At 69.9% G+C, this 56212-nt stretch carries 54 protein-coding genes (1 of these 54 cut by a window edge); 17 read left to right on the forward strand and 37 right to left on the reverse strand.

What is annotated here, in order from left to right; all coding sequences use genetic code 11:
• The 5 genes from ACI2LP_RS00005 to ACI2LP_RS00025 form a co-directional block, all read right to left on the reverse strand.
• On the reverse strand, nt 1-2150 hold a 2150-nt coding region (locus tag ACI2LP_RS00005; RefSeq protein ID WP_404722229.1), incomplete at its 3' end, for a homocysteine S-methyltransferase family protein.
• A complete protein-coding gene (locus ACI2LP_RS00010) occupies nt 2147-3130 on the reverse strand; it encodes a carbohydrate kinase family protein (protein ID WP_404723022.1) in 984 nt (327 codons plus the stop codon). The genes ACI2LP_RS00005 and ACI2LP_RS00010, both read right to left, overlap by 4 nt.
• A 36-nt stretch (nt 3131-3166) precedes the next feature.
• The gene (metK, locus tag ACI2LP_RS00015) at nt 3167-4393 is read right to left on the reverse strand and encodes a methionine adenosyltransferase (protein ID WP_404722230.1); all 1227 of its coding nucleotides are present in this window, start codon (nt 4391-4393) and stop codon (nt 3167-3169) included.
• Between the two features lie 123 nt (nt 4394-4516).
• A complete protein-coding gene (locus ACI2LP_RS00020) occupies nt 4517-4960 on the reverse strand; it encodes an SCP2 sterol-binding domain-containing protein (protein ID WP_404722231.1) in 444 nt (147 codons plus the stop codon).
• On the reverse strand, nt 4957-6201 hold the full coding sequence (locus ACI2LP_RS00025) for an NAD(P)-binding domain-containing protein (RefSeq protein WP_404722232.1): 1245 nt from the start codon (nt 6199-6201) through the stop codon (nt 4957-4959). Before ACI2LP_RS00025 ends, ACI2LP_RS00020 begins: the two co-directional genes overlap by 4 nt.
• Before the next feature lie 400 nt (nt 6202-6601).
• Between ACI2LP_RS00025 and ACI2LP_RS00030 the strand changes: the two genes are divergently transcribed.
• The 5 genes from ACI2LP_RS00030 to ACI2LP_RS00050 are packed head-to-tail and all read left to right on the forward strand — an operon-like array spanning nt 6602 to nt 11469.
• Nucleotides 6602-7630, forward strand: coding sequence for a methyltransferase (locus ACI2LP_RS00030; protein ID WP_404722233.1), 1029 nt, complete (start codon nt 6602-6604; stop codon nt 7628-7630).
• Between the two features lie 6 nt (nt 7631-7636).
• On the forward strand, nt 7637-8665 hold the full coding sequence (locus tag ACI2LP_RS00035; protein WP_404722234.1) for an LLM class flavin-dependent oxidoreductase: 1029 nt from the start codon (nt 7637-7639) through the stop codon (nt 8663-8665).
• Between the two features lie 33 nt (nt 8666-8698).
• Nucleotides 8699-9907 carry a nucleotide disphospho-sugar-binding domain-containing protein gene (locus ACI2LP_RS00040; protein ID WP_404722235.1) on the forward strand — a complete coding sequence of 403 codons (1209 nt, stop codon included), beginning with the start codon at nt 8699-8701 and terminating at the stop codon, nt 9905-9907.
• Nucleotides 9907-10761, forward strand: a complete 855-nt coding sequence (locus ACI2LP_RS00045) for an LLM class flavin-dependent oxidoreductase (RefSeq protein ID WP_404722236.1) — start codon at nt 9907-9909, stop codon at nt 10759-10761. The genes ACI2LP_RS00040 and ACI2LP_RS00045 overlap by 1 nt, the downstream gene beginning before the upstream one ends.
• A gap of 15 nt (nt 10762-10776) precedes the next feature.
• Entirely contained in the window at nt 10777-11469 is a 693-nt protein-coding gene (locus tag ACI2LP_RS00050) for an SDR family NAD(P)-dependent oxidoreductase (RefSeq protein WP_404722237.1), read from the forward strand.
• Nucleotides 11470-11500: 31 nt separating this feature from the next.
• On the opposite strand, the gene ACI2LP_RS00055 is transcribed toward ACI2LP_RS00050, so the two are convergent.
• The 4 genes from ACI2LP_RS00055 to ACI2LP_RS00070 form a co-directional block, all read right to left on the reverse strand.
• Complete coding sequence (locus ACI2LP_RS00055) at nt 11501-11923, reverse strand: hypothetical protein (RefSeq protein WP_404722238.1); 423 nt, start codon at nt 11921-11923, stop codon at nt 11501-11503.
• Between the two features lie 115 nt (nt 11924-12038).
• A complete protein-coding gene (locus tag ACI2LP_RS00060; RefSeq protein WP_404722239.1) occupies nt 12039-13724 on the reverse strand; it encodes a caspase domain-containing protein in 1686 nt (561 codons plus the stop codon).
• Between the two features lie 38 nt (nt 13725-13762).
• Nucleotides 13763-14173, reverse strand: coding sequence for a hypothetical protein (locus ACI2LP_RS00065; RefSeq protein WP_404722240.1), 411 nt, complete (start codon nt 14171-14173; stop codon nt 13763-13765).
• 144 nt (nt 14174-14317) lie between these two features.
• Complete coding sequence (locus ACI2LP_RS00070) at nt 14318-15829, reverse strand: peptide MFS transporter (RefSeq protein ID WP_404722241.1); 1512 nt, start codon at nt 15827-15829, stop codon at nt 14318-14320.
• 221 nt (nt 15830-16050) lie between these two features.
• Here ACI2LP_RS00070 and ACI2LP_RS00075 point away from each other — a divergent pair, with 221 nt between their 5' ends.
• A complete protein-coding gene (locus ACI2LP_RS00075) occupies nt 16051-17250 on the forward strand; it encodes a cytochrome P450 (RefSeq protein ID WP_404722242.1) in 1200 nt (399 codons plus the stop codon).
• A gap of 75 nt (nt 17251-17325) precedes the next feature.
• On the opposite strand, the gene asnB is transcribed toward ACI2LP_RS00075, so the two are convergent.
• The 5 genes from asnB to ACI2LP_RS00100 form a co-directional block, all read right to left on the reverse strand.
• Nucleotides 17326-19167 (reverse strand): asparagine synthase (glutamine-hydrolyzing), encoded by a 1842-nt coding sequence (asnB, locus tag ACI2LP_RS00080; RefSeq protein WP_404722243.1) that lies wholly within the window; start codon nt 19165-19167, stop codon nt 17326-17328.
• Nucleotides 19168-19194: 27 nt separating this feature from the next.
• On the reverse strand, nt 19195-19683 hold the full coding sequence (locus ACI2LP_RS00085) for a hypothetical protein (protein WP_404722244.1): 489 nt from the start codon (nt 19681-19683) through the stop codon (nt 19195-19197).
• 2 nt (nt 19684-19685) lie between these two features.
• Nucleotides 19686-19928 carry a ferredoxin gene (locus tag ACI2LP_RS00090; protein WP_404722245.1) on the reverse strand — a complete coding sequence of 81 codons (243 nt, stop codon included), beginning with the start codon at nt 19926-19928 and terminating at the stop codon, nt 19686-19688.
• A 13-nt stretch (nt 19929-19941) separates the two neighbouring features.
• Nucleotides 19942-21144, reverse strand: a complete 1203-nt coding sequence (locus ACI2LP_RS00095; protein ID WP_360884608.1) for a cytochrome P450 — start codon at nt 21142-21144, stop codon at nt 19942-19944.
• 67 nt (nt 21145-21211) lie between these two features.
• A complete protein-coding gene (locus tag ACI2LP_RS00100) occupies nt 21212-22243 on the reverse strand; it encodes a methyltransferase (protein WP_404722246.1) in 1032 nt (343 codons plus the stop codon).
• 294 nt (nt 22244-22537) lie between these two features.
• Between ACI2LP_RS00100 and ACI2LP_RS00105 the strand changes: the two genes are divergently transcribed.
• The 3 genes from ACI2LP_RS00105 to ACI2LP_RS00115 all read left to right on the forward strand — a co-directional run bounded on the left by ACI2LP_RS00105 (nt 22538) and on the right by ACI2LP_RS00115 (nt 25532).
• Nucleotides 22538-23335 (forward strand): SDR family NAD(P)-dependent oxidoreductase, encoded by a 798-nt coding sequence (locus ACI2LP_RS00105; RefSeq protein WP_404722247.1) that lies wholly within the window; start codon nt 22538-22540, stop codon nt 23333-23335.
• A gap of 92 nt (nt 23336-23427) precedes the next feature.
• Nucleotides 23428-24441 carry a methyltransferase gene (locus ACI2LP_RS00110; protein ID WP_404722248.1) on the forward strand — a complete coding sequence of 338 codons (1014 nt, stop codon included), beginning with the start codon at nt 23428-23430 and terminating at the stop codon, nt 24439-24441.
• Between the two features lie 29 nt (nt 24442-24470).
• Nucleotides 24471-25532, forward strand: coding sequence for a methyltransferase (locus tag ACI2LP_RS00115; RefSeq protein WP_404722249.1), 1062 nt, complete (start codon nt 24471-24473; stop codon nt 25530-25532).
• A gap of 79 nt (nt 25533-25611) precedes the next feature.
• Here ACI2LP_RS00115 and ACI2LP_RS00120 read toward each other — a convergent pair whose 3' ends face one another.
• Complete coding sequence (locus tag ACI2LP_RS00120) at nt 25612-26091, reverse strand: MarR family winged helix-turn-helix transcriptional regulator (RefSeq protein ID WP_404722250.1); 480 nt, start codon at nt 26089-26091, stop codon at nt 25612-25614.
• Between the two features lie 151 nt (nt 26092-26242).
• On the opposite strand from ACI2LP_RS00120, the gene ACI2LP_RS00125 reads away from it, so the two are divergent.
• The 4 genes from ACI2LP_RS00125 (at nt 26243) to ACI2LP_RS00140 (ending at nt 32622) form a co-directional block, all read left to right on the forward strand.
• Nucleotides 26243-28009, forward strand: coding sequence for an MFS transporter (locus ACI2LP_RS00125; RefSeq protein WP_404722251.1), 1767 nt, complete (start codon nt 26243-26245; stop codon nt 28007-28009).
• 104 nt (nt 28010-28113) lie between these two features.
• Nucleotides 28114-29757 (forward strand): FAD-dependent monooxygenase, encoded by a 1644-nt coding sequence (locus ACI2LP_RS00130; RefSeq protein ID WP_404722252.1) that lies wholly within the window; start codon nt 28114-28116, stop codon nt 29755-29757.
• A gap of 38 nt (nt 29758-29795) precedes the next feature.
• Complete coding sequence (locus ACI2LP_RS00135) at nt 29796-30422, forward strand: hypothetical protein (RefSeq protein ID WP_404722253.1); 627 nt, start codon at nt 29796-29798, stop codon at nt 30420-30422.
• Nucleotides 30423-30510: 88 nt separating this feature from the next.
• Nucleotides 30511-32622 carry a multicopper oxidase family protein gene (locus tag ACI2LP_RS00140; RefSeq protein WP_404722254.1) on the forward strand — a complete coding sequence of 704 codons (2112 nt, stop codon included), beginning with the start codon at nt 30511-30513 and terminating at the stop codon, nt 32620-32622.
• Between the two features lie 57 nt (nt 32623-32679).
• Here the strand turns inward: ACI2LP_RS00140 and ACI2LP_RS00145 are convergent, their stop codons facing one another.
• From ACI2LP_RS00145 to ACI2LP_RS00195, 11 genes are read right to left on the reverse strand one after another with little or no spacing between them, the layout of a single operon-like run.
• Nucleotides 32680-34023 (reverse strand): acetyl/propionyl/methylcrotonyl-CoA carboxylase subunit alpha, encoded by a 1344-nt coding sequence (locus ACI2LP_RS00145; protein ID WP_404722255.1) that lies wholly within the window; start codon nt 34021-34023, stop codon nt 32680-32682.
• A 2-nt stretch (nt 34024-34025) separates the two neighbouring features.
• Entirely contained in the window at nt 34026-34556 is a 531-nt protein-coding gene (locus ACI2LP_RS00150; RefSeq protein ID WP_404722256.1) for an acetyl-CoA carboxylase biotin carboxyl carrier protein, read from the reverse strand.
• The gene (gene accD / locus ACI2LP_RS00155) at nt 34553-36289 is read right to left on the reverse strand and encodes an acetyl-CoA carboxylase, carboxyltransferase subunit beta (protein WP_404722257.1); all 1737 of its coding nucleotides are present in this window, start codon (nt 36287-36289) and stop codon (nt 34553-34555) included. The genes ACI2LP_RS00150 and accD overlap by 4 nt, the downstream gene beginning before the upstream one ends.
• 13 nt (nt 36290-36302) lie before the next feature.
• Complete coding sequence (locus ACI2LP_RS00160; protein WP_404722258.1) at nt 36303-36614, reverse strand: antibiotic biosynthesis monooxygenase family protein; 312 nt, start codon at nt 36612-36614, stop codon at nt 36303-36305.
• A complete protein-coding gene (locus ACI2LP_RS00165; RefSeq protein WP_404722259.1) occupies nt 36604-36933 on the reverse strand; it encodes an antibiotic biosynthesis monooxygenase family protein in 330 nt (109 codons plus the stop codon). Before ACI2LP_RS00165 ends, ACI2LP_RS00160 begins: the two co-directional genes overlap by 11 nt.
• A complete protein-coding gene (locus ACI2LP_RS00170) occupies nt 36933-37685 on the reverse strand; it encodes an SDR family NAD(P)-dependent oxidoreductase (RefSeq protein ID WP_404722260.1) in 753 nt (250 codons plus the stop codon). Before ACI2LP_RS00170 ends, ACI2LP_RS00165 begins: the two co-directional genes overlap by 1 nt.
• A gap of 28 nt (nt 37686-37713) precedes the next feature.
• Nucleotides 37714-38175, reverse strand: a complete 462-nt coding sequence (locus ACI2LP_RS00175) for an anthrone oxygenase family protein (RefSeq protein WP_404722261.1) — start codon at nt 38173-38175, stop codon at nt 37714-37716.
• A 10-nt stretch (nt 38176-38185) separates the two neighbouring features.
• Nucleotides 38186-38656: an SRPBCC family protein gene (locus ACI2LP_RS00180; RefSeq protein ID WP_404722262.1), complete on the reverse strand. Its 471-nt coding sequence runs from the start codon at nt 38654-38656 to the stop codon at nt 38186-38188.
• 50 nt (nt 38657-38706) lie between these two features.
• Nucleotides 38707-39939: a ketosynthase chain-length factor gene (locus ACI2LP_RS00185; RefSeq protein ID WP_404722263.1), complete on the reverse strand. Its 1233-nt coding sequence runs from the start codon at nt 39937-39939 to the stop codon at nt 38707-38709.
• 3 nt (nt 39940-39942) lie between these two features.
• A complete protein-coding gene (locus ACI2LP_RS00190) occupies nt 39943-41220 on the reverse strand; it encodes a beta-ketoacyl-[acyl-carrier-protein] synthase family protein (RefSeq protein WP_404722264.1) in 1278 nt (425 codons plus the stop codon).
• Nucleotides 41217-41651, reverse strand: a complete 435-nt coding sequence (locus tag ACI2LP_RS00195) for a cupin domain-containing protein (RefSeq protein WP_360881380.1) — start codon at nt 41649-41651, stop codon at nt 41217-41219. Before ACI2LP_RS00195 ends, ACI2LP_RS00190 begins: the two co-directional genes overlap by 4 nt.
• Nucleotides 41652-41856: 205 nt before the next feature.
• On the opposite strand from ACI2LP_RS00195, the gene ACI2LP_RS00200 reads away from it, so the two are divergent.
• Nucleotides 41857-42246 carry a SchA/CurD-like domain-containing protein gene (locus ACI2LP_RS00200; RefSeq protein WP_404722265.1) on the forward strand — a complete coding sequence of 130 codons (390 nt, stop codon included), beginning with the start codon at nt 41857-41859 and terminating at the stop codon, nt 42244-42246.
• Between the two features lie 10 nt (nt 42247-42256).
• Complete coding sequence (locus tag ACI2LP_RS00205) at nt 42257-43684, forward strand: multicopper oxidase family protein (protein WP_404722266.1); 1428 nt, start codon at nt 42257-42259, stop codon at nt 43682-43684.
• Between the two features lie 61 nt (nt 43685-43745).
• On the opposite strand, the gene ACI2LP_RS00210 is transcribed toward ACI2LP_RS00205, so the two are convergent.
• From ACI2LP_RS00210 to ACI2LP_RS00260, 11 genes are all read right to left on the reverse strand, one after another.
• Nucleotides 43746-44201, reverse strand: a complete 456-nt coding sequence (locus tag ACI2LP_RS00210) for an anthrone oxygenase family protein (RefSeq protein WP_360881374.1) — start codon at nt 44199-44201, stop codon at nt 43746-43748.
• 5 nt (nt 44202-44206) lie between these two features.
• Nucleotides 44207-44587, reverse strand: a complete 381-nt coding sequence (locus ACI2LP_RS00215) for a SchA/CurD-like domain-containing protein (protein WP_404722267.1) — start codon at nt 44585-44587, stop codon at nt 44207-44209.
• The gene (locus ACI2LP_RS00220) at nt 44587-45342 is read right to left on the reverse strand and encodes an SDR family NAD(P)-dependent oxidoreductase (protein ID WP_404722268.1); all 756 of its coding nucleotides are present in this window, start codon (nt 45340-45342) and stop codon (nt 44587-44589) included. The genes ACI2LP_RS00215 and ACI2LP_RS00220 overlap by 1 nt, the downstream gene beginning before the upstream one ends.
• Nucleotides 45339-45599, reverse strand: coding sequence for an acyl carrier protein (locus tag ACI2LP_RS00225; protein ID WP_404722269.1), 261 nt, complete (start codon nt 45597-45599; stop codon nt 45339-45341). The genes ACI2LP_RS00220 and ACI2LP_RS00225 overlap by 4 nt, the downstream gene beginning before the upstream one ends.
• Nucleotides 45596-45934 carry a TcmI family type II polyketide cyclase gene (locus ACI2LP_RS00230; RefSeq protein ID WP_360881366.1) on the reverse strand — a complete coding sequence of 113 codons (339 nt, stop codon included), beginning with the start codon at nt 45932-45934 and terminating at the stop codon, nt 45596-45598. The genes ACI2LP_RS00225 and ACI2LP_RS00230 overlap by 4 nt, the downstream gene beginning before the upstream one ends.
• On the reverse strand, nt 45913-47109 hold the full coding sequence (locus ACI2LP_RS00235) for a hypothetical protein (RefSeq protein ID WP_404722270.1): 1197 nt from the start codon (nt 47107-47109) through the stop codon (nt 45913-45915). Before ACI2LP_RS00235 ends, ACI2LP_RS00230 begins: the two co-directional genes overlap by 22 nt.
• The gene (locus ACI2LP_RS00240; RefSeq protein ID WP_404722271.1) at nt 47106-47975 is read right to left on the reverse strand and encodes a beta-ketoacyl synthase N-terminal-like domain-containing protein; all 870 of its coding nucleotides are present in this window, start codon (nt 47973-47975) and stop codon (nt 47106-47108) included. The genes ACI2LP_RS00235 and ACI2LP_RS00240 overlap by 4 nt, the downstream gene beginning before the upstream one ends.
• 539 nt (nt 47976-48514) lie before the next feature.
• Entirely contained in the window at nt 48515-49900 is a 1386-nt protein-coding gene (locus ACI2LP_RS00245; protein ID WP_404722272.1) for a class I adenylate-forming enzyme family protein, read from the reverse strand.
• Nucleotides 49897-51606 (reverse strand): thiamine pyrophosphate-binding protein, encoded by a 1710-nt coding sequence (locus ACI2LP_RS00250; protein ID WP_404722273.1) that lies wholly within the window; start codon nt 51604-51606, stop codon nt 49897-49899. Before ACI2LP_RS00250 ends, ACI2LP_RS00245 begins: the two co-directional genes overlap by 4 nt.
• Entirely contained in the window at nt 51603-52190 is a 588-nt protein-coding gene (locus tag ACI2LP_RS00255; protein ID WP_404722274.1) for a hypothetical protein, read from the reverse strand. Before ACI2LP_RS00255 ends, ACI2LP_RS00250 begins: the two co-directional genes overlap by 4 nt.
• Nucleotides 52187-53440 carry an aldehyde dehydrogenase family protein gene (locus ACI2LP_RS00260; RefSeq protein WP_404722275.1) on the reverse strand — a complete coding sequence of 418 codons (1254 nt, stop codon included), beginning with the start codon at nt 53438-53440 and terminating at the stop codon, nt 52187-52189. Before ACI2LP_RS00260 ends, ACI2LP_RS00255 begins: the two co-directional genes overlap by 4 nt.
• Nucleotides 53441-53843: 403 nt before the next feature.
• Here ACI2LP_RS00260 and ACI2LP_RS00265 point away from each other — a divergent pair, with 403 nt between their 5' ends.
• Together ACI2LP_RS00265 and ACI2LP_RS00270 are read left to right on the forward strand one after the other, a co-directional pair.
• On the forward strand, nt 53844-55226 hold the full coding sequence (locus ACI2LP_RS00265; RefSeq protein ID WP_404722276.1) for a hypothetical protein: 1383 nt from the start codon (nt 53844-53846) through the stop codon (nt 55224-55226).
• Nucleotide 55227: 1 nt separating this feature from the next.
• Nucleotides 55228-56212, forward strand: the 5' portion of a protein-coding gene (locus tag ACI2LP_RS00270; protein ID WP_404722277.1) for an MFS transporter. Its footprint extends 290 nt past the window's final position; the window shows 985 of its 1275 coding nt (coding positions 1-985); its start codon is at nt 55228-55230; the stop codon falls past the right edge of the window.

Raw genomic sequence — 56212 nt, forward strand, 5'->3', positions numbered from 1 at the left:
ATGTGCGGTTCGAGATAGGCCACCGCGTTCTTCATGACCTCGGCGGACTGAAGCACGAACGGCAGCTGCATCTGCCCCGAACCGAACAGCTCACCCACGACCTTCATGCCCTCCAGCAGGGTGTCGTTGACGATCTCCAGAGCGGGACGTGTGGTCAGGGCTTCGTCCAGATCCTGTTCGAGGCCGTTCTTCTCGCCGTCGATGATGCGGCGCTTGAGGCGCCCGTCGAGCGGCAGGGCGAGGAGTTCCTCGGCCTTGCCCGCCTTCATCGACTTGGTGTCGACGCCCTCGAAGAGTTCGAGGAACTTCTGGAGCGGGTCATAGCCTTCGGCACGCCGGTCGTGGATCAGATCGAGAGCGACCTGGACATGCTCCTCCTCCAGCCGGGCGATCGGCAGGATCTTGGAGGCGTGCACGATCGCCGAGTCCAGACCGGCCTTCACACACTCGTCCAGGAACACGGAGTTCAACACGATCCGCGCGGCCGGGTTCAGGCCGAAGGAGATGTTCGACAGGCCCAGCGTGGTCTGCACATCGGGATGCCGCCGCTTCAACTCACGTATGGCCTCAATGGTGTTGATGCCGTCCTTGCGGGACTCCTCCTGGCCGGTGCAGATCGTGAAGGTCAGCGTGTCGATGAGGATGTCGGACTCCAACACGCCCCAGTTGCCGGTCAGATCGTCGATGATCCGCTCGGCGATGGCGACCTTGTTCTCGACCGTACGGGCCTGGCCCTCCTCGTCGATCGTCAGCGCCATCAGCGCGGCCCCGTGCTCACGGGCCAGGGCGGTCACCTTCGCGAACCGCGACTCGGGGCCATCCCCGTCCTCGTAGTTCACGGAGTTGATGACGGCGCGGCCGCCGAGCTTCTCCAACCCGGCCCGGATGACGTCGACTTCGGTGGAATCCAGCACGATCGGCAGAGTCGACGCAGTGGCGAACCGGCCGGCCAGCTCCGCCATGTCCGCCACACCGTCCCGGCCGACATAGTCCACACAGAGATCCAGCAGATGCGCGCCCTCGCGGATCTGGTCCCGGGCCATCTCCACACAGTCGTCCCAGCGGCCGTCCAGCATGGCCTCACGGAACTTCTTCGACCCGTTCGCGTTCGTCCGCTCACCGATCGCGAGATACGACGTGTCCTGGCGGAACGGCACCGTCTGATACAGCGACGCCGCACCGGGCTCCGGACGCGGCTCGCGCTCGGTCGGCGTCAGATCGCGTACACGCTCCACGACCTGGCGCAAATGCTCCGGCGTCGTGCCGCAGCAGCCGCCGACCAGCGACAGACCGTGCTCGCGTACGAACGCCTCATGGGCATCAGCCAGTTCGACGGGGCTGAGCGGGTAGTGGGCGCCGTCCTTGCCCAGCACCGGGAGGCCGGCGTTGGGCATGGCCGACACCCTGGTCCGCGCATGGCGGGCCAGGTAGCGCAGGTGTTCATTCATTTCCGCCGGGCCGGTCGCGCAGTTCAGCCCGATCATGTCGATGCCCAGCGGCTCCAGCGCGGTCAGTGCCGCGCCGATCTCCGAGCCCAGCAGCATCGTCCCCGTCGTCTCGACCGTCACCGAGCACAGCAGCGGAAGGTTCGCTCCCGAGCGGTCCAGGGCCCGGCGGGCGCCCAGGATCGCCGCCTTGGTCTGCAGCAGATCCTGGGTCGTCTCCACCAGGAGCGCATCCGCGCCGCCCGCGATCATGCCCTCGGCGTTCTGCTGATAGGCGTCGCGCAGCGTGACGTACGGGGCGTGGCCCAGGGTCGGCAGCTTGGTACCAGGCCCCATGGAACCCAGCACCCAGCGCTGCTGCCCGGTCGACGCGGTGAACTCGTCGGCGACCTCACGCGCGATCCGCGCCCCGGACTCGGACAGCTCGTACACCCGCTCCGGAATGTCGTACTCACCCAGCGCCGCGAAGTTCGCGCCGAACGTGTTCGTCTCGACGCAGTCCACGCCGACCTCGAAATAGGCCTCGTGGACCGCGCGCACGATGTCCGGACGCGTCACATTCAGGATCTCGTTGCAGCCTTCGAGATTCTCGAAGTCCTCCATCGACGGATCCTGCGCCTGGAGCATGGTTCCCATTGCCCCGTCCGCCACCACCACACGGGTGGCAAAGGCCTCGCGCAGGGCGTCGGCACGGGTCCCGCTCATCCCAGTGCCGCCACGTGCGGAGCCAGCTCGGCGGCGGCTTCTTCTCCGTAGGTGCCACGGATGCGGGCCAGCAGCTCGCCGCCGTTGAGCTCGGCCGGCTGCGGTCCCGTGGTCTCCAGCACAGTCGTGGCCAGTGCGCTGCCCAGATGGGCCGCGCTCTGAAGACCCAGGCCCCAGGCGGTCGCCGCGAGGAAGCCTGCCCGGAAGGCGTCGCCGGCACCGGTCGGCTCGAGGGTGCCGTTCGGTGGCACCGCCGAAACCTCGACGGGCCGCAGCCCGGCGCGTGCGATGTGGACGCCGTCCGCGCCCCGGGTGGTGACCCAGGTGCCGACCCGGCCCAGGATCTGCTGTTCGGTCCAGCCCGTCTTCTCCTGGATGAGCACGCTCTCGTACTCATTGGTGAACAGATATGCGGGATGGGCGAGCAGTTCGCGCACATCGTCGCGTTGCAGGAAGGCGAGTTGCTGGGACGGGTCGGCGGCGAAGGCCAGTCCCAGGCTGTTGCACTCACGGGTGTGGCGGATCATCGCACCGGGGTCGTTGGGCGAGATCACCACCAGGTCAAGACCGCCGGCCCGTTCCCGCACCGGGGCCAGCTCGATGGTGCGGGCTTCGCTCATGGCTCCGGGGTAGAAGGAGCCGATCTGGTTGTTGTCGGCATCGGTCGTGCACACGAAGCGCGCGGTGTGCAGCGTCTCGCTGATGTGCACCGAGTCGGTGTCGACGCCGTTCTCCTTGAGCCAGATCTGGTAGTCGGCGAAGTCCGCGCCCACCGCTCCGACGAGATAGGGGCCGATGCCCAGCCGTCCGAGGCCGAAGGCGATGTTCGCGGCGACGCCCCCGCGCCGGATGTCCAGCTCTTCGACGAGGAAGGAGAGCGAGACCTTGTCGAGGCTGCCGGCGATCAGCTGCTCGGTGAACCGGCCGGGAAAGACCATCAGGTGGTCCGTTGCGATCGAACCAGTTACGGCTATGCGCACGGTCACTGCTCCTTGGCTCGTGTGGCTCGGTTTGGCTCAGTCGGCGATGGCTGCCTGGCGCAGCTTCTCCGCACGGTCGGTGGACTCCCAGGTGAAGTCGGGGAGGTCGCGGCCGAAGTGGCCGTACGCGGCGGTTTGGGCGTAGATGGGACGCAGCAGGTCGAGGTCGCGGATGATCGCCGCCGGGCGCAGGTCGAAGACCTGGTCGATGGCCCGCTGGATGTCCGGCACGGGCACCGTCTCGGTGCCGAAGGTCTCCACGAAGAGACCGACCGGCTCCGCCTTGCCGATCGCGTAGGCGACCTGGACCTCGCAGCGGTGTGCGAGACCGGCGGCGACCACGTTCTTGGCGACCCAGCGCATCGCGTAGGCGGCACTGCGGTCCACCTTGGACGGGTCCTTGCCGGAGAAGGCGCCGCCGCCGTGGCGGGACATGCCGCCGTAGGTGTCGATGATGATCTTGCGGCCGGTCAGGCCGGCGTCACCGACCGGGCCGCCGATCTCGAACCGGCCGGTCGGATTGACCAGCAGCCGGTAGCCCTCGGTGCGCAGCTGCACGCCGTCCTCGATGAGCTCCTGGAGCACGGGGCGTACGACGCAGTCGCGGATGTCCGGGATCAGCAGCGAGTCCAGGTCGATGCCGGGCGCGTGCTGCGAGGAGACGACCACGGTGTCGAGACGGACGGCTGCGTCGCCGTCGTACTCGATGGTGACCTGGGTCTTGCCGTCGGGCCGCAGATAGGGGACGGTGCCGTTCTTGCGGACCTCGGTGAGACGCTTGGCGAGGCGGTGGGCGAGCGTGATCGGCAGGGGCATCAGCTCGGGCGTCTCGTCGGAGGCGTAGCCGAACATCAGGCCCTGGTCGCCTGCGCCCTGCTCGCTCAGCGCGTCACCTCCTTCACCTGCGGCGGACCCCTCGACGCGCTTCTCGTAGGCGGTGTTGACGCCCTGGGCGATGTCGGGCGACTGGGCACCGATGGAGACCGAGACGCCGCAGGAGGCGCCGTCGAATCCCTTCGCCGACGAGTCGTAGCCGATCTTGAGCACGGTCTCCCGGACCAGGCTCTGGATGTCGGCGTACGCATTGGTGGTGACCTCTCCGGCCAGGTGGACCTGGCCGGTGGTGATCAGCGTTTCGACGGCGACGCGCGACTTCGGGTCCTGCGCCAGCAGCGCGTCGAGGACCGCGTCGCTGATCTGGTCAGCGATCTTGTCGGGGTGGCCCTCGGTCACTGACTCCGAGGTGAACAGGCGAAGGGACACGAATCCTCCAAATGCCGGGCGTGGTAGCCGCGTTGACGTGCTGTCCATGGGTGTCGCAGGTGCCGCACTGCGGTCAGGCTGCGCTCCGTCCCTGCAAGGGGGCTCGAAGGCGGCTAAACGAAGCTATTCGGCGGTCTTCTGGGCGCTGCGGGATCCGAACCACTCGATCCAGTTCATCGCGAAGAAGACGTCGCCGGAGATCTTGAGCCGTCCGCTGATGAAGGCGTCCGTGCCCTTCAACTCCCCGGTGGCCAGGGCGAGAAGGTCCTGCATGTCCACCCCGATGGTCGCGTTCGGAGTGCCGGCGTCGCGGGCCGATGTGCAGTGGCCGTCGGTGACGGTGACATAACGGTGCCGCACCCCTGAGGGGGTGTTGACCTCGTAGTGGAAGATGCCGCCCCGGCCTCTGGTGCGTTCGGGGCGGAAGCAGGCACGGAACCAGACGAACACCAGGTCGAGCATCCGGTCGTCGTCGTGGAGAGGGAGTTCGCCGACGAGTTCACCGGATGCCTCCGCGACCTCGGCGATGTCCCTCAGCCGCAGGTGCCGTGCATCGTCGTCGGTCACGGCCGGCTCCCCTTCCCCTTGGTGGCGGGGGCGGTGTGCTCGATGAGTACGGAGGCGTCCTTGTCGCCGTCGCCCGCAGCCACCGCGGCCGCGAAGCTCTCCCGCACCGTGTCGAGTACGGGCAGGCCCACTCCGGCCAGAGCCGCGTCCTCGATGGCCAGGCGCAGGTCCTTCTCCATCAGCGTGGAGCGGAAGAAGGCGGGCTCGTAGCTGGACCTGCGCATCAGCTCGGCGCGGAACCTCATCACGATGGAGCTGAATCCGCTGCCTGCGATGGCGCCGAGGAGGCTGTCCCGGTCGAGTCCCGCCTCCACTCCGTAGGCGACGGCTTCGGCGAGCGAGGCGACCTGGGCGCCCAGCAGCAGATTGAAGATGAGCTTGATGGTGGCCGCAGTGCCCGGCGCGCCGAGGTGGACGACCTCGCTGCCGATGGTGTCGAGCAGCGGGCGGACCTCGTCGATGTCCGCCTGCTCGCCGCTGGTGTACACGCGCAGCTTGCCCTCGCGGGCCTGGAACGGGTTGCCGACGACACAGGCCTCGACCCGGCGCAGCCCGGCGGCCGACAGCCTGGCGGCGGACTCCTTCGCATAGGCCGGGGAGACGGTGGAGGTGTCGACGACGACGGCGCCGGGGGCGAGTACGGGCACGATCTGCCCGAACAGCACGTCTTCGACGGCCGGTTCGTCGCTCAGGCTGAGCACGACGACGGACGCTCCCGCCGCCGCTTCGGCCGCGCTCGCCGCAACCGTGGCGCCCGCCTGGGCCAGCGGCGTGGTCTTGGCGACGGTGCGGTTGAAGACGGTGAGTGCCCGCCCGGAGTCGATGAGGCTGTGCGCCATCCCGGCGCCCATGTTGCCGAGGCCGATGAACGCCACCCGTTCCCCGGCGGGGGCCGTCGTCCGCTGTGCCGGTACTTCGGCGGCGGGCGGCGCCGGCGGCAGGTCGTACACCGTCTGCGTCACGGTCATATGGCCGCCGCTGCGGTACGGCTGAAGCCTGCGCCGGTGCTCCACATGCGCCTCGCTGAGCTCGAAGGCGCGGAAGGTGGGCTCGTCCTGCCAGTCGGTGATGACGTAGTAGACGCGCTCCTCCTCGACCGAGCGCACCAGCGTCTGTCCTCGGTTGGCGGGCTGCCTGGCGATGACCGAGGCCACCTCCCACCAGACCTTCTCGAACTCCTCCTGCACGCCCGGGAGGATCTCCATCCGCAGGATCACGCGGAACGGTGGATTGCCGGCCATGATGTCTGCCTCCAAGCGCAAGGTCCCTTGAGCACGATGAAGGGCCTGTCTTCCGGATCTTGCCGGGCTCGCGTGCCCTGGCACGCCCTCCCCCGTAGCCCTTCGGGCGCGGGAGGTACCCCCAGCTGCGTTGTCGTCAGTCGCCTACGCTCCGCGTGGGCTCCATCCTCCGCCTTGCATCTGCACGCACCAGACCCCGCTCACTGATCCGGCCTGACCCGAAAGACAGGCCCTGAGCGCCACGGTCTCCGCCGCCGCTCAATGCCCGATCGAGGGCTGCTCCGGCCCGCGCGAGGGGCACGGCCGATCCCCGCTCAAGAGGACTTCGAGGCCGGTGCCAAAACATGGCCCGGGCACGCCACGACCCCGCCCGTCCGGTAACCGAGAAAGGAGTTCGTCTGTGACGACTCACGCTTCCCTCACGGACACATCCAGCCCTGAGGCGCTGATCCGGATCGGCACCGCCTTCTGCACGGCCAAGATCCTGCTGAGCGCGCTTGAACTGGACCTCTTCTCCGCCCTCGCCGCCGGACCCGCCACCAAGGACGAACTGGCCTCCTCGGCAGGTCTGCACCCGCGCGGCTCGGACGACTTCATCGCCGCGCTGGTCACCCTGGGTCTTGTCGAGCTGGAGGACGGCCGCTACCGCAACAGCCCGGCCGCCGACAAGTTCCTCGACCGCAACAAGCGCAGCTACGCGGGCGGGTTCCTGGAGCGCGCCAACTCGATGCTGTACCCGGCGTGGGAGAACCTCACCGCGGCACTTCAGACCGGAGAGCCCCAGGTCAAGGGCAAGGAAGGGGACATCGTCGGGCAGATGGGCGACGACCCCGACCATCTGCGCCAGTTCCTGGCCATGATGGACTCGCTCAACAGCCTGGTCGCCCCGAGGCTCGCAGCCGCGTTCGACTTCTCGGCGTACGAGACCTTCGTCGACGTCGGCGGCGCCCGCGGCAATCTGTCCGCGCTGCTTCTCGAGGCGCACCCGAAGCCGAAGGCGACCGTCTTCGATCTGCCGCACATGGGCTGGGCCTTCGACGAGCACATGGAGAAGCTGGGCACCAGGGACCGCATCAGCTTCGTCGGCGGCAACTTCTTCGTCGACCAACTGCCCGAGGGCGATGTGCTGATCATGGGGCACGTCCTGCACAACTGGAACGCCGAGGAGCGCCAGGGCCTGATCGCCAAGGCGTACCAGGCGGTGCGTCCCGGTGGCGCGCTGCTGGTGTACGACCGCATGGTCGCCGACCAGCCGACCGATCTGGTCAACCTGCTGATCAGCCTGGACATGCTGCTGGTCACCCACACCGGCTCGGAGTACAGCACGGCCGACTGTGCCGCGTGGATGCGCGCGGCCGGCTTCTCGCGCACCGAGTCCAAGGTGCTGAGCAACACCGACTCGCTCGTCATCGCCTACAAGGACGAGTGACACGCGATGCGACTCGGGATCAATCTCGTCCCCCAGGGCTGCGCGGAGACGGCGCAGGAGGCCGAACGGCTCGGCTTCGACGTCGCCGCGGCGCCCGAGGGGTTCCGCTCGGACGCGGTCTCGGTGCTGGGCTGGGTGGCCGCGCGGACCAGCCGTATCGGTCTGCTCTCCACGGTCATCCAGATCCCGGCCCGCACCCCGGTGAGCATGGCGCTGACCGCGGCGACGCTGGACGGTCTGTCCGGGGGCCGGTTCCGGCTCGGGCTCGGGATCTCCAACTCCCATGTGACGGAGGGCTGGCACGGTACGCCGTTCGCCAAGCCGCTCGCCCGCACGAGGGAGTACGTGGAGATCGTGCGGCGCACGCTGGCGCGGGACGAAGTCACCTACGCCGGCAAGCACTTCGCGCTGCCGATGCCGGGCGGCAACGGCGGCGCGTTTCGGCTCACCACCGAGCCCGCGCATCCGCGGCTGCCGGTGTATCTGGCCGCGGTCGGCCCGCGCAGCCTGCAGCTGACCGGTGAGATCGCGGACGGCTGGGTGGGGGTGTTCTGCTCCCCCGAGCTCGCCAAGGAAGCCCTGATCGAACTGCGTACGGGACGTCAGCGGGCAGGGCGGGACTTGGACGGATTCGACGCCTTCGTGTCCGCCCCGATGGCGGTCGGCTCGGACGTACGGTCCGCGGCCGAGGCCATCAGCCACTATGTCGCCCGCTTTATGAGCCTGGGCGACAAGGACAGCAACTTCTACTACCGGCTGGCCGTGCGGATGGGCCATGAGAAGGCCGCCGACGAGGTCCAGGAGCGGTTCACGGCCGGGGACGCGCGCGGTGCCGCCGCGGCCGTGCCGGTCGAGTTCATCGACAGCACCTCGCTGTTGGGGCCGCCCGCGCGGATCGCCCGCCGGATGTCCGACTTCGCCACCGCGGGCGTCACCACCCTCGGGATCTCGCCGTACGCGCCCACGCTGGAGGGCCAGTTGTCCCTGGTGCGCGCGGCGGCCGAGGCCCACCGGCAGGCAGGTCTCGGCGACTGACGAGAGCAACGCACCGGAAGGGGCGAGCGACACATGCGGGTGCTGTTCACGAGCTGGGCATGGCCGACCCACTACTACCAGATGGTGCCGCTGGCCTGGGCGCTGCGGGCGGCCGGTCATGAGGTGCGGGCGGCCAGTGCGCCCTCGCTGAGCGCGACGATCGCCGCGTCCGGGGTGCCCGCCGTGGCGGTCGGGGACGACAGAGTCGACGCGGTGGCCCGGATCCGCGACTACATACCCGGGCGGGCGCCCGTGTCGGCCGGCCGGCCGACACGGGCCAAGGGGCCGCGGGCGGTGTCCCTCTTTGCCGATCTGGCGTCGGCGATGGCGGACGACCTGGTCGAGTACGGCCGCGCCTGGCGGCCGGACCTCATCGTTTTCGAACCCACCGCGTACGCCGGGCCGTTGGCGGCGAAGGTGCTCGGCATTCCGTCCGTGCGTTTTCCGTGGGGTGCGGATCTGATGCACCGTGCGGGGGCCGTGGAGCTGGAGCGCGAAGTCATGGCCCCCCTCTGCGAGCGTTTCGGCCTGGACGGCGTCGATCTGCTGGGCAGCCTGACCCTCGATCTCTGCCCGGCAGCCATGCAGGTGCCGGCGGTCGAGGCGTCGCGGCCGATCACGCGGCAGCCGGTCCGCCCGGTGCCGTACAACGGCTCCGGGTCGCTGCCCGTGCCGCTGCCCCCGGTCGAGCGCCGCAGGCCGCGCGTCTGCGTGACCTGGGGCACCACGGTCGGACGGCTGGACGGGGAGATGTATCTCGCGCCGCGGATCGTCGCCGCGCTCGACTCGCTCGACGTCGGGATCGTGGTCGCGGTCACCCGGGAGCAGCGCCATCTGCTGGGTGCGGTGCCCGAGCGGGTGAAGGTGCTGGAATCGGTGCCGCTGCACGCCGTACTGCCGCACTGCGATGCGGTGGTGGCCCACGGCGGCGCGGGCACGATCCTCACTTCGCTCGCCGCCGGGCTGCCCCAGCTGGTGGTTCCCCAGCTCATCGACCACACCTTCAACGCCCAGCGGTTCACGACCACCGGGGCGGGGCTGAGCCTAGCCAAGGACGAGGCCGAGCCGGAGCAGATCCGTACGGCGGTGCTCGAACTGCTTCAGGAGCCCGCGTACCGCAAGGCCGCGCAGGAAGTGCGCCACGAGATCCAGCAGCGTCCGGCGCCCGCCCACATCGTCGACGTCCTTACCGGGCTCGCGGCAGCGGGCCCGGCCACCGACCCGGCCGAAGGAGGCCGCTGATGCTGATCGGTGTGGGACTCCCCTCCACCGTCCCCGGCGCCCGCCGGGAGGAGATCATCGACTGGGCGCGTCAGGCCGAGCAGTTCGGCTTCTCGACGCTCGGCGTGCTCGACCGCCTGGTGTACGACAACTACGAGCCGCTGATCGCGCTCGCGGCGGCGGCCGCGGTGACCGACCGGATCAAGCTGGCGACGACCGTGCTGACCCCGCCGTACCGCAACAACACCCCTCTGCTGGCCAAGCAGCTGGCCTCGCTCGACCGCCTCTCCGGGGGGCGGCTGACACTGGGGGTGGCGGCGGGCAACCGCGAGGACGACTTCGAGGTGTCGGGCGTTCCGCACTCCGCGCGCGGTCCTGTGCTCGACTCCCTCCTGGTGGATCTGCGCCGGATCTGGGGCGGCGACGGCCTGGGCCTGGACCGTCCGGTCGGCCCGACGCCGACGACGCTGCCGCCGGTGCTCATCGGCGGCACGTCCGACGCGGCTTTCCGGCGCGCGGCGCAGTACGGCCGCGGCTGGATCGCCGGCGGCAGTTCCCCCTCCGGCTACCGGGCCAACACCGTGCGTGTGAAGGCAGCGTGGGAGCAGGCCGGCCGGATGGACCGTCCGCATCTGGTGACACTGCTCTACTTCTCGCTGGGTACGGCTGCCGCCGACCGGGCGAAGGAGTATCTGCTGGACTACTACGCCTTCAGCGGGCGTGCCGAGTCGATCGTGGGCATGGCGTTCACCGACGCGGACCGGCTGCGGCGGGCGGTGAAGGAGTACGAGGAGGCGGGCTGCGACGAGATCGTCTTCATGCCCTGCGGCAGCGACACCGGCCAGCTGGAACTTCTCGCCGACGCGGTGCTCTGAAGGAGCTGACGACGAATGACACCGGTACTCCGCTCCCGTACGGCGCTTGTGACGGGCGCCAATCGGGGGCTCGGCCTCGCGGTCAGCACCCTGCTGCACGCCCGGGGGTTTCGGGTGGTGCTCGGCGGACGCGACGAGGAGGCGGTGACGGCCGCCGCGCAATCGCTCGGCGAGGGTGCGGCGGCCGTCGTCCTCGATGTGTCGGACGACGCCTCGGTCAAGAGCGCGGCCGAGCGGGTGGGGCGTGTCGATGTCCTGGTGAACAACGCGGGGACCTTCCTGGACCGCGGGGATGTGCCGTCCGGCGTGCCCCTCTCGCTGGTGGAAGCCACGCTCTCGGTGAACGTGCTGGGCTCCTGGCGGGTTTCCCAGGCCTTTCTGCCCGGGATGGTGGAGCACGGCTGGGGACGTGTCGTGATGGTCTCCAGCGGTACGGGCTCCTTCACCAACGGGCTCTTCCCGCAGGCGCCGGCGTACTCGGTTTCCAAGGCCGCGCTCAACGCGGTGACCGTGCTGCTTGCCAAGGAGACGGCGGACACGGGTGTGCTGGTGAACGCGGTGAACCCCGGCCTGGTCCGCACCCGGATGCGTCCCGAGGCGGAGCGGTCCGCCGAGGACGCGGCGGGGGACATCGCGTACGCGGCGACGCTGCCGGACGGGGCGCCGAGCGGGGTGTTCTTCCGCAGCGGGGCGGTTGTCGGCTGGTGAGCCGAGCCGATCCTCTGCGTCACGACGAGTGTCAGGTGCTGCCCGGCGTGCGGCGCTGGTGTGCGAGGTGTCGGAGGCGGGCGGCAGTGACATGCTGCCGCAGTTGGGCGTCCTCGTCGGCTCCGAATCCCGCGTTCGGCGCGTCGATTGCCCAGCTGAGGTGGAACTCCAGGGCGCCGGCGGCAGGCCGCATGTCCAACGGACAGTGGACGATGCGCGGTTGCTCCGTCTGCACCAGGGGGGTGACGTCCTCCAGCCGATCGTCCGAGGAGGCGGTGCGACGTCGCATGGAGGTGATCCGGGCGCAGAACAGGCGCAACCGCAGGACGACACCGGACGCTGGATCGAGATCAGCCGGGGGCCCCGCCACGATCACGGCATGCCCTTGGAGAACTCCGGCTCGCACCTCCGGCGCGAAACGCAGGGTGAGCCCGCTGGGTTGGGCATCGCGCATCGGAAGCACGCCCCCTTCGGGCAGATGATGTCACCTCATGACCTTGCCATTCGCGCTCCAACCAGGGCGGTCTTCCTGGCCCGGATGACAGCACGATGCTGCTTTTTCCTGCGGCTCAGCGGGCGCCTACTTCTGCAGCCGCCGCACTCTGCGGGTCCACGGTTGACGCTCTTCTCAGATACATCCACGAGGCGATGAAAAGCCCAAGGTTGATAACACCGAACAGCACGTAATTGGCGCGTGCGTCGGGGTTCAGACCCCAGGTGGACACGAAATAGATTCCGATGGACAGAGCGGAGACCAGCCAGCCACCAAAAAGTCCCGCCGCCAGCCTGACGGGCCGAACGAAAAGCCCAGCCACAGGCAGCAAAACCGCGAGAACCCCGGTGGACACCCACATGAAAAGGAGGGATCCCGAGGCGTTGCCGGAACCCATCCTGGCCACCATGTCGATGCCTGCACCGGCCAGCGCCAAGGTAGCGATACCGGCGGCCAGACGCAGCCGCACCGGACGAGTCGCTTTTGGTTGTGGGCGCATCCGAGTTACTGCCACAGCGGCGGCAACTACGGCGATGCACAAGAGAATCCTGCCGGAAATGATGACCTGCGGCATCCACTCGAAGCTGAAACGGTGGGACGCGTACACATTTTCCGTGACAGCATAGGGAATACCCACCGCGTTTACCAGTCCGTACCCCAGCAGCACACCGGCACCCGTCCATGCCCGCGGGTTGGGCAATCGAGTACGCCGCCACACGACTGCGCCGACCAGGATATTGAACACGGGCCCCGCGAAGTCACCCACAGTTGGCCCAGGACTAGTCGTCATTTGCGCGCGGCTCGTTACCAGGGAAAAACCGTCTGCGATCATGAGAATCGGATCACATATCGCGCTGAGACCGTAGATCAACATCGCCAGCAGGGCGATCCGGCCGGCACTCCGCAGAAGTCTCGGTTCCCCCTGAGGAGGCTCGGTGTCGGCCAACGAGGTCGGCCGAGGCCGGACTGGTGGCACGCGAGGCCGTGGAGGGTACGCCGGTGCATGTGGCACCACTGGCTGCTCGGGGGAGGTGGCCGGACGGATAACCGCCTCCACAGTTGCGACCGCACTGTTTCGACAAAGGGCGAGCAGGTCGACGGTCCCGGTACCGCGTTGCCTGGGTGTTGGGAGACCGCGGGTCGTGGTGGCGTGCAGGAGTTTGCGGTAGATCTCGCCGTAGGTGAGAAACTCTGGGCCGTCAGGGACCCCGGTTCTGAGGAGGTTGAGGAGCTCGCCGGTGAAAGCGGTATGCGTCGCCCCGATGGGTGCGAGTGCCACGGCATTGACTGGAGCCGAGGCGAGGACGTAGGTCCCCTCGATGCCCACCTGTCCGAGAATCGTCTCCGCATCTCCACCCATGTCCTGGATGGCCCGGCCGCTGAAGCAGCAGTCGAGGATGACGACGCGGTTGGCAGCGGGGCAGTCGGCGAGCACCTCCCGGACAAGGTCGAATGCAAGGGCGCTGACCCTGAGTTCGTCGGGGTCGGTGTCGGCCAGGCCCAGGTAGAGCTCATTGCGCGGCCCGGTCTGGCCGTGGCCGGCGAAGTAGACGAGGATGGTGTCCTCGGCGGCAGTCGCATAACGACGCAGCGTCCGGTAGACCGTACGCGCATCGGCCGGATCAGGGATCACGACGCAGCGTCCGGGAGAGATTCCGCCCAGGGCAGGGTCTGTAAGGACTGCAGCCAGGTCATCGAGGTTGTTTCGGACGGCGGGTAGATCGACCAGCTGAGAAGACCCGTAGTTACTGGTGCCGATCAAGAGCGCATATGACCGTTGTGAATCAGGTAGGCGCACAACTATCCGCCCTGGACGTCCCCTGCTGAAGCGGATGGCGTGGCGCTTGGCGCTGTCGAACCCTCAAGCGCGAGTCGCACCAGTTGTTCGACCTCGGCCGCCCTCTCCGTCGTCACGATCACACTTCGACCGTCAGCCGTGGTGATCTCGACTGCCGTGTGCGCGTCGCCGTGAGAGAGCCGTTGGCTGAGCCAGACGGACAGTGACTGGCCCAGCAGTCCGGCGAAGGTGCTGATGGTGCCAGTGACAACCCCTTCGACGACCAGCTCGCTGACCGACCCCATCGTCCCCGGTTGAGGCGGCAGGCTGACGTGGCGGACACGCCCGCGCAGCGACGGCTCCTGACGCAACCAGTCCCACAGCGACTCACCAGCAGCGCTGTCCCCGTCCACCGCGACGCGTACTTCAACCATCGCGTCCCCTCACCAGCCTTCTACGAACTCGTGCGGCATCGGCCACCCACCGGTGCGCGTCCTGCAACGAACCGATGATCCCACCAGCGGTTCACCCTCCGCAGCCGTTCGACCACAAGAGGAGAGCTCAATCTGTTGAGCGTCCTACACGCCCAGTCCACGGCGCAGGCGGCCCGACGCCAGCCCCAACGCCGTGCCCACCACGGCGGCCAGCCCCGCCATCACCAGGAAGTACCCCGGCCCCGGCAGGTTGTCCTCCGAGAAGCGCACCGCCTGGCCGCCGACCCCCGCGCCCAGCGCCGCTGCCAGCCAGAAGACGCCGATCATCTGGCTGATGAACGTCGCCGGAGCGACCTTGGTCGTCACGCTCATCCCCACCGGGGCGAACGACATCTCACCACAGGCCTGCAGCAGATAGGCGACCAGCAGCCACAGCGGCGAGACGTCCTCACCGCCCGAGGCCGCGACAGTGGCCAGTGCCATCACGACCAGGCTCGAACCCATGAAGCCGAGCCCGCAGGCGAGCTTCGCGGGGGCGCCGACGCGGTCCCCGAGGCGCACCCAGAGCCGGGCGAAGACCGGCGCCACCGCGATCATGAACAGCGGTACGGCGGACTGGAACCAGCTCGCGGGAATGGTGAAGTCACCGATCGTGCGGTCGGTCGACGCCTTGGCGAAGAGACTGAAGACCGAGCCGCCCTGCACGAAGATCATCCAGAAGATCGCGGCCGCCAGGAAGACCCAGATGTACGCCTTCACGCGCCCGCGTTCCTCGGCCGTCACCTCACGGCTGCGCAGCAGATAGGTGAAGCAGGCGATGGTCGACCCGATCGCGAACAGCCCGGCCAGCATCAGCACATGACGCAGCTTCAGGGTGCCCGCGACCGCGTCCGCGCCGAGGATCAGGCCCACGGCCGCGAGGATCACCAGCGCGCCGCGCAGTACCCGTCGGCGCTCCGCCGCACCGGCCCGGCGGGTCGGCTCATTGCCCACGTCCCCGAAGTGTGCGCTGCCGCGGACGTACTGCAGGACGCCGATCGCCATGCCGAGCGCCGCGACGCCGAAGCCCAGGTGCCAGTTGACCAGTTCGCCGAGCCCCCCGGTCACCAGCGGTGCGACCACCGCGCTGATCTGGATGCTCATATAGAAGATGGAGAAGCCCGCGTCCCGCTCGGCATGCGCGTCGCGCGGATAGAAGGCGGCGAGCATGCTGGCCAGGTTCGGCTTCAGCAGGCCGGTGCCCACGGCCAGCAGCCCGAGGCCGCCGTAGAACGTCGGCACGGTCGGCACCGCCATGAAGCAGTGGCCGAGCGCGATGGTGATGCCGCCGTACAGTACGGCCCTGCGGGCGCCGAGGATCCGGTCGCCGATCCAGCCGCCGGGCAGCGAGGCCATGAAGACGGTGGAGAGATAGACCCCGAACAGGGCTGCCGCGGTGCTGTTGCCGAGGCCGAGGCCGCCGTCCGCCTTCGGCTCGGAGGCGTACAGGAAGAGCAGCGCGGCCATGCCGTAGAAGCTGAAGCGCTCCCACATGTCGGTGCCGAACAGGGTGATGAACCAGCGGGGCCAGCCGAGGAAGGTGCGTCGGCTCTTCGACGGGCGGGGCGGCTGCGGCTCCTGCTTGTCGGCCACCGGAGCCGTGGCATCCGTAGTCATCCGTCCTCCTCATACGCGTATGTACGCGCAGGCTGACAGGGCTTGCTTGAAGCGGACTCGATGCCGCCGCCCGCATCGAGCCGGGCTCCATCGCGGGTCGAAGGGGGGCTGTCACGATCCGCCTGACGCAGTGCGTCCGCCCCCTGCAAGCTCCCCGGCAAGCACCGTGCAGGACCTCCTGCAACCGATCGAAGCAGCCAGAACCACAAAGGAGTCACGCGATGACCGCTGAGGATCCTCCGCGCACCTTTCCGCTCCCGGCGCCCGATCCGCTGGAGCCGGCGCCGGAGTTCGCGAAGCTGCGCGAGTCGGAGCCCGTCGCGCCGCTGACGCTGCCCACGGGCCACCGGGCGTGGGTGGTGACCCGTTACGAGGACGTACGCCATGTGCTCGCGGACCCCCGGTTCAGCAAGGCCGCGCTGACCGAGCCGGACGCGCCGCGGCTGCTGCCGGTCGCCAAGGGCTCGAAGTCCATCTTCGTGATGGATCCGCCGGAGCACACCCGGCTGCGGAAGCTGGTCACCAAGGCGTTCACGGCGCGACGGATCGAGCAGCTGCGCCCCGCCGTGCGGCAGACCGCCGACCGGCTGATCGAATCCATGGCCGGGGAGGGGGCGCCCGCCGATCTGATCGGGCATCTGGCGCAGCCGCTGCCGATCACGGTCATCTGTGAGCTGCTCGGTGTGCCGTACGACGACCATGAGCGGTTCCGGGAGTGGACCGACGTCATGCTCAGCGTCTCCGCCGCGCAGCACGATGCGGTGATGGAGGCGCGCATCAGCCTCAACACCTATCTCTCGGAGCTGATCGAGGCGAAGAAGGCCGATCCCGCGGACGATCTGCTCACCGTGCTGATCGACGCCCGGGAGGAGGGCGACCGGCTCTCCGAGGAGGAGCTGCTCGCCTTCGGGCACACGCTGCTGGTCGCGGGCTACCACGCGACGACCGGCGAGATAGTCGGCGCCCTGATCACGCTGCTGCGCAAGCCGGATCTGTGGGAACGACTCCTCGCGGACCGTGAGTTGGTGCCCAGCACGGTCGAGGAGCTGTTCCGCTACTCGCTGGCGGGCGGCGGCGCCGGCGCGATGCGGATCGCCACCGAGGACATGGAGCTGGGCGGCGCGCTGATCCGCGCGGGCGAGGCGGTGCTGCCCGCGATCACCTCGGCGAACCGCGACGAGACGGTCTTCGAGCGGGCCGCCGACGTCGACATCGCCCGCGAGCACAATCCGCATCTGACCTTCGGGCACGGGCTGCACCACTGCCTGGGCGCGCAGCTGGGCCGGATCGAACTGCAGGAGGCGCTGGGCGCACTGCTCGACCGGCTGCCGGGGCTGCGGCTCGCGGTGCCGGCCGAGGAGCTCGAGTGGGTGCGGGGCATGGCGTTCAAGCGGCCTCAGACGCTGCCTGTGACCTGGTGACGGCAGGCGCGCATACGACGGTGCCCCCGGACTCGAGCAGAGGCCGGGGGCACCGTCGTATGCGTCAAAGAGGCCTCAGAAGTCGAGGGCCAGGTCGTACGCGGACAGCCATTCGTTGATGTGCAGGGCCATGTCGACCTCGATACGGGTGAGCTTGCCGGCCGCTGTCTGGTCCCGCCGTACGTCCTCGACGACCGTCGGGTTGAGCAGGGGCAGCACCGGGGCGTCGCCGGTGGCCAGCAGCTTGCCGAACTGCTCCTGGACGTAGGTGTCGTAGGCGGTGTCGTTGGAGATCGGGTAGCCGGTCTTGGGGCGGTGCAGGATGGATTCGGGCAGCAGATCCTTGACCGCCGCACGCAGCAGGCTCTTCCACTGGCCGTCGAAGGTCTTGAACTCGCGCGGCGCGTTGAAGACGTACTCCTGAAGCCGGTGGTCGCAGAACGGCACCCGCACCTCCAGGCCGAGCGCCATGCTGAGCCGGTCCTTGCGGTCCAGCAGGGTGCGCATGAAGCGGGTGAGGAAGAAGTAGGTGCATTCGCGGAACTGCTTGTCCCGGCCACTCTCGCCGGGCAGGTTCGGCATGCCCGAGACGGCCTGGCGGTACTGGTCGGCCTGGTAGGAGGGCACGTCCAGATGGGCCGAGAGCGGCCCGAACAGCGCGGGCAGCCCGAGGTTGTGGGCGAGGGTCCACGGCAGGGTGCCGGGCCGGCCGTACTCGGGGTGGTGGAACCACGGGTAGCCGCCGAAGAGTTCGTCGGCCGACTCCCCCGTCAGCGCCACGGTGGACTGTCCGCGGATCGCACGGAAGAGCAGATAGAGCGAGATGTCCATGCTGCCGGGGCCCGCGATGAGGACCGGCCAGTCCATGGCCCGCACGACCGCGCGTCGCACCGACGCCTCGATCATGTCGTCGTTGCCGAGCACAATGTGGTTGTGGTCGGCTCCGACGTGCTCGACGACCTCGTGGACGTACGGGGAGTCGGGCGTCGGGTGGGTGAGGTCGGGTTCGAAGTTGTCGAGGTAGCCCGCGAAGTCGACCGCGAAGGAGCGGACCTTTCCGCTGCCGTCCTGCCGCTTGGCGATCGCGGCGAGAGCGGTGAGGGTGCTGGAGTCGAGGCCGCCGGAGAGCATGGTGCACAGCGGCACATCGCTGACGATCTGCCGCGTGACGATGTCTTCGAGCAGCTCACGGACCGTACTGATGGTGGTCGGGAGGTCGTCCTCGTGCTCGTGGGCCTCCAGCTTCCAGTACCTGCTCAGGGTCGATCCGCCGCGGCCGACCTTGAGGACGTATCCGGGTGTGAGCTCGGGCATGTCGCGGATGGCGCCCACGCCCGGTGCCTTGGTGCCCGCGAGGATCTCCCGCAGGCCGTCGGCGTCCACGGTGCGGCTGGCCAGCCGGTTGGCGAGGATGGCTTTGGGCTCGGAGCCGAAGAGGACGCCGCCGCCGGGCAGTTGCTGGTAGTAGAGGGGTTTGATGCCCACCCGGTCGCGTACGAGAAGCAGTTCCTCGCTGCGCGCGTCCCAGATGGCGAAGGCGTACATGCCGTTGAGGCGTTCGACGAAGCCCGCGCCCCACTCCAGATAGGCGCGCAGCACGACTTCGGTGTCGCTGCGGGTGCGGAACCGGTGGCCGAGGCCGACCAGTTCCTCCCGCAGCTCCTGGAAGTTGTAGACCTCACCGCTGTAGGTGAGGCCGGCGAGTACCTGCCCGTTCTCCTCGGCCACCATGGGCTGGCGGCCGCCCTCGAGGTCGATGATGGACAGCCGCCGGTGGCCGAGGGCAGCGTGCTCGGTGATCCAGACGTCACCCGCGTCCGGTCCCCGCAGTGCCATCGTGTCGGTCATCGCCTTTACGGCGGCGACCTCTTGGCGCAGATCACGTGTGAAGTCCACCCACCCGGCGATGCCGCACATTCAGTGTCTCCTCAGTCGATCGGTCGTTCAGTCGTCGATGCCGAAGCGTGTGCCGCTGACCTTGGCCTTCACGGTCAGCAGGACCTTGCCGTCCGCGTCGACGGCGGTGCCGGACCCCTCCGAGACGAAGGTCGTCGGGGAGGTCAGCCTCCCTTCGTGCCGGATCCTGACCTCGTACTGGAAAGCGCCGAGGCCGTTGGTCCACAGATGGCGCAGTACGAAGACGAATCTGTTCTCGCCGGCCCTGCGCCAGACGCCCAGCCCGGTGTGCGAGGCGTTGATGGTCTGCACGACGAGCTGCCCGTCGCTGCCGAAGGAGAAGTGCGCGCGCTCGATCTCACCGGGCCGCTGGTCGATGCTCACCTGGACCGCCCATACGCCGGCCGGGCCGCCGGCGCCTGCGTGCGCGGAGGCCTCGGCGGCCGGTGCGGCGACGGCGGCCGTCAGGCCCGCTGCCGTCACCGCACCGGTGCCTGTGAGCAGCCGGCGGCGAGTGGTCGACGGTCTGCCGGACATGGTTACTCCTCGTTCGGTGCGACGGGCCGACCGGTGCTCTGGTCGGTGACGGAAATGGCCTCCGCCGGGCAGGCTTCGACGACCTCGATCAACTCACTGTCCGGGTCGACGAGTTCGGCGACCGGACGGGTGCGCAGCAAGGCGTCGACGGTGAAGTAGCGCGGGGCCTGCGCGGTGCAGATGCCGCTGCGCTTGCACGCGCGGTCCACCGCGATGCGCCACTGGGGCGGGGGCTGCGTGGTCATCGTCCGCCCGCCTTCACCAGGTGACCGGAAGGTTCGCCAGCGCACGGGCGGTGAGACCTGTCTTCCAGGTCAGCCACTCCACGGGCACGGCGAGCCGGAGGGTGTCCGGCAGTTTCTCGATCAGTGTCCGCAGGGCGATCTGCATCTCGAGCCGGGCGAGCTGGGCGCCGAGGCAGTGGTGCACGCCGTAGCCGAAGGACAGATGGACGTTGGGGGTGCGCTCCACATCGAACCGGTCGGGGTCGGCGAAGATCTCTTCGTCGTGGTTGGCCGATCCGAGTGCGGCGATGACCGCCTCACCCGCGCGGACGGTCACCCCGCCGATCTCCACGTCCTCGGTGGCGACCCTGAGCTGGGTTCCGGTGAAGACGAAGGGGTTGTGACGCAGCAGTTCCTCGACCGCGCCGGGCACCAACTCCGGCTTCTTCCGGAGCAGTTCCAGCTGCTCGGGGTGCTGGAGCAGGGTGAACAGTGCGATGCCGAGCGAGTTGGACGTGGACTGGTGCCCGACGGTCATCAGGATCATCGCGAAGTCGAGGAGTTCCTCCTCGGACAGCGACTGTCCCTCGTCACGGGCGTGCACCAGCACACCGAGCAGATCGTCCGTGGGCTCCTGCCGGCGGGCCTCGATCAGGCCCCGCAGATAGCCGACGATATTGCCGCGGGCCTCGCCGACCTCCTCCCGGGTGTGGCCGCCGAGGCTGAAGATGACCTCGCTCCAGGCGTGCAGCCGGTCGCAGTCCTCGTACGGAACTCCGAGGAGCTCGAAGATGACCTTGATCGGCAGGCTGAGCGCGAAGCACGACATCAGGTCGACCGGGTGCGGCGCGACCAGCACCAGGCCGGCCTGCTCGTCGGCGAGCTGCTGGATCCGCGGCCGCAGCGACTCGACCCGGCGGGCGGTGAAGGCCTGCATCACCAGGCGCCGCAGCCGGGAGTGGTCGGGCGGGTCCATGCCCAGGATGGTCTTGGGCCCGGGGCTGGTGTTGCCCATCCGCGGTGCCCCGGGCGCCTCCGCCGCGGCGCGGCTCAGGCGCGGGTCGACCAGCGCCTGGCGCACGTCCGCGTACCGGGTCAGCAGCCACGCCTTGTCACCGGTCGGCAGGGTCACCCGGCTCACCGGAGCCTTCTCGCGCAGGCGGGAGAACTCCTCCGGGGGTTCGAAACCCTCCGGCGCCGGGAACGGGAACGTGAGGAGTTCTTCGTCGATCGACATCGCTACCCCTTCTCTGTATGCGAAGCGCCGCGGCGGCCGCCGTGAGGCGGCCGGAACGCGGCGTCCCTCACTTCTTGCGGCCGACCAGGAGGATGTCGTTGGTGGCCAGGAGCTTCGCGGTGACCTCGGCGAAGCCGGCCTCGTCGAACCACTTCTTGGCGTCGTCGACGTGGTACTCGGAACCACCGTGGGTGACCACGAGCATCGTCAGGCTGGTCAGCAGGTTGTTCAGCGGGCTGAGCTCGTCGTCCAGCATGGGGTCGTAGACGAGCAGGAAGCCGCCCGGCTTCAGACCGGCGAACGCGCTCTTGATCAGCTGCTGCCGGCGCTCGGGGGACCAGTCCTCCAGGACGTGTCCGATGATGACGACGTCGGCCGTGGGAACCGGGTCCGCGAAGAAGTCGCCGCCGTGGAAGGCGATCTTGTCCTTGAGGCCGAGTCCGCCGATGTGGTCCTCGTACGCCGGCCGCACGGTCGGCAGGTCGAAGACGGTGCCGGTCAGGTGCGGGTGGGCGTCGATGATGGTGGCGAGCAGATTGCCGCGCGCGCCGCCGACGTCGGTGACGGTCTTGACGGAGCTCCAGTCGAACTCCTTGGCGAGCTCGGGGCCGACGGCCCAGTTGAGCGCGTCCATCATGGCGACGAAGTCGCGCATCTGCTCTTCGCTCTTGTACAGGTGCTTGAACATGTTGTCGTCGCCGTGGCCCTCGATCTGCGACTCACCGGTCTTCAGCGACTCGGTGAAGCCGCCCCACGCCGGGTACAGGACGGCGTTCGAGCGGTCGAGGAAGCGGCCGACGTAGGTGCGCTTGCCCTTGACGAGGTGGGTTTCGGACGCCTCGCTGTTGCCGTACTTGCCGTCCTTGCGCTCCAGGAGCCCGAGGCGGACCAGCGCGTTGAGGAACTCGCGGGAACCCCGGGAGTGCAGGCCCAGCCGCTCGCGGATCTCCCCCTCGGTCGCAGGCCCGGTCTCGCTCAGCTTGGTGAAGAGCTCGAGTTCGGTGGCCGTCAGAAGGACCTTGGCGCTTCCGAAGGCCATACCCAGTCCGACGATGTCTTGGAGGCTCAGCGAACCCTGCTTTTCGGGTGTGCTTGTCATGCGCCAGGTCCTTTCCCGGTGTGACGGAGAGACGTGTCTGCGCCGTGGCCTCCCGCTACGCCGGGACGGCGCGGTGAGAGCCGGGAGCACTATTGGTGCCGCGCCTCGAAGACACCTGGAGACCGGACAGAACCCGCGCACATGGCTGGTCCGGTTTGGGGTCAATGCCGGGTCGACCGATCCTTGAGTGGATCTCCAGCGCACTGCTGTAGCCATGAATCAGCTCCGTGCCCGGGAACGGCCGGGGCTGGACCTGTTGCCGAGCCGGCCGCGGCCGGGAAGACGGAGCATGGCATGGAGTTGGGACTGACCGGCAAGGTCGTGCTGCTCACCGGGGGCAGCGGCGGCATCGGCCGCCCTCTGGCGCGCTCCTTCGGCCGCGAGGGTGCCCGGGTGGCGCTCACCTATCTGCGGCGCGCGGACGCCGCCAAGGAAGTGGCGGCGTCGATCGAGGAGGCCGGCGGCGAGGCCCTGCCGGTCCAGCTTGATCTGACGGACCGTCAATCCATTGACTCGGCGGTCGGCCAGGTGGTCGACACATGGGGCGCGATCGACATTCTGGTGGTCAACGCCTCGGCGACCGGCGGACCGAACCCGAAGCCCGTGGGCTTCGAGGAGATCTCCGCCGACACCTGGCTGCCGCTGCTGCGCTCCGAGATTGAGGGCGCCTTCCACACGGTCCAGTCGGTGCTGCCCACGATGAAGTCCGGCGGTTGGGGCCGCATCGTGTTCATGTCGGCGAGCATCGTGCACCGGGGCCGCAAGGGCGAAGAGGCGTACACCGCGAGCAAGGCGGCCCTGCACGGGCTCAGCCGCACGCTGGCCACCGAGCTCTTCACCGACAACATCTTCAGCAATGTCGTGGCCCCCGGGCCCACGGTCACCGAGGGGCTGCTCGGCAAGCTTCCCGACAGCCTCAAGGAGCGCATCGCGGACGTCACTCCCGAACAGGCCAAGCGCCTGCTCAACGAGGGCATGCCGCACCTGCGGTTCTCCACTGTCGACGACGTCAACAACACCGTGCTGTTCCTGGCCTCCGCGGCCAACGGAAACATCACCGGGAATGTGATCAACGTCGACGGCGGCCACTGATCACCGCGGCGCGAGCCGTTCACGACCGCTCCGTTGGACAGTGCCGCTCGTCCGCACATCCCGTGCCGACGAGAGGCGACAGGAGGTCACGAGTGACGTTCTCCCCGCTCGGCGCGCTGCGCCGGCTCAACCCCTTCCACTGGTCCGCCGGCCTGGTCATCCGCGGCATGGCGGAGCTGCGTATCGCCGATCACCTCGGCGAGAAGCCGCGTACGGCGTCCGAACTGGCCGCGGCGATCGGCGCGCACGAGGAGAGCCTCACCCGCTTTCTGCGGGTGTGCGAGTTGCATGAACTGATCACCCCTGTTGCCCCGGACCGCTGGCAGCTGACCGAAGCGGGTGAACTGCTGCGCTCCGACATCCCGTCGCTGCGGGGCTTCTCCATCGCGGTCAACGCGCCCGGAATGACCCGCCCTTGGGAGCGGATCGCCGACGTGGTGCGTACCGGTCGGCCCGCCACGCAGGCCGTGTGGGGCCTGGACCACTGGGAGTACTACGCCGCCAACCCCGACGAGGCGCGCAGCTATGCCGAGACCTCGGCCTCGCTGTCCCTGGAGGCCGCGGACGCGCTGGTGGCCAGTTACGACTTCACCGGCGCGCGGACGATCGTCGACATCGGCGGCAGCCCGGGCACCGTGCTGGCGCGGCTGCTGAAAGAGGTCCCGGCCGCCCGCGGGGTACTGCTGGACCTCGACTGGGCGGTGCCGTACGCCGACGAGACGCTGACGCGGGCCGGCAGTGCCGACCGGGCCGAGGTGGTCGCCGGTGACTTCCTGCGCGAGGTGCCGGCCGGCGGCTCGCACTATCTGCTCAAGAACGTGCTGTGCGATCTCGACGACACGGGCGCCGCGCGGCTGCTGTCCAACTGTTGCGAGGCGGCGCCGACGGGGAGCCGGCTGCTGCTGCTGGACTGGGAGTACACCTTGCACTCCTCGCACGTCCACGCCAATGACGTGGAGTTCATGGTGCTGACCGGCGGCCGTGCCCGCACTCCGGCCCAGTACGAGGAGCTGCTGACCAAGGCCGGGTTCGGCCCGGTCAGGCGACTTCCCCTGGCCGGCCATGAGCGGGCCCCCATCGTTTTGCTCGAATCCGTCCGCCCCTGAGGCCGGAGGAGAATCAGAGGTGGTATGTGATGACCAGTGATGTGACGGCAAATCAGGTGCCTGCCTGCGAGGGCGCTCCAGTGATAGGTCCGCCGGCCGCCCAGCACGTCGCCGAACTCGGCTGGGGCATGTGGGCGAGCGCCGCAGTCCAGGCCGCGGCCCAACTGGGCCTGGCCGACGCCGTGGACGACAAACCGATCACGGTCGAGGAGCTGGCGACGGCCGTCGGCGCCGACGCGTCGGCGCTCACCAGGCTGATGCGGGCGCTGGTCGGCTTCGGCATCTTCCGTCAGGAGGGACCCGGCAGGTACTCGCACAGCGAGGCCTCGCGCGCGATGCGCTCGGACGCCCCGGCGTCGCTGACCGACATCATGCTGACCGGCGGCAGCTGGGGCTGGGCGATGTGGGGCAAGCTCGCGGAGAGCGTCCGCAGCGGCAAGTGCGCCTTCCAGGAGACGTACGGCAAGGACCTGTTCACCTACTTCCACGAGGACGACAACGCGGCGGGCGAACAGTGCCTGCGCGGGTACGCCGCGCAGTCCCAGGCGATGAACCCGGGGGTCGTCAAGGCTCTTGATCTGAGCGGGGTTACGACCTTCTGCGATGTCGGCGGTGGTCACGGCAGCCTGGTGCGGAGCCTGTTGGAGGGCAATCCGCACGTGAACGCGGTGCTGTACGACCGGCCGCACGCCATCGACGCCGCGCTGCCGGAACTGCGCGAGGGCGGTTCGCTCGGCGACCGCTGCGAGCTGGTGATCGGCGACTGCTTCGAGCGGGTGCCGGCGGCGGACGTCCATCTGATCCGCCAGGTGCTGCACATGTGGGAGGACGACGCCTGCAACACGGTGCTGCGCAACTGCGTCGAGGCCGGGCACTCCGGTGGCCGGGTCGTACTCCTCGAACAGCTGGTCGCGGATCCGCCGGAGACGCCCTGGGACGCCCTGATGGACCTGCACATGCTGCTGGTGATGGGTGGCTGGGAACGTACCGCCGACGAGTACCGCGTCATGTTCGAGCGGGCCGGGATGGAGTTCACCGGGGTCACTCCCACGGGCACGCCGCTGCGACTGATCGAGGGCAGGATCCCGTAGTGAACGGCTTATTCGGGTTCCAGGAGCGCAAAGCGTTGGCCGGTGCACCCCTCGGGGCGCACCGGCCGCCTTGCGCTGGTCATTTCCTCGGCCTGCCGACGGCCCGCAGCTTCGCGGTCTGCTCCTGGGTGATCGGGGCGGCGGCGCGCATGAACTCGACGACGGTCCTCAGCTCGTCGTCACCGAACTTCCCGCTCAGCTCGACGAGTGAGGTCGCAAGGCCTTCGAAGAGCGGGAAAATCTGGGCCTCGAGGTTGGGCAGCGGGGTCACGATGACCCGCCTGCGGTCCTTGGGGTCCTTGTCCCTGCGTACGAAACCGGCCCCTTCCAGCCGGTCGATCACTCCGGTGATCGCGCCGGTGGTGACGCCGTTCTCCTCGGCGAGCCCGCCCGCGCTCATGGGGCCTCGCTGGACGAGGGCGCCCAGGCAGTTCAGATCGAGCACGCTCATGCCGAGCCGGTCCGCCACCGCCTGGTGGAAGAGCACCGAGCGGGACACCAGGTTGCGAAGTTCCCGGTCAACTTCCCGGACGAGCTCCTCACGGCCCTCGCTTGACATGTGTCCCGCCTTCCGTATCATCTAGCTAAGTCATTATCTTAGCGACTAAGACAATCACTCCGAGAGAGTTTTAGCCGCTGACCTACCGGCCCAGTCTAGACCCGGCCGGGTTCCCCACCAGACGCAGTGAAGATCACCGAAAGGTCGCATCATGTCCGAGTCCCCAGCCGTACAGGCAACCGCCGTCGGGGCTGATCCACAGCGCAAGAAGGCGCTCATCGTGGTGCTCTTCGCGGCGTTCATGGATCTCCTCGACTCCACGATCGTCAACATCGCGATCCCGCCGATCCAGCGTGACCTGGGCGCCAGCTACTCGGCCGTCCAGTGGGTCGTCGCCGCATACCTGCTCTCCTTCGCCGTGCTGCTCATCCTGGGCGGCCGCCTCGGTGACATGTTCGGCCGCAAGAAGCTCTTCCTGCTGGGTGTCGCCGCGTTCACGCTGACCTCGGCGCTGTGCGGGATGGCGCAGAGCCCGGAGATGCTGATCACCTCGCGTGCCCTGCAGGGCGCGTCCGCGGCGATGATGGTGCCGCAGGTGCTCTCCATCATCACCGCGACCTTCCCGCCGAAGGAGCGGGGCGCCGCACTGGGCGCGTTCGGCGGCGTCGCTGGGCTCGCCACCGTGGGCGGACCGATCGTCGGAGCCGTGCTGATCAACGCCGACTTCTTCGACCTGGGCTGGCGGGTCATCTTCCTGCTGAACATCCCGGTCGGCATCGCGCTGCTGGCCGCCGCCTCCGCGGTGGTGCGCGACTCCAAGTCCCCGCACCCGATCAAGCTGGACATCGTCGGCACCATCCTGGTCAGCCTCGGTCTGCTGCTGCTGCTGTTCCCGCTGGTGCAGGGCCGTGAAGCCGGCTGGCCGGCGTGGGCGTTCGTCTCACTGGTCGCCTCGGTGCCGGTGCTCGTGATCTTCGCGGTGCACCAGAAGCGGCGGCACGCCTCCAGCGGTTCGGCGCTGATCCTGCCGGGCCTGTTCAAGAGCCGCTCGTTCTCCGCGGGTCTGCTGGCCAACGTCGTCTTCTTCGCCGTGGTCATCGGACACTTCCTGATCTTCATCATCTTCCTGCAGACCGGCCTCGGGTTCTCCACGCTGCGCGCGGGTCTGACCGGTCTGCCGTGGTCCTTCGGCGTCAGCTTCGGCGCCGCGTTCTCGGCCACCGTGCTCACCGCCAAGCTGGGCCGCAAGGTCCTGGTCATCGGTGCGGTCCTGCTCGCCGCCGGCCTGGGCGGCATCTCGGCGACCGTCGAGTGGCGCGGCGACCAGATCGGTTCCTGGTGGCTGCTGCCCACCCTGCTCGTCGGCGGTCTCGGAATGGGCATGATCATCGCCCCGATCCTCGACTTCATCCTCTCCGACGTGCCGCCGGAGCACTCCGGCGCGGGTTCCGGTGTGGTCAACGCCGTCCAGCAGGTGGGTGGAGCCATCGGCATCGCCGTCATCGGCGCGATCTTCCTCGGCTTCCTCGGCGGCGCCGCGGACGGCGCGATCAAGGACGTCACACCTCAGCTGCGGGCCGGTCTTGAGAAGGCCGCGGTGGCGCCGAGCCAGCAGGGCGAGATCACCGCTTCCTTCGCCCAGTGCTTCGCGGACCGCACCTCGGCCGCGGACCCGACCGACACACCCAAGAGCTGCGAGGCCCTCAACTCCGTGCAGAGCGCGGGCGCCCAGGCCGCGATCGGCGACGCCGCGCAGGACGCTCGGCGGATCGCCTTCAGCACCGCGCTGCAGCGCACGATCCTCGCGCAGATCGGCCTTGTCGCCGTCGTCTTCCTGCTGATCTTCCTGCTGCCGCGCAAGGCGCAGCACCACGAGGAGACGTTCGAGGACGAGGACGAGACCGAGGCAGCCGCGGCCGGGCAGGTCCCGGGCCAGACCGCGCCGGCCACTGCGCCCTCACCGCAGAGCACGTCCTGACCAGCACGCCCTGACCAGCCCTGACCAACCCTCACCCCCCGCCGGGGGCCCCGCGGCACCGTCCGCGGGGCCCCCGCCCACCCCCGTCGAGGAGGTCCACCCCAATGTCGGAACAGAACACGGAACAGGTGCAGGTGCTCATCGTCGGCGGCGCTGTCGTCGGCCTTTCCACCGCACTGTTCCTCGCCCGCAAGGGCATTCGCACCCTGCTGGTCGAGCGCCACCCGAACGCCCTGCTGCACCCGCGGGCCCGGGTGATCAACCCCCGTACCGTCGAGGTCTACCGCTCGGCCGGCCTCGAGGACGCGATCTTCGCCGACCGCTCCCTCACCTCCGACCTCAGCGTCAAGCTCATGGTCCGCGCCGAGAACCTCGCGGGCCCGGAGATCTTCTCCGCCCCCATGCAGGACGAGGCCCCGGAGCTCACCTCCGCGGTCACGCCGGTCACCTGGTGCTCCATCGACCAGGACAAGCTGGAGCGCATCGTGGCGGCGCGCGCCACCGACGAGGGCGCCGACATCCGCTGGTCCACCGAGCTGGTGTCCTTCGAGCAGTCCGATGAGCGGGTCACCGCCGTCGTCCGCGACACGGTCACCGGCGAGGAGCGAACCGTCCACGCCGACTACCTGGTGGGTGCGGACGGCGCGGGCAGTCCCGTACGCAACCGGCTCGGCATCGCCGCCGAGGGCCCCGGCACGCTGGTGCACACCGTCAGCGTGGTCTTCAAGGCCGATCTGACCGGGCCGCTGCGCGGCCGCGACCTCGGACTCGGCTACTTCGACCAGCCCGACAACGGCACGCTGTTGATGCCGCTCGACGGTTCCCGCTGGGTCTTCTACACCCCGTACCACCCCGAGAGGGGCGAGCGGCTGGAGGACTTCGACGAGGCCCGCTGCATCGAGGCCATCCGCGCCGCGGTCGGCGTGCCCGATCTCCATGTCGAGGGCCTGGAGGTGCAGATCGAGAAGACCGGCGAGAAGATCCTCGGCTTCGAGATCGCCGCCCAACTGGCCGAGCGTTACCGCGATGGCAGGGTCTTCCTGGTCGGGGACGCCGCCCACTCCATGCCGCCCACCGGGGCGTTCGGCGCCAGCACCGGAATCCAGGACGCGCACAACCTCACCTGGAAACTGGCCGCCGTGCTCGACCGCACAGCGGGTCAGGGGCTGCTCGACACATACGAGGCGGAGCGCAGGCCCGTCGCCCGCTTCACCATCGGCTACGCGCTGGCCGAACTGCAGGGCCGCTCGGCGGCCGACGGCCATGAGGACGGCCAGGAAGTCAGCTACGCCGCGGCCATCCTCGGCTACCGCTACGAGGCAGGCGCTCTGCTGCCCGAGAAGGGCGACGAGCAGGCGCCGCCCGCGATCGACCCGCGGCGTCTCGGCCGTCCGGGGACGCGCGCGCCCCACCTTGCGCTGCGCAAGGACGGCAAGGAGCTGTCCGTACTGGACCTCTTCGGTGAATCGCTGGTGCTGCTCACCGGACCCGAGGCGACCGGGTGGGAGCACGCGGCAGGACCCGCCGCCCAGCGGCTCGGCGTCGACATCGACGTGCACCGGGTGGGCAACGGCATCGCGCCCGCCGACCCGGAGGACTCCTGGACCGCCGCCTACGCCGTCGGCAACGACGGGGCGGTGCTGGTGCGTCCGGACGGATTTGTGGCCTGGCGCAGCGACGGCGCTGCCGCCGAGCCGCAGCAGGAACTCGAACAGGTCCTGGGCCACGTGCTCGACCGGCTCGTGTGAAGCAAGACGTGTGAAGAGAGAGAAGGAGTTGATCCATCATGGCCAAGGACCAGGAACAGCAGTTCAGCGAGGCTCTGGGGTCGGTGACGACCGGGCTGCTGAAGTTCGTCGGAGGGGCGTCGGAACTGACCCTCGCCGCCGAGGAGAAGAACAGCGAGGATCTCTACCGCGGACGCTTCTCCGGGCTGGTCCCCGAAGTGCACGCCGCCGCCGGTGTGGTGACGGTGCGCTACCCGCGCCGCCTGCACCCGTTCTCCATCCGCCGGCACAACGGGCAGCTGACGGTCAATGCGTCGGTGCCCTGGGCGGTCGAGATCGACGGTGGCGCCGGGCGGGTCACGGCCGATCTGTCCTCGCTCGAACTGACCAGGCTCGACCTCGGCGGCGGGGCCAGCCATGTCTCGATCGTCCTGCCCCGGCCCAGCGGTACGGTGCGCATCCGGATCGGGGGCGGGGCCAGCAATGTCACGTTCCGCCGGCCGCAGGACGTGCCCGCCCGGGTCAAGGTCACCGGCGGCGCCTCCCATCTGACCCTGGACAACCAGCACCTGGACGCCGTCGGCGGCGGACTGGAGCTGGCCGTCCCGGAGTTCGAGGCGGCTGAGAACCGGTACGACATCGAGGTCGTCGGGGGCGCCAGCTCCCTGACCGTCGACCGCCCCTAAACACCAGGGACACAGGCGCTCAGGCGGTCCGGGATGCTCCCGGACCGCCTTGCGGTGACCGCCCCTCGACCGGAGTACTGACATGTATGTGACCCTTTCGAGGCTGGATTTCATCCTGGGCCTCGTTCTGTTCCCCGCGTGGCTCGCCGCGGCGTTACTGGTGCGACGCCAGGCGGGCCGCCCCACGGCCGGCCGGGCGCGTCGCACCGCTCGTATCGCTCTCGTGCTGCTCTCCCTCGCCCTGATCGCCACCGTCGCGCGGTTGGTCGGATTCATCCAACTCGCCAATCTGGACTGGGTGTTCGTCGAGGACCGGCGCGCGATCAGCACCCTGGCGCTGCTGCTTCCCGGTGCTCTCGCCACCCTCGTGCTGACCCTGCCCCGGGTGGTGTCCGCCGCGAGAAGGCGGCCGGCCGACCGGGATGCGGCCCCCTCGGACGCGGAGCGCGCGCAGGCGGCTTCCGTACGCACCGTGCTGCCGCCGCAGATCACCGCGGTCGGCGCGCTGGGCGGCTTCTTCGAGAAGTTCCTCCCGCCGCACCGCTCGACGGTGCTGAATCTGGCGGTGGGCCTCGGGGTGCTGGTGCTGGCCGGTGTGCTGCTCTCGGTCCGCGCCCGCGGCCGGGTCCGCCGGCTCTCCCAGGGTGGCGCGCCCGTGCGGCGTTCGGCCGGGCGCACCTGGGGTGTGCGGCTGGGCACCACGGTCGTGGCGCTCGGCGCCGCGTTCGGCCTGGTCACCTTCGGTATCAACGACAGCAGGCTGCCGGGCACCTTCTCGATGATGCAGGGCGAGCCCGACTACGGCGGCGGCCCGGCGGGCGCCCACAGTCATATGGCGGGCGGGCCCCATCTGCACGGCGGAACCGGCAGCACCACGGCCGTCAGCGTCGACTCGCTCAAGGGCCCGCGCGAGGGCAAGCCGGACCGCGTCTTCAACCTCACCGCGCAGGAGAAGCAGGTCAAGCTCGCCTCGGGCAGGACCTTCACCGCATGGACGTACAACGGGCAGATACCGGGCCCTGAACTTCGGGTGAAACAGGGCGAGTTGGTGGAGATCAAACTCACCAACCGGCTGTCGGGGAAGACCCCGGTCACCATCCACTGGCACGGGCTGGACATCCCCAACGGCGAGGACGGAGTCGCGGGCGCCACCCAGGACGCGGTGCAGCCCGGCCAGTCGTACACCTACCGGTTCCGCGTCGAGGAGTCGGGCACCCGCTGGTACCACTCCCATCAGCAGGCATCCGAGCAGGTCAAGCGGGGTCTTTTCGGCCCGCTGGTGATCGAGCCGGCCAAGCAGGCCCGTTCCGTCAACAAGGCGGTCAAGGACGTGACGGTCGTCGCGCACGACTGGGAGACCCCCGGCGGCAGCTACCCCGCGTTCGGCAACTCCGACGTGCTGGAGCGGCGCACGGCCAAGGCGGGCGAGAAGGTAAGGCTGCGGCTGGTCAACAGCAGCAATCTGACCAAGACCTTCGCGCTGACCGGCGTGCCGTTCAAGGTCACCGCACTGGACGGCACCGACATCAACAAGCCCGGCGAGATCAAGGACGAGCAGCTGGTGGTGGGCGGCGCCCAGCGGATGGACGTGGAGTTCACCATGCCGAGCTCGCCGGTCCGGCTGACGGACGCGGCGGCGAAGGGCGCGGGGATCATCTACTCCCCCGACGGCAAGGGCGACATCGAACCGAAGCTGGACGGGCCCGAGTTCGACCTCACGAAGTACGGCGAGGCGACCGGCACGCCTTTCGACGCGGACAGCAAGAGCGAGCGCAGCTTCAAGCTGACCTTCGACGACTGGCTGGGCTTCTACAACGGGAAGTTCGGCCTGCGCCAGACCATCAACGGGAAGGTGTTCCCGGACGCGCCGATGCTGATGGTCAAGGAGGGTGACCTCGTCCGCACGAAGTTCATCAACCGCGGAGAGGAGGACCACCCGATCCATCTGCACGGCCACCACATGCTGGTGCTGAGCAAGGACGGCAAGAAGACGACCGGCAGCCCCGTCTGGCTGGACACCATCAACGTCCGGCCCGGCGACCAGTGGGAGGTCGCTTTCAAGGCCGACAACCCCGGCATCTGGATGGACCACTGCCACAACTTCGTCCACACCGGTCTCGGCATGGTGATGCATCTGGCCTACGAGGGCGTCACCACGCCGTACGCGGTCGGCGGCAAGGCGCACAACCGGCCCGAATGACGTGACGCACGAGGAAGGCCCGGCCCCGAAAGGGCCGGGCCTTTTGTGCAGCTGCGTTCAGCGGCGCTCGTCGAGGAACGACGTGTTGTGCTTGCCGTCGCGGAAGACCGGGTCCGCCAGCACGTCCCGCAGCAGCGGGATCGTGGTGTGCACCCCAGGACCCACGACCCGGAACTCCGCGAGCGCCCGGTCCATCCGGTCCAGCGCCTGGCCGCGCTCCGGCGCCCAGGTGATCACCTTGGCGAGCAGCGAGTCGTACTGCGACGGCACCCGCCAGCCGGCGTAGCCATGGGTGTCGACCCGTACGAACGGACCGCCGGGCGGGACGAACTCGTCCAGCGTGCCCGGGCAGGGCGCGAAGTTGCGGGCCGGGTCCTCCGCGTTGACGCGGCACTCGACTGCCGTGCCCCGCGGGACCAGGTCCTCCTGCCTGAAGGCCAGCGCCTCCCCCGCCGCGACATGGATCTGTTCGCGTACGAGATCGACACCGAACACGGCCTCGGTCACCGGGTGTTCCACCTGGATGCGGCAGTTCATCTCCATGAAGGAGAAGCCCTCGTCGTGGACAAGGAACTCGAAGGTGCCCGCGCCGGTGTAGCCGACGGCGCGGGCGCCGCGCACCGCCGCCTTGGCCATGGCCTCGGAGAGGCCCGGGTGCAGCCCGGGCGCCGGGCTCTCCTCGATGAGCTTCTGGTGCCGGCGCTGTACGGAGCAGTCGCGCTCGCCGAGGTGCAGCACCTTGCCGTGGCCGTCCGCCAGCACCTGGACCTCGATATGGCGGGCGCTGTCGCAGAAGCGCTCCAGATACACCCGGTTGTCGCCGAAGACGGCCTGCGCGGTCGCGCGGGTCTGCCGGTAGGCGGGCAGCAGGTCGCAGGACTGGCGTACGACGGTCATGCCGCGGCCACCGCCGCCCGCCGCGGCCTTGATGATCAGCGGGAAGCCGATGCGGCCCGCGAGGTCGGTGGCTTCGGCCGCGCTGTCGACCGTGCCCGGGCTGCCGGGCAGGACCGGCAGCCCGGCATCCGTCATCAGCGCACGCGCCACCGCCTTGTCGCCGAGCCGGGACAGGACTTCGGGCCGCGGGCCGATGAAGACCAGGCCGTTGTCGGCGCAGATCTCGGCGAAGTCCGGGTCCTCGGAGAGGAAACCGTAGCCGGGGTGCACCGCGTCGGCGCCGGTGCGCAGCGCGGCCTCGATCACCGCGGGGGCTGACAGATAGCTCTTGCGGGGCATGCCAGGGCCGATCTGCACGGCGGCGTCCGCCGCGCGCACATGGGCGCTGTCCTTGTCGGCGGTGGAGTGGACCGCCACCGTGCGGATGCCCATCTCGCGGCATGTCCTGATGACCCGCAGGGCGATCTCGCCCCGGTTGGCCACCAAGACCGTGTCGAGGGCCACGGTCAGTCCTCCTTGTCGGTGCCGGTGAAGGCCTCGGGGTCGAGGAGGACCAGGGGCTGTCCGTACTCGACGGGCTCCCCGTCCTGGACCAGCACCTCGACGATCCGCCCGGGCCGGGTGGCCTCCAGCGGGTTCATCAGCTTCATCGCCTCGATGATGCCGAGCTGCTGGCCGGCCTCGACATGGTCGCCGACCTGGACGAACGGCGGGGATCCCGGTGACGGCGCCGCGTAGAACGTGCCGACCAGCGGCGCGCATTCGCGGAAGCCGTCGAGTGCCTCCTCGTCCTCCTCGCGGGGCGGGGCCGCGGTGGCGCGCGGGCCGGGGGGCGTTTCGCCCTCCTCCCACTCGACCTCCACGCTCGCCGCGCCCAGCGCCACCCGTACCCGGCGCGGGTGGCTCGGCCCGACCCGTACGACCTCCGCGATGCTGCGGCAGATGTCGGTGAGGGCCAGTCCACTGGTGTCGTAGTCCAGTCCGGCGAGCGGGCCGCCGGACCCGCTGCGCACGCTGTCCTTGGTGACTTCGTTCATCGGTCTCTCTCCGTAGAACCTGCCGTTGCGGTTGCACCTGTTGACGTCTGCAGATGCGCGCCGTCCGCCAGCCCGAAGGCGCGGAAGCGGGCGCGCCGCGCGGCGCTGGAGGTGGTCGTGCCGCGCAGATCGCGCAGCGCCACGACGACCGCCCGGCGTACCGCGTCACTCATCACCGTGGTGTCGGTGTGGCCGCCGCCCTCGGGCTCCGGTATCACGCCGTCGACCACGCCGAGGCGCAGCAACGAAGCGGCGTCCAGGGCGAGTTCGTCGGCGGCCACCGCGGCCTCGGCGGCGTTCTTCCAGAGAATCGCGGCGCAGCCCTCCGGGCTGATCACCGAGTAGGTCGCATTGGCGCAGACCAGCACGCGGTCGGCGACGCCGAGCGCCAACGCGCCCCCGCTGCCGCCCTCGCCCGTCACCACGGCCACCACGGGGATGGTCAGCGAACCCATCAACCGCAGATTCTCCGCGATGGCGTTGGACTGGCCGCTCTCCTCGGCCGTGAGCCCCGGATAGGCGCCGGGGGTGTCGATGAGGGTGATCACCGGCATGCCGAGTTTGGCCGCGAGCCGCATCAGCCGGGCGGCCTTGCGGTATCCGGCGGGCGAGGGCATACCGAAGTTGCGGCTGACGAGTTCGGCGGTGGTGTGGCCCTTCTGGTGTCCGATCACCATGACCGGGAGCCCGTCGAGCCGGCCGATTCCGCCGACGATGGCCGCGCACTCCTCGCCTGCGCGGTCGCCGTGCAGTTCGACGAAGCCGTCCAGCCAGTAGCCGATGTGCTCGAGGGCGGTGGGCCGGCCGGCCTCGCGGGCGAGCTGCACGCACTCCCAGGCGGGCAGTTGGTCGAGCAGCTGGCTGTCGCGGACCACCGGGTCCTCCTCGCCGGCGCCCCAGCTCGGTCCCGGGACCTCCGTGGCCGCAAGGAGCCGGCTGAGCCGGGCGCGCAGTTCGGTGCGCTGCCAGACGTCGTCCACCAGGCCGTGTTCCAGGAGGAATTCGGCGGTCTGGAAGCCGGGCGGCAGCTTCTGCCGGATGGTCTGTTCGATCACCCGCGGCCCGGCGAAGCCCATCCGCGCACCGGGCTCGGCGACCACCACGTCGGAGAGCGTCGCGAAGGAGGCGGCGACTCCGCCGTAGGTGGGGTCGGTGACCAGGGTAATGGTGAGCAGGCCCGCCTCGTCGAGTTCGGCGAGCGCGTTGCTGGTCTTGGCCATCTGCATCAGCGACAGCGCCCCTTCCTGCATCCGCGCGCCGCCGGAGGCGGTGACGATGAGCAGGGGCGTACGGTCCTTCAGTGCGGTCTCGGCGGCGGTGGTGATCGCCTCGCCGGCGGCGACGCCGAGGCTGCCGCCGAAGAACCGGAAGTCCATGACGGCGGCCACGAGCGGCCGCCCGTCGATACGGCCGCGCACCACGAGCACCGAGTCCTGCTGGCCGGTCTTGCGGCGGGCCTGGTCGAGACGTTCTCCGTACGGCCGCTGGTCCACGAAGTCCAGCGGGTTGATGAGGGTTTCGGGCACCCGGACGGGCTGTGCCGTGCCCCCGTCGAAGAGCTGCCGGATCCGGCTGGGGGCATCCAGCCGGGCGTGCGCACCGCATTCGGGGCAGACCTGCAGCAGGCGTATATAGCGTTTTCCGTAGACCAGGGAGCGGCACTGGGAACAGGTCACCCAGGCCGCCGGCTCGTTCTCCGCGGCAGCCCTGGCCGGTCGTGCGGTGGTGGTCATCGGAGCTTGCCCTTCAGTAGGACGCATCGACCTCGTAGATGCCGAACGGCACGGCGAGCCGGGTGTCGCGGTACGGGCGCAGGGGCGCGGTGTCCTCGCGGTGCCCGGCGCCCTCCTCCCAGCGCTGGAATGCGGCCAGATCGGCCCAGCGGCTCACGACGATCAGCGCGGTGGGGTCGGCCGGGGAGCGCAGCAGCTCGTTGCCGAGCATCCCCGGGACCTCCGCCAGTCGCTTGCTGACCAGGTGGTACGCCTCGCGCACCGCCTGGAGCTGCTCCTCGTCGTGGGCCGCCTGGTAGACCAGCACCCTGACTTCACCGGGCATCGGCGGACGCCTTGCCTTCGATGTGCGTGACGACGTTCATGGTGTGGAACTCGCCGCCGCGGCGGTAGGGGTGGAGCTTCGCGCGGTGTTCCAGATGCGCCGGGCTCTCCTCGAACGCGCGGAACCGCGGCTCGTCCACCCAGTCGCTGATGATGTAGTAACTGCTCTGTGCGTCGGTGGCCTTGGAGAGCCACTGGCCCAGGTTGGCGGGGTGTCCGGTCACCGCGTCGGTGCCCGCGAGCCACTCCCGCTCGAACTCCTCCTCCAGGCCCGGCTCGATGTCCATGCGCAGCAGTACGCGGAAGACGGTGGCGGCCATCAGGAGATTCCTCCGTCCACGCTGATCGTCGCGCCGGTGACATAGCGGGCCAGGTCGCTGGTGAGCCAGAGGATCGCGCCCGCGACCTCGTCCGGCGTGCCGAGCCGGCCCAGCGCGGTCTTCGCGCTGTACCGCTCGATCATCAGCTTCTGCTGGTCCTCGGGCAGCGCGTACAGGTTCTCGGTCTCGACGACGCCGAGCGCGACGATGTTGAAGCGAATGCCGCGACCGCCGAACTCCTTGGCCAGGGACCGGTTCAGACCGGCGAGCGCCGCCTTCGTGGCGGTGTAGTGGGAGCGCAGGGGTATGCCCGCGTCGACGGCCTTCGAGCCGATGCTGATCACCGAGGAGCCCGCGCCGAGCAGGGGCAGTGCGGTCTGGATGACGAGGTGCGAACCGGTGAGGTTGGTGTCGACGATGCGCCGCCACTCCTCCAGCGACAGATCCTCGTACGGAATGTGGCTGATGGCGCCCGCGTTGTTGACCACGAGGTCGAGGTGTCCGTAGTGGGTACGGGCGTGCTCGATCAGGGCCGTGACATCCGCGGGGTCGGCGACGTCGGCCCGCACCACATGGTGCGCTCCGCCGGTCTCCTTGAGTTCGTTCTCCAGCGACGTCACGGCTTCGCTCTCCTGCCGGTAGCAGGTGAGCACATCGACGCCGGCCTGTGCCAGAGCCCGTACGATGCCCCGGCCCACCCCTCGGGTGCCGCCGGTGACCAGGGCCTTCTTGCCCCTGAGGCCGAGATCCATGATTTTCCTCCGTAAGCGTCGAATGGCGTCAGAGCAGCAGGGCGAGCGCGGAGCAGTTGACGAAGAGGGCGATCACGGTGATCACACTGCGCCGCTGATTCCAGGCGCCCCAGTTCCAGCGCGGGTCATTGGCCTCGAAGTCGTCCGGCAGATTGTCCGGATCGAGGGTCTGCACCCACTTGTTGACGGGGACGTTCTTGGTGAGCGAGATCGTGACCGTGACCGCCGCGAGCACGGCCCCGACGATGAACAGGACCCGGACCGCGGCATCGGGGGCGAGCACTGCCAGTACGGCGTCGCCGATCAGCGTGCCGAGCAGACACAGCGGCATCGCCGGGTCGTAGCGGGTGGCGAAGAAGGCGTGGGCGTGCACATAGCGGTCGGCCGGGAGCGCCGCGAGCAGCGGCCAGCCGCCCAGCTGTGTGCCGAACAGCACTCCGGCCGCCAGGCCGTTGAGCAGCACGACGACGGGGACCAGGAAGGCGAGCACCTGCGTCCTCCTAGCCCGCCGCCTCGGCCCGGCTTGCGGCCGCGGCCTCGACCTTCTGCTTGATGAGGTTCATCTGGACGGCGGTGTTGCGGTTGAGGTACTCCGTCATCCCCTCGTCGCTCGCCGGGGCCTCGGGCTTCATATGGAAGTCCTGCACCCAGCGCATGCGTACGCCGGCCTTCTCCTGGGTGTACTCCCAGTAGATGCGCATGAATTCGAACGGCCCGGTCTCGACGCGGTGCGCGTGCACGGTCCTGGCCTCGGCGTCGGGGATGCGGCGGGAGACCCAGCTCCACACATTGCCGTCCTCGTCCGGGTGCATGGTGAGGCGGAAGGTGACCTCGCCCTCCTTCTCCTCAAGCACCTCCGCGGAGGCGTACTCACTGAACAGCTGCGGCCAGCCCTTCAGGTCGTTCGTGATGTCCCAGACCAGCTCCATGGGCGCGTCGATCACAATGCTGTTGTCGGTGTGGCCCGCCATGGCGGCCTCCTCCCGGTAGTCGGTGTGGCGTGTGTCGGTCGGCCGGTGTGTCAGTCCGCCCGCCCGAGGACCAGCGCGGCGTTGAAGCCGCCGTGGCCGCGGGCGACGACGAGCGCGGTGTGCAGCTCCTGGCGGCGCGGTTCGCCGAGCACCAGGTCGATCTCGATACCGGGCGCCGGGGCAGTGGGCCCCACGGTGTGCGGGACGATCCGGTCGCGCAGGGCGAGCAGTGCGGTGGCGACGTCGAGTGCGGCTCCGCCGCCGTACAGCCGCCCGGTCAGCGTCTTGGGCGCGGTCACCGGGACGCCGCGCGGGCCGAAGACCGCGGCGAGCGCCTCGGCCTCGGCGAGGTCCTCGGTGGGGACGCCGAACGCGTCGGCGAAGACGACGTCCACGTCGCCGGGTTCGAGCTCCGCGTCCGCGAGTGCGGCGGTGATCGTACGGCGCAGCGACGGCGGGCGCTCCGAGCCGGGCGGAGGGTTGAAGCCGGCCGCGTAGCCGAGCACCCGGCCGTAGATCTGCTGCGCACCGCGGGCGTCGGCGGCCTCCGCGCTCTCGACGAGCAGCATCGCGCCGCCCTCGCCGGGCAGATAGCCCGATGCCTCGGAGTCGAACGGCAGATAGGCGCGGGCCGGGTCCTGCACGGTGGACAGCCGGCCCGTCGAGAGCTGGGCGGTCAGTCCGTACGGGCACAGCGACGCGTCGGTCCCGCCGGTCACCACGAGCCGCGAGCCGCCCCGGATCAGCCGCCGGGCCTGACCGATGGCGTCCAGACCGCCGGCCTGTTCGCTGCAGATCACTCCGCAGGGGCCGCGCAGCCCGTGCCGGATGGAGACCTGGCCGGTCGTCGCCGCGTAGAACCAGGCGATCGACTGGTAGGCGCCGACCCAGTCCGGGGCGTGCTGGTAGAGGTTCTCCATCTCGTGCTGGCCGAACTCGGTGCCGCCCGACGAGCTCGCAGTCACCACGGCCAGTTCGTACTCGGGGAGTTCGGCCGGGTGCACATCGGCGTCGTTGATCGCCGCCTCGGCCGCGGCGAGACCCAGATGGGTCCAGCGGTCGGTCTGCTGGATCAGCCGGCTGGGCACCTGCTCCTTGGTGACGAAGCTGGGCACCTCGCCCGCGAGCCGTACCGGGTAGGCCGACGGGTCGAAGCGGCTGATCCGTCCGATGGCCGGCTTCCCGGCGAGTACGGCGGCCCAGTGGGCCTCGGCGGAGAGCCCGGTCGGCGCGACGACACCGAGGCCGGTGACGACCGGTGCCTGTGCAGCGGTGGTACTCACCGTCTAGCTCCTCCCGTTTCGGACCACACCCGGGCGGGCCAGCAGCATCGCGCTCTGGAAGCCGCCGAAGCCGCTGCCGACGCTGAGCACCACGTCCATCCGGTGCTCGCGAGCGGTCACCGGCACATAGTCCAGATCGCACTCAGGGTCGGAGGTGTGCAGATTGGCGGTGGGCGGCACCACCTGGCGCTCGAGCGCCAGGGCGCAGGCAGCGACCTCGATGGAGCCGATGGCGCCCAGTGAGTGGCCCACCATCGACTTGATCGAGCTGACCGGGACGTCGTAGGCGTGCTCGCCCAGCGAGCGCTTGAAGGCGGCGGTCTCGTGCCGGTCGTTCTGCTTGGTGCCGGAGCCGTGGGCGTTGATGTAGTCCACGGCGGTGGGGGCGAGCCTGGCCTGGTCGAGCGCCACCTGGATCGCCTCGGCCATCTCCCGGCCGTTCGCCTTCAGGCCCGTCATATGGAAGGCGTTGCTGCGGCTGGCGAAGCCGACGAGCTCGCCGTAGATCCGGGCGCCGCGCCGCTCGGCGGCCTCCTTCTCCTCCAGGACCAGCACGGCCGAGCCCTCGGCGAGGACGAATCCGTCCCGGTTCTGGTCGAACGGCCGCGAGGCGTGCTCGGGGTCGTCGTTGCTGGGCGAGGTGGCCTTGATGGCATCGAAACAGGCCGAGGTGATCGGTGAGAGCGGGGCGTCGGTGGCGCCCGCGAGCACCACGTCGGCGGAGCCCTCCTCGATCAGCTGCGCGCCGTGGCCGATGGAGTCGAGACCGGAGGTGCAGCCGGTGGAGATCAGCGCGACGGGCCCCTCGGCGCCCACCTCCCACGCCACTTCCACCGCGAGGGTGCTGGGCACCATGTACCCGTACAGATGGGGCACGCCGTAGGTGTGGTCCACCAGCCAGTGCTGGCCGGCGTCGCTGAGCAGGACGTACTCCTCCTCAAGCCCGGTGGTGCAGCCGACGGCGCTGCCGATGCTGACGCCGATCCGCTCGGGCGGCGTGTTCGCGAAGTCGTAGCCGCTGTCCTCGACCGCCTCGCGCGCGCTGAACACCGCGAACTGCGCGGCCCGGTCCATCCGTCGCACCTGGCGCGGGGACAGGCCGGCCTCGACCGGGTCGAAGTCGGCCTCGGCGGCCACCTGGGACCTGAAGGACGAGGCGTCGAAGAGCGATATGCGGCGGGTCGCGGTGCGGCCGGCGGACAGCAGGTCCCAGAAGGCCTCCCGGCCCACCCCGCCGGGCGCCACCACCCCGATGCCGGTGATGACGGCCTTGCGGCTCACGCGGCACCGCCCACCTGCGGATTGGGCTCCTGCGGCCGCTGGACCTCCTCGATGTCCACGTGTCCCAGTTCGGGACGCGGGGCCAGCGGGGAGAGATGGAAGGCCGCGTGAGCGGTCTCCTTACCCGTGTTGACAAGTCGATGGCGTACTCCGATGGGCACCAGCAGCGAGTCGCCCGGGCCGAGGCTGACCGGCGTACCGTCCAGCGTCATCTCCAGCTCGCCGGTGACGACGTGCAGGAACTCCTCGGAGTACGGGTGGTAGTGCGTGGTGATGAAGTCGCCCGGTTCCAGGCTCAGCACTCCGCCGAAACCGGAGGTGCACCCCACGGTCTTGGGGCTGAGCGTCGTCCGGATATCGCCGCCGCGCCGAGTGTTGTGCTCGACTTCATCGGCGTGAACCCGGACGGTCCGCGTGATCTCGGTGGTCACTGCCCGCCTCCTCAACAGCCTCTTCTTCAGCGCCAGCACGTTCTCAGCCGTACCTAGAAGGCGGCTCGAACACGCGTTGACGGAAAAACCACCCGATGAGCGGCTTGGAATCGGCCGGGAGAGTGGTGTACCGGCGCTCAAGTACATGGCGAGTGGGATGCGGCGTATTGGCGAGGCAAGACTTCGCCCATCTGAAGGAGCTGGCATGCCGTTCGCCGCGATCACGTATGACATCAAGGCCGGTTACGAGAAGGAGATCACCGAGATCTTCGGCAATTTCCGCCGGGTGGGCTCCCCCGTCGTCAAGGGCGCCGGGGGCGGCGAGACGGCGCGCATTCTCGCCACCGCCGTCTTCATCCGCGACGACACCATGGTCCGCGTCATCGAGTACGAGGGCGACCTCGACGCCATCGCGCGGCACATGGCCACCCAGCCCGGCGTCAAGGAGGTCGAGGAGAAGCTCGCCCCTTATCTGACCCGGCCCCGGGACACCGGCACGGTCGAGGGCTTCGTGGCCACCTTCAAGCGGTCCCTGCTCACCTGTATGGCGCAGATGTCCGTACGCGACGCGGCGGCGGCACCGTCAGCGAACTGAGGGAGAATTCGTGCTCAACCGCAGACAGTTACTGAGAAGAGGCGCGGCAGTGGGGCTGCTGGTCGCCGCACCCGCCGGACTGATCGTCGCTGGACGGCCCTCCAGGGCCGAGGCGGCCACCGCCCCGTTCACCGTCCCGCTGGCGGTGCCGAAGCCGCTGCGGCCGACCCGGCTGCCCGGCCACGATCTGTACCGGCTTCAGACGCGGGAAGGGGATGCGACGATCCTGCCCGGCACCCGCACGCGGATCCGCGGTTTCAACGGCGTGCTCGCGCCGCTGATCGTGGCCCACCGGGACCGTCCCGTCCTGGTCGAGCTGAGCAATGAGCTGGCCGACCCGTTCGCGCTGCATCTGCACGGCGGACATGTGCCGGTACGCTCCGACGGCCACCCCAAGGACCAGATCCAGCCGGGCGGCCGGCGCAGCTACTACTACCCCAACACCCAGCGGGCCTCGACGCTGTGGATGCACGACCACACCCACCGCGCGCACGCGGAGAACATCTACCGCGGTCTGTCGGCGACCTATCTGCTCACCGACCGCTTCGAGGAGGCACTGCCGCTCCCGAAGGGGCAGTACGACGTGGTGCTGCAGCTGCGCGACGCGAAGTTCGAAGACAACGGCGCGTTCGTCTACGACATGCACAAGCCGGAGGACCGGCCGACCATCCTCGTCAACGGGCGCCCCAAGCCGTACTTCGAGGTGGCGGCCCGCAAGTACCGGCTGCGTCTGGTGAACACCGCCAATGAGCGGGGCTTCTTCCTCCGCCTCAACGACGGCACCCAGGGCGGCGCGGAGCTGGTGCAGATCGCGACGGACGGCGGCCTGCTGCCGGCCCCGGCGCCCACCGGTGCGCTGGCCCTGTGGCCGGGCGAGCGGAACGAGATCGTCGTCGACTTCTCCCGCTACCCGGTCGGCACCAAGCTGGTCCTGGAGAACCTGGCCGCCTTCGAGGGGGAGACCCCGGAGGTGATGCGGTTCGACGTGGTGCGCCCGGCAGCCGACGCGAGCTCCGTGCCGGCCACGCTGCGCCCGGTGCCGGACCTGGGAACGGCGCAGGTGCGGCGGGAGTTCCACGTCGCCTTCGACCCGGCGAGCGGCCAGCACCTCATCAACGGCAAGCCGTTCGACATCAACCGGATCGACATCCGTCCCCGGCTGGACGTCACCGAGGTGTGGACGGTCCGCAACTCCGACACCCTCGGTATTCCGCACTCGCTCCACCCGCATCTGGAGCAGTTCCGGGTTCTCAGCCGCGACGGGCGGCCTCCGGCGCCGGGCGAGGCCGGGCTGAAGGACACCATCACGGTGATGGCGGGCCAGTCCGCGGAGATCATGCTCCGGTTCACTGACTACACCGGCCCGTACATGTACCACTGCCACATGCTGGGCCATCAGATGATGGGCATGATGGGCCAGATGGAGATCGTGAAGTAAGGAGGAAGGCCCGGTACGGAAGCCCCCTGTGGGGGCTTCCGTACCGGGCCTTCTTGTGGTGTCAGAGGGCGGTGACCGCCGCTGCGTTGAGCGCCAGGGCGAGGACCGCGAGCAGGGTACGAAGGAGGTGCCAGCGCCGCCACAGCGGGCGCGGGTCCTCCCAGTCGGCGGGCAGCTCGTCCGGGTTCTCCACGGACTTGACCCGCCGGTTGATCGGCACATTGCACAGATGGGACACGGCGGAAACACCCAGCAGCAGCACCGCGGCGGCGGCGAACAGCGCCTGGGCCGCGCCGTCGTCGGCGGTCAGGGCGAGGACCGCGGCGAGCAGCGTGGAGGTGAGGACGACGACCGGCATGGTCGGGTCCCAGTTGCGGCCCAGCAGTTTGTGCGCGTACACATAAGTGCCCGTTTCCATCGCGAAGAGCGCGGGAAGCACGCTCAGCGCCACGGCAAAGAGCACCCCCGCGGTGACCCCGCTGCCGAGGAGAACAGCTATCCCCAGCACCTCGGTCATGGCGCTCAGGCCCCGGCCGGGTGGGAGTCGACGGTGAGCTGGGCGATGGAGCGCATCGTGGCATTGCGGAAGTACGCCGCGAAGGCCGTCGGCGAACTGGTGTCCCGCTCCTCGGCCAGATACGGCTGAAGCTTCTCCTCCAGGATGTGCACGCCCTGCTGCGTGGCCATATGACGGCCGACGGCCGCGAAGTCGCCCTCGTAGTGGATGACGCGGACCATCACGTCGTCCTTGATGAAGACCCCGGTGCCCAGCAGACGCCCGGCGGCCGAGCCGTCCGCACCCTTGAAGTCGGGGGTGTCGACGCGGGTGAACTTGGCGAATATCTCGGCGATCTCGTCCTCGTGGCCGGGCTTGACCCGGTAGGTGATCGCTGCGTACGGCATCAGATTCCTCCATCGACGGTGATCGTGGCACCGGAGACATAGCGGGAGGCGTCCCCCGCCAGGAAGAGCACCGTCCCGGCCACGTCCTCGGGCCGGCCGAGCCGGCCCAGGGCGGTCATCGCGGCGATCCGCTCCCGCAGATGCGGCGGCAGATCTCCGCCGGTCTCGCTCTCGGTGACGCCCGGGGCCACGGTGTTGACCCGGATACCGCGCGGCCCGAGCTCCTTGCACAGCGCCCGTCCGAAGCCGACGAGGGCCGCCTTGGAGGCCGAGTAGTGGGCGCTGAACGGCCGGCCGCGCAGGGCGACCGAGGCGCCGATGTTGATGACGGACGCGCCCTCGGAGAGCAGGTCGAGCACGGCCTGGGTGACCAGATACGCCGAGGTGACGTTGTGGTCGAACAGCCGCTGCCACTCCGCCGCTTCGAGATCGCCGAACTTCGCGTGCCCGTCTATGCCGACGTTGTTCACCAGCACATCGAGCCCGCCGAGCTGCTCCTCGCAGGCCTCGGCGAGCTTCCTGGCACCGTCAGCGGTGGTGACGTCCGCCCGCACGGTCAGATGGCCGACGCCCAGCTCGCCCAGCTCCCGCGCGAGCGACTGGGCGGCCTCGCCGTCCTTGCTGTGGCCCGCCACCACCTGTGCCCCGGCACGGGCGAAGGCCAGAGCCGACGCCCGTCCGATGCCGCGGGTGCCGCCGGTGATGAGCACGCGCTTGCCGGCCAGACCCGAGGTGAGGGCATCTTCCGTGCTCATGCCGCCTCGGGGAGGTTGGCATTGATCATCTTGAGCAGGAGGCGCGGGGTCTCGGCCTCCACCACGGCGTCGTCGGAGAGCTCCACGCCGCGCTCGCGCTTGATGACTCCGGTCACCTGGAGCAGCGCGAGGGAGTCGTAGCCGAGCTCCATGAACGGGACGTCCAGCACTGCGTCGCTGTCGAGGTCGATGCCCTCGGACTCACCGGCGCATTCGCGAAGCTTGTCGGCGAGCTCCGGCAGGGTGAATTCGCTCACTGGATTCGCCCTCCTTCCTTGGTCCAGATGTAGAAGGACTGCGCCATCGCGTCCTTGGGCTCCTGCCAGTTCGGGTCGTACGGCGAAACGCACTCGGCGAGCCGGGTGTTGATGTCGTCGTAGAGCGGGTGGCTGCGAGCCTGGTACAGCCGCGGGCTGATGTCCTCGTCCGCCTCGACCAGATGGAAATAGAGATCGTGGAAGGTGAACAGCGACCGCCTCGTCACACCGATCATGTGGGGCAGCTCGCTCGAGTCCGACTCCTCGAAGATCTTGGCGATGTCGCCGGCCTTGCCCGGCTCCATCCGAGCCACTATGAGCGTCCGGTGTGCCACCGTCGGCCTCCTTCGTGGAATGTGCTGAGAAGCCCTGCGGTTGGCGGGCTCGTCCCAACCGTGACAGGCAGCGCTGGAGCTCTGCTCGATCCACCGTCCAACTTGACCTGCCGGTCGAGGAATTCATCGAGGTCGACGATGCGCAGGCGGTCCACGCCCGGGCTGCGCCACGCCACGTCGTCGCGGATCGGCCGCGTGCGGTCGTGGAAGTAGACGGCTTCCAGTCCACCGCCGGGGGTGGTGGCGAGGAGCGGATTGGCGACCAGGAAGTCACGTACCCCCTCGGTGTCCCGCGCAACACGCAACCGCATCCGCAGATGGCGTACGGGGACGGGGGCGAGCACGACTTCGGCGCCGAGCCGCATTTTCTGCTGGACGATGCCGCGGCTGAGGAAGGGGGCGCCGCCGCCGAGGTCCACTGTCGGGACGCCGTGCTGTGCGGCCCATTCGAAGACGAAGAACTGCAGCGCGGTCAGGGCGCCGGCCAGCCGGAGGCTGTGGTCGCCGTCGAGGATGCCGACGAGCCGGTAGGTCAGGGTCCGGCGGCGTTCGTCCCAGCGGCAGAGGGTCCCGGCGATCCGCTCGCCCTGCGGCCCGCCCGCCCGGATGAAGAACAAGTGCCCCTGTTTGAACAGGCACTCGCGGGCCACGGTCAGCGGCTCGCTCACCGCATCCGCGCCGTGCCGCGCACGGACCGTGGGAACGTGCATCCTGCGGTGGAAGAACTCCACGTCCTCGGCCGCCTCGGAGTGCTCCCACGTCCACTGCTCCTTGCGGCGGTTGCGGTTGAAGCGCTGCCGCTCGCGTCGGCATCTGCCGCCCAGAGTCGTCTCGAGGTCTTCGCGTATCCGTACGATCTGATGGACCCTGGGCGGCAGTTGCAGCGTGCGGGCCGAGGGCAGCGCGGCGAGTCTGCGGGCCGAGGCGGCGACGAGTTCGAGATCGGCGCCGGTGGCCGCGTCGGAGTCCGGGTGACGCGCCACCTGGGCAAGCATTCCCTTGCCGATCTCGTACGGCCCTGTGTATGCGAGGCGCGGCCCGGCTGCGGTGTGCATGGGACGGCCCGGGAACGCGGCCCGCAGCTCTCCGTCGACCAGGAGGCGCAGCCGGGCGACGTACGGCCGCGGGCTGTGCCGCCAGCCGTAGTCGGCGCGGGCGCGGAGCGTGCGGATCATGAAGTGCTCCCGTCCGGTGCGGTCAGGACGAGGGAGGAATTGTTTCCGGCGAAGCCGAAGCTGTTGACGAGGACGCTGCGGGGCGCGCCGTTCAACTGCTCGGCGGCCGTGAGCAGTCGCACGGACCGGCCGGTGGTCTCGGCAGTACCGAGACCGGGCGTGCCGGGGGCACTGCCGGTGCGCAGACAACCGAGGGCGGCGGCGATGCCGGGGGCGGACGATGCGTGCATGAGGTGGCCGATGCCGCCCTTGTGGCCGCTGACGGGGACGGCGTCCCAGCCGCGCTCGGCCCCCACGGCATCCAGCGCGGCGAGCTCGACGGTGTCGCCCTGGACGGTGCCGGTGGCGTGGGCGTGGATGTAGCCGACGCTGTCGAGCCCGGCGTCGTCGAGTGCGGTGCGGATGCAGTCGGCGATGGCTTCCTCGTCCGAGGCGGCCGGGCTGCGGCCGTTCACACGTGCGGCGGCGCCGGCGAGCACGGCGAGGGGCCGCGCTCCACGCCCCCGGGCCGCGTCCGCGGTCTCCAGCACGAGCGCCCCCGCGCCCTCACCGAGGCTGGTGCCGTCCCGCGCCGTGTCGAAGGGCCGTGCGCCGGTGGGACTGAGGGCGCCGGTGATGGCCATGCCGGCGTATTCGTAGGCGTTGAGCACGGAGGTGCCGACGACGAGGGCGGTGGTGCCGCGGCCTGATCGGAGCCAGGTGCGGGCGTAGTCGAGGGCGAAGGAGAGGGAGGCGCAGGCCTGGGAGAGATAGACGGTCTCTGAGCCGGGGCCGATGCCGGGGAGGTCGTCGGCACGCGGCCCGGAGAGTTCATGGCTCCCCCAGCGGGGGGCGGTGCCCGGGTCGGCATGGGGGGTCTGTCCCACGAGCACGACGAGGGGGTGGGGGGCGGGGCCGGGTGTGGCGGTTTGTTCCCCAGTCCCGCCCCTTCCCGAACTGGGGGCAAGCCCCCAGACCCCCTTGCGCGCTTCGCGCGTGTCCTCAATCGCCGGACGGGCTTGGATTTCCGCCGGTCCGGCGGAAATCCAGCCCCGCCGGCGATTGAGGCGTGGGGGTCCCCCCACGCCCGCAGGGCGTAGGGAGAGGGTCTGGGGCGGAGCCCCAGTTACGGGAAGGGGCGGGGTGGGGAACAACCCCGCCGCAGGCGCCCCCGCGCCACCGGTGCCGAAGAGCGCGGCTTGGCTCAGGGCCTCCGCGGCCGCGGCCCGCGCGAGCCGGCTGCGCCGCGACGTGCCAGGAGGCGCCACCGCGTCGACCACCCCCGTCACCGTGTGCGCAAAGCCCTCCGCCGCCAGTGCAGGATGCGGGCGCAGGGCGCAGGAACCCGCCAGCAGACCGGCCCAGTACGCGTCGACTCCCCAGCCGTACGCAGTGATCAGGCCCATCCCGGTGATCACGACGGACATCAGCGCTGTCCTCCCGACGTCGCGGCCAGCTTCCGCAAGCGCTGGCGGTCGGCCTTGCCGCCCGGCAGCCTCGGCAGTGTGCCGACCTGGATGAAGCGCGGTCGCAGCAGCGGCGGCAGTCCCTGGTAGCAGCGGGTGCGCAGGGTCTTTTCGCTCGGTGGGCGGTGCGGGTCCGCCGCCTCCACGAAGGCGAACACCGCGTCGCCGTGCGCCTTTTGTGTGGGGACGCCCACCACCACCGCGTCCGCGACCTGTTCGTCCGCGCGCAGCACGTCCTCGATCGTGGCCGGCGCATGGTTCTCGCCGAGGACGATGATGATGTCTTTCAACCTGCCCAGCACCCGCAGGAATCCGTCGGCGTCGAGCGCGCCGGTGTCCCCGGTGCACAGCCAGCCGTCGCCGGGCAGCGCGTCCCGGGTGGCGTCCGGGCGGCCGAGGTACCCGGTCATCAACCCCGGCCCGCGCACCAGCACTTCGCCGGTGCCCGGGGCGATCCGTACCTCCGTGCCGGCCAGTGGCCTGCCGACCGTGCCCGTTCGGCAGTGCGCTGCCGAGGAGAGGGCCACATTGGGGCCCGCCTCCGTCAGTCCGTAGCCGTCGTGCACCGGTGCCCCGACGACATCGAGGAAGTGGGCGGAGACAGCGCCCGGCAGCACCGCCCCGCCGCACCCGCGCACCTTCAACCGCGCGAGCGCCGCCCGCAGTACGGGATCGGTCTCCGCGGCCCTGGCGAGCAGCGTGTAGAGGAACGGCACCCCGTCCACTGATGTCGTACGGCGCCCCTTCACATCCGCGGCGACCGCCTCCGGGCGCAGCAGGGTGTGCACATTGAGCTCCCCGCCCAGGCGCCGCCAGATCCCGAACACACTGAATCCGTAAGCGTGGTTGAGCGGAAGGGGCAGCAGCAGCGCGTCGTCGCCGTCGATCCCGAGGTGACGGGCGGTCGCCTCGGACTGGTAGGCGAGGGCGGATCTGGACAGCTCGACCGCCTTGGCCGCGCCGGAGCTGCCGGAGGTCCAGAACACCGCGCCGGTGTTCGGGGCGATCTCCGAGGCGATCTCCGACGCGTCCCGCGGCACAGTGGCCAGGACGGCGGGGGCGAGTTCCGACCCGTTGGGCGAGGCGACCGCGCCGACCTGCGGCGGCCAGTTCTGTACGGCTGCGGAGTGGCCGCGCAGGAACAGCGGCACCCGCAGCCGTACCGCGGCGAGGGCGGTGACGATCACGGCGGGGCCGGTCGTCGCGTCGACACCGACCGCGCGGGACGCTCCGGTCGGGCCGAGTTCGCGGCGGAGGTCCCGAACCGTACGTTCGACCGCGGTGCGCAACGCCGTGGGGGTGATGAGGTCCCCGTCGATGACGAGGGGGCCGGGCACGGCGTTCATGACGCGTCTCCCGGGACTTGTCCCCCGGTCAGGAACAACCTCCTGATCCCGGGCGGCACATCGTCGTCGGGCACCCTGATCCGGACCAGCGCGATACGACCGGACGCCGCTGCCTCCCGGGCCCGCCGAAGCGCGGCCGGGATCTCGTCCACGCCGTCCGGCGACTCGGCCTGACCGCTGAGTCCGCGTACGACGTCGTCCACGGGCAGCGGCCGGGCGAAACGCGTGAGTCCCGCGGGCGCGCCCAGTTCCTGGCGGAGCAGCCGGGGCCAGCCGTAGCCCTGGTTGTCGAAGACGACCAGGACGATGCCGAGGCCGAGTTCCGCGGCGGTGGGCAGGGCGTCCAGGCCCATCTCGACACCGCCGTCGCCGCACACCACCACGGTGGGGCGGCCCTCTGCGGCGAGCGCGACCCCGGGGGCGGCACCGGCGCCGAAGCCGAGCATCGTCTGTTCGCCGGGGACCACGGTCCGCCCGCGCGGGCCGACTTGGTGGACGGGCCAGTGGTACGACCAGATGTCGTTCATGCCGTTGTCGTGGACGGTGGTTGCGTCGGGGAAGAGCTCGGCGAGCGCGTGCAGCGCGGTGCGGGCAGGAGATCCGGCGCGGTCGCCCTCGGCGGACCAGCTCAGCCACGCTTTACGGCGGGCACGTGCCACGGTCCGCAGCCAGTCGGTGCGTTCCGCGCTCGGCTCCGGCAGCAGCGGGGTGAGCCGGGCAAGGGTCGCCTCCCCGTCGCCGAGCAGCGCGGCGGCGGGCTCGGCCACTCCCCCGCCGAAGGCGGCCGGGTCGCCGTCGATCTGGACGAGCCGCACCGATTCGAGGGTGTCCCAGCCCATGCGGGCGGTCTCCTCGAGGCGGCTGCCCACGGCGAGCACGGTGTCCGCGCCGCACTGGACGGAGTCCAGGGGAGGTGTGGCGTACAGGCCGACCGAGCCGCACACCAGGGGATGGTCCTCGGGCACGGTGCCGCGGCCCGCCGCCGTCGTCATCACGGGTGCTCCCCAGCGCTCGGCCAGCGCGAGGGCGGCGGGTCCGGCCGCAGCCGCTCGTGCGCCGCCGCCGAGCAGGAGCAGGGGTCGTTCGGCCGCGGCCAGGAGCCGTGCGGCACGGCGCAGTTCGGCGTCCTCCGGCACGGACCGCAGTCGGCGTACCGGTCCGTTGGCGGCAGGACCGTCGGCGGGGACGGCGGCCGGGACGGCTGCTTCGATGGCCTCCTGGGCGACCTCGACGACGCTCACTCCGGGCCTCCCGTTCAGCGACATGTGAACGGCCCTGCGCAGCGCCCAGGTCAGCGTTCCCGCATCCTGGACCCGCAGATACGTGCTGGTGAACGCGGTGGCCAGGGCCGCCTGGTCGACATCCTGGAAGCCACCGCGGCCCAGACCGTCGGCGGGTATGCGGGTGGTCACCACGACGATCGGGGCGCAGACCGAGTCGGCCTCGATCAGGGCGGTGACCGCGTCGCCGAACGGCGGTCCGGCACCGAGGGCGAGCACGACGGGCCGACCGCTGACCACCGCGTGGCCGATCGCCATGCAGGCCCCGGCGCGGTGGCCTCGTACGCCTACCGCTCGAAGCTTGGGGTGTGCGTCGGCCGCGTCCAGCAGCCCGGGTTCATCGGTGGGCAGGCCGAAGACGGTCTCGCAGCCCGCTTCGGCGAGGCAGTCGGCCGCCTGCTGCCACGCGGAGGGGATACCGCTCATGTGCCGGGCACCTCCCCGCGGGCCGCGCGCAGCAGCACGCTGTCGAAGGCACCGGGATCGAGGTCTTCGGTCACGGCGTGCACGCCGCCGGTGGCAGAGCCGCCCGGGCCGATGAGCGCGGCGACCGCCAACACGGCCGTCTTTCCGTCCAGTTGGCCGTGTACGACCTCGCAGACCACCGCGGCCGGCACGCTGCCGCTGTCGACGGCCGCCGTCGCCCAGCCCAGGGCCGACACCCCGGCCCCGCCGGGCGTCACCAGGGCGTAGCACGGCGCTGCCCACCGCTGTTCGACAGTGAAGCGGCCGAGCAGCAGCGAGGGCTCCAACGCGAGGGACACCGACGGCCGCAGCCGCCTTGTGGTGTCCTCGCATGTGGCGACGAACTCGGCGACGGCACTCAGACAGTGGTCGGTCGCGGCAAGAACGATGGGCGCGTCCCGCGGTGGCTCAGCCGACTCCGCCACCAGCGCGCCGAGGACGCGCGTGACCAGCTGTACGGTCCCCGGCCCCGGCCGCACGGCGCCCGCGACCAGCGTCCGCGCGAACCCTGCCACCAGGCTGTCCGCCCGCGTCGCGACGCTCACCGCAGCGGCCCGGTGATGACCGACTGCCGCAGTCCGGCCTCCGCCGACAGCAGCAGCGGCCGGCCGATCAGCCGCCCGTCGCGCCGGATGCTGCTGGCATGCACGCCGTACCCGCCGAAGGGCTGGTTGCCGTTCTCGGCGTCCAGGGTGGTGGCGTTGCGGCTGATGACGCCGGTGCCCAGGGTCTCTCCCGTCAGCCGCGGCTCGCCCAGCGCGGATACGTACATGCCCCGCTCCAGCTCCTGGGGGCTGCGCGCCCACTCGCGGAGCATCTCCGGGTCCTCATAGGGCACGATGCAGAAGATGGGTGAGAAGAGCTCCGGCGGATGGAAGTCCACGCCCTCCGGGAGGACCAGCAGCGAGGGCTCGACCAGCATCCGGTCCGGGTCCACTTCGCCACCGCTGACCACATGGTCGGCATGCTCGGACAGGAACTGCGCCGCGCCTTCCACGGCGTCTTCGTAGGCCAGCGGGGTCAGCACCGTGTCCGGCCAGCTGCGCGCGCCGATGGTCAGCACGGACAGTTCGGCGCGCAACTGCTCGACAACGGCGTCGAGCCGCAGCCGGTGCACGAAGATGACGTCCGGGCACAGGCAGTCCTGACCGGAGTTGTAGAGCCGGGCGCGCAGAATGGCCCTGCAGGCGGCACCCGGGTCGGTGCGCGGGCCGACGACCAGGGGGTTGGGGCCCGAGCCCATCACCAGGAACAGCGGCCGGCCGCCGACGGACTTCATCACGTCGTAGGCATTGGAGGGCTGACCGGTGAAGACCACCGCGTCGGACTCCGAGCAGATCGGTTTGAACTGCCGCTGGGAGACGTCGACCACCTTGATCCGCTGGGCGAGATCCGGGTCGAGACGGCTGCTGATCAGCTTGTGCACGGCATAGGCGGTGTCCCTGATCCGGGCCGAGGGACGGATGACCACCTCGTCGCAGTAGAGGGCCGGGATCAGGCCGAACAGGGCATATGAGTAGAGGACGTTGTTCGACGGCAGGAACACGGAGAGCCTGGAGAGCTGGGGCGGGCAGTTGCGGGCCAGCTCCCAGGGTGCGCCGGTCAACGCCGCTACGGAACGCAAGAGTTCATCGCGCGCACTGCTGTAGGTGGCGACCTTTGTCAGCAGCGACAGCACCTCGTCGCGGGAGGTCAGCAGGGCAGAGGCCGACCTCATCGCCTTCTCGTGCGCGGCTTCGAGGTTGGGCCAGGTACGGGTGAACGACTCCAGAACTGGCATGGACGGATGGCTCATCGAGCTGTCTCCTCGCGGCACTGGGGTGTCGGGCGGGGCCGACGGAACCGGTGGCAGCCGAAGGCCTCCAGGAGTTCTCGAGACCGTCCGACTATTCTTCCTGCCGCCACGTGGCATGGGAGCCCGGAACTCGGCCCGGTGCAGCGATAAATGACAGCGTAAGCAGACCTACGAATGCGTGTCCAGCAGAAACCGAAGAGAGAATTCCGGGCGTGGAATTCTCCTCATTGAAATACCCGCGCACTCAGCCTCGACTCGAAGACCCCTGGAATGCCGGGGATCCGGTGCCCCTCCGTGAGGACCTTCATGCTCAGGGAACTGCTCGAATCCAGGAATCACCGTGCCAAGCCGAAGGTCCGGCGACCTCGTCAGCTGAGCCGTACCACCCCTCAGGAGGCCGATCATGACCAGCACCGTTCCTCCCTCAGCCGCCACGGTGCCTCCCTGGTTCCAGGAGGAGGGCCGGCCCAACCCGTCTGACCTGCGGCGACTGTCGGGCGCCGGGATATCCGAGCTGCTGCGCCGGGAGATGGCCGGGCTGAGCGTCTCGCTTCCCGGCCCCGCGCTTCCCGCGCAGCCGTTCGTCCTGCCGCGCCGCTCCTACGAGGAGCTGTTCGACGTGAGCCGGGTGCTGCTGTCACTGGTGCGCCGGGCCGTGCTGGCCCAGGGCGGCAGCTGGCCCGCCCGCGCCGTGGCGCTCGGCGCCGACCCCGACGACTATCCCCTGCTGTCGGGCCAGGACAACACCGAGACCGAGTACTGCGCCATGATGGCCCGCCCGGACATGGTCATCGGCGAACAGGGCCCACAGCTGCTGGAGTTCAACGTCAGCGGGACCTTCGGCGGACCCAGTGAGACCCATGCGCTCGCCGCGGTCTGGCAGCAGACCCACCAGGAGGCGGGCAGGACGCCGTTCACGGGATACGATCCGCTCATCGCCCGGGTCCGCGCCTATGAGGACGTGTGTGCCCGGCGCCGGCTGCCGAAGGCGGTCGCCGTCGTCGGCAGTCTGGGAGATCTGCTCGAAGACTCCGACATCCGCTTCCATGAACTCGCACTCGAGCAGTTCCGGCGCCGCGGCTTCACCGCCGAGTTCTTCGAACCGCACCAGCTCCCCGACGCGCTCGGCCGACCGGGGTCCCTGCGCTATCCGCTCGGCCTGCGCGACTTCGCCCTGCCCGACTGGCGGGAGCGCGGCATCAGCCTGGAACCCGTCCATCAGTCACAGCGCTCGGGCTTCCTGCTGCTGCCACCGCAGAGCAGCGGTCTGCTGGCGAACAAGAAGGCATTGGCGCTGGTCTCCGAGGGGCGCCCCTGGATGACCCGCGCCGAGCGCCGCATTGTCGAGCGTCACCTGCCGTGGACCCGCATCACCATCCCCGGCCGCACCGGCTGGCGGGAGGGCGAACACGAGCTGCCCGCACTGCTGCTGCGCGAGCGCGAACGATTCGTGCTCAAGCGGGCCATCGGCCAGATGGGGCGCGAGGTCCTGGTCGGCCGCCACACCTCGGAGCAGACCTGGGAAGCCGCCGTCAGCAGCGCGTTCGCGGCGGGGGACAGCGTCGTTCAGGAGTATGTCGAGCCCGTCTCCTGCCCGTTGGAGATGACCGACGGCAAGCAGACATGGACCGCGCACGTCTCGCCCGTACTCAGCCCCATGCTCTTCAACGGCAGGGCGGGCGGCTGCTGGGCCCGGTTCCTGCCGGACGGTGGCTCCGGCGCCGAGGGAAAGGTGAGCGTCGGTGAGTACAACGCCACCGAGAACGCCGTCCTCACCTGGGCCTGAGATGCAGGGGTCGCAGCGCAACTGGCCGCTGTTGCGGCTGGCCCTGTCCCTGTTCACCCTGCGGCTCGGCGCCACCATGACGGCCGTAGGACTGCCCCTGCTGGTGCTCGAGCAGTACGGCTCCGGCCTTCAGGCGGCGCTCACACTCGCCCTGGAGCTGCTGCCGAACGTGCTGTTCGGGGCGGTGGTCGGCGACCTCGTCGACCGCGGGGACCCGCGCCGCTATGCCATGGGAGGCGCGCTCGGCGGGGCGCTGGTGGTCCCGCTGCTGCCGGCCGCGGACGACTTGTGGCAGGTCCAGCTGCTGGCCATCGCCTGCGGCGTTGCCTACGCCTTCGGGGTGCCCGCCCGGATGTCGCTGCGCACGGTCGCCGTCCCCAAGGGGTCGGAGCTGCGCGGGAACGCGCTGCTGGTTTCGGCGCAGCGGGTGCCGAATCTGATCGGCCCGGCGGTCGCCGGTGTGCTGGTCCCCTTCGGGCTGTCCCTGCTGTTCCTCACGGACGCGGCCTTCGCTCTGATCGCGGCCGTGCTGATGATCGGGATGCCCGCTCCCCCGCCCGTGCCGCTGGACGACCGGGCGGCGGCCGGCTCTGCGCCGCCGGGCCGTGCGGCGCTGGTGGCCGTCACCCTGCGCCGGATGTTCGTCGACAACGTACGGGAGCTGACCCGGCTCGTCGCCAAGGACCGTTTCCTGGGAGTGTTGACGCTCACCTCCTTCACCTACATGTTCGGCTTTGGAATCAGCAAACTCTTCCTCCCGCTCTATGCACTCCACCATTACTCCGAAATCCCGGGGATGTTCGGCTATCTGTCCGCGGGAATCGGGCTCGGGGCCTCGCTGGGCGGCTTTCTCGCCGCCATGTTCGGGCGTTTTCGGCAGGGCGCCGTCTATATGACGGTGAATGTCATCGAGGGAGTCTGCTGGCTGCTGCTTCCGCTGCTTCACCACCCGGCCCCGGCGATCGGGGTGCTGGTGCTCGCGGGCG

It is taken from the genome of Streptomyces sp. NPDC019890 (assembly GCF_044903445.1).
Lineage (GTDB): Bacteria > Actinomycetota > Actinomycetes > Streptomycetales > Streptomycetaceae > Streptomyces.

Excerpts from the sequence above, each read along its gene's own strand:
- ACI2LP_RS00220 (WP_404722268.1), bottom strand. The coding sequence starts at position 45,342 with ATGAGCACGGAAGATGCCCTCACCTCGGGTCTGGCCGGCAAGCGCGTG.
- ACI2LP_RS00055 (WP_404722238.1), bottom strand. The coding sequence starts at position 11,923 with ATGCGCGATGCCCAACCCAGCGGGCTCACCCTGCGTTTCGCGCCGGAG.
- ACI2LP_RS00170 (WP_404722260.1), bottom strand. The coding sequence starts at position 37,685 with ATGGATCTCGGCCTCAGGGGCAAGAAGGCCCTGGTCACCGGCGGCACC.
- ACI2LP_RS00100 (WP_404722246.1), bottom strand. The coding sequence starts at position 22,243 with ATGACAAGCACACCCGAAAAGCAGGGTTCGCTGAGCCTCCAAGACATC.
- ACI2LP_RS00215 (WP_404722267.1), bottom strand. The coding sequence starts at position 44,587 with ATGCCGTACGCAGCGATCACCTACCGGGTCAAGCCCGGCCACGAGGAC.
- ACI2LP_RS00120 (WP_404722250.1), bottom strand. The coding sequence starts at position 26,091 with ATGTCAAGCGAGGGCCGTGAGGAGCTCGTCCGGGAAGTTGACCGGGAA.
- ACI2LP_RS00150 (WP_404722256.1), bottom strand. The coding sequence starts at position 34,556 with ATGAACGAAGTCACCAAGGACAGCGTGCGCAGCGGGTCCGGCGGCCCG.
- ACI2LP_RS00090 (WP_404722245.1), bottom strand. The coding sequence starts at position 19,928 with ATGACCACGCAGCCCCCGCCCCAGTGGCGCATCGCGGTGGACCGCGCG.
- asnB (WP_404722243.1), bottom strand. The coding sequence starts at position 19,167 with ATGTGCGGCATCGCCGGGTGGGTGGACTTCACACGTGATCTGCGCCAA.
- ACI2LP_RS00075 (WP_404722242.1), top strand. The coding sequence starts at position 16,051 with ATGACCGCTGAGGATCCTCCGCGCACCTTTCCGCTCCCGGCGCCCGAT.
- ACI2LP_RS00070 (WP_404722241.1), bottom strand. The coding sequence starts at position 15,829 with ATGACTACGGATGCCACGGCTCCGGTGGCCGACAAGCAGGAGCCGCAG.
- ACI2LP_RS00210 (WP_360881374.1), bottom strand. The coding sequence starts at position 44,201 with ATGACCGAGGTGCTGGGGATAGCTGTTCTCCTCGGCAGCGGGGTCACC.
- ACI2LP_RS00125 (WP_404722251.1), top strand. The coding sequence starts at position 26,243 with ATGTCCGAGTCCCCAGCCGTACAGGCAACCGCCGTCGGGGCTGATCCA.
- ACI2LP_RS00245 (WP_404722272.1), bottom strand. The coding sequence starts at position 49,900 with ATGAACGCCGTGCCCGGCCCCCTCGTCATCGACGGGGACCTCATCACC.
- ACI2LP_RS00160 (WP_404722258.1), bottom strand. The coding sequence starts at position 36,614 with ATGCCCGGTGAAGTCAGGGTGCTGGTCTACCAGGCGGCCCACGACGAG.
- ACI2LP_RS00130 (WP_404722252.1), top strand. The coding sequence starts at position 28,114 with ATGTCGGAACAGAACACGGAACAGGTGCAGGTGCTCATCGTCGGCGGC.
- ACI2LP_RS00065 (WP_404722240.1), bottom strand. The coding sequence starts at position 14,173 with ATGGTTGAAGTACGCGTCGCGGTGGACGGGGACAGCGCTGCTGGTGAG.
- ACI2LP_RS00115 (WP_404722249.1), top strand. The coding sequence starts at position 24,471 with ATGACCAGTGATGTGACGGCAAATCAGGTGCCTGCCTGCGAGGGCGCT.
- ACI2LP_RS00260 (WP_404722275.1), bottom strand. The coding sequence starts at position 53,440 with ATGAGCCATCCGTCCATGCCAGTTCTGGAGTCGTTCACCCGTACCTGG.
- ACI2LP_RS00045 (WP_404722236.1), top strand. The coding sequence starts at position 9,907 with ATGCTGATCGGTGTGGGACTCCCCTCCACCGTCCCCGGCGCCCGCCGG.
- ACI2LP_RS00050 (WP_404722237.1), top strand. The coding sequence starts at position 10,777 with ATGACACCGGTACTCCGCTCCCGTACGGCGCTTGTGACGGGCGCCAAT.
- ACI2LP_RS00085 (WP_404722244.1), bottom strand. The coding sequence starts at position 19,683 with ATGTCCGGCAGACCGTCGACCACTCGCCGCCGGCTGCTCACAGGCACC.
- ACI2LP_RS00040 (WP_404722235.1), top strand. The coding sequence starts at position 8,699 with ATGCGGGTGCTGTTCACGAGCTGGGCATGGCCGACCCACTACTACCAG.
- accD (WP_404722257.1), bottom strand. The coding sequence starts at position 36,289 with ATGACCACCACCGCACGACCGGCCAGGGCTGCCGCGGAGAACGAGCCG.
- ACI2LP_RS00025 (WP_404722232.1), bottom strand. The coding sequence starts at position 6,201 with ATGGCCGGCAATCCACCGTTCCGCGTGATCCTGCGGATGGAGATCCTC.
- ACI2LP_RS00180 (WP_404722262.1), bottom strand. The coding sequence starts at position 38,656 with ATGGCGGGCCACACCGACAACAGCATTGTGATCGACGCGCCCATGGAG.
- ACI2LP_RS00105 (WP_404722247.1), top strand. The coding sequence starts at position 22,538 with ATGGAGTTGGGACTGACCGGCAAGGTCGTGCTGCTCACCGGGGGCAGC.
- ACI2LP_RS00135 (WP_404722253.1), top strand. The coding sequence starts at position 29,796 with ATGGCCAAGGACCAGGAACAGCAGTTCAGCGAGGCTCTGGGGTCGGTG.
- ACI2LP_RS00250 (WP_404722273.1), bottom strand. The coding sequence starts at position 51,606 with ATGAGCGGTATCCCCTCCGCGTGGCAGCAGGCGGCCGACTGCCTCGCC.
- ACI2LP_RS00200 (WP_404722265.1), top strand. The coding sequence starts at position 41,857 with ATGCCGTTCGCCGCGATCACGTATGACATCAAGGCCGGTTACGAGAAG.
- ACI2LP_RS00165 (WP_404722259.1), bottom strand. The coding sequence starts at position 36,933 with ATGGCCGCCACCGTCTTCCGCGTACTGCTGCGCATGGACATCGAGCCG.
- ACI2LP_RS00035 (WP_404722234.1), top strand. The coding sequence starts at position 7,637 with ATGCGACTCGGGATCAATCTCGTCCCCCAGGGCTGCGCGGAGACGGCG.
- ACI2LP_RS00265 (WP_404722276.1), top strand. The coding sequence starts at position 53,844 with ATGACCAGCACCGTTCCTCCCTCAGCCGCCACGGTGCCTCCCTGGTTC.
- ACI2LP_RS00235 (WP_404722270.1), bottom strand. The coding sequence starts at position 47,109 with ATGATCCGCACGCTCCGCGCCCGCGCCGACTACGGCTGGCGGCACAGC.
- ACI2LP_RS00095 (WP_360884608.1), bottom strand. The coding sequence starts at position 21,144 with ATGTCGATCGACGAAGAACTCCTCACGTTCCCGTTCCCGGCGCCGGAG.